Genomic DNA, 57671 nt, shown 5'->3' on the forward strand with positions numbered 1-57671 from the left:
TTTATTTCATGATCATGTGCCAGCAAAAGATTTTGGTATGAATACAGTATGGATTGATCGACAAAATCTTAGCAAAGGTGGCAACTGGGGTGCTACAAAGCCAGTTGAGAATCAACCAAAACCTGATGTGATTTTTGAGGACTTAATTTCTTTTGCAAATAAAGCAGTAAACTAACTAATAGCCTAGTTTTTTATCTATTAAATTATTTAGTTTTTTATTCTTTATAAATAATTTCAAATTTTCAAAGAATATATCTAAAACCATCTCTACATAGTTTCCTTCGCTATCAGATGAAACGTGTGGAGTGATAATCAAATTAGGAGTGTCCCAAAGGTTAGAGTTTTTTTCAATTGGTTCTTGTGAAAATACATCAAGAATAGCACCTGCAATTTCATTTTTTTTTAATTTTTCACACAAAACCTTATAATCAAGAACAGACTCTCTACCTATATTTACTATTCCACAAGATGGTTTCAACATATCTAATCTTTTTTTATTAATAAGACCTATAGTTTCGTTTGTTTGAGGAACAGCTAAATAAAGAAAATCTGCATCTGGTAATACTTCATCAATTTTATCAAAAGTAATTATTTTAGAACATCCCTCAACTGGTTTTCCTTTTCTATTGACCCCAATAACTTCAACATCTAGCTTTGATATGTGTTTAATCATTGAGCCACCTAAAGATCCAGTTCCAACCACAACAGCCTTTTTTCCAGCGATTGGTTTGCTTAGTAATGATATAAATTCTTTATTTCTTTGATTTGTAACAATTTTAGTTATATGACTTTGAAGCATCAAAATACTCATCAAACCAAATTCACCTGCTTTCTTAGCGTGAACACCGCTACTATTAGTTAAAACACATTGGTCACTCATCCAATCAAATGGGTATAAATGATTAACTCCTGCTGAAATTACATGTATCCATTTTAGATTTGGTGCTATTGTTTTAATATCTTGTGTTGGGAAGTTCCAACCCAGTAAAATATCAGATTTACTCAATGATGTTTTAAAGTTGTCATCATCCCAATCAATAAAATATTCTATCTCATCTTTTAATTCAGGGAAGAGCTTCAATTTTTTTTTAAATATTTCTTTTGTAATTGTGTTATTAATTTCGCCCTCTAAATCGCAAGGTAAAGATCCAGCTTTCCAGTGATTATTTCTTATGTGAATCTTGATTTTTTTATCAGTCAATTGGCACTCACTTTTTTATTTCATATATTCTTAAATTATTATAATGTCTTTTTAAAGAAGACACATAACTCGTCGTGTAAAAAATTCTTTTACGAAAGTGGGATCGGTTTTCTTAAATTTAATTATTTAAGGAGGTTAAGATGAAATTCGGATACTTTTGTAATACTACCAATTGGAAGAAAAAACCATACGATCAACTATTAAAAGAGGCTCAAGAAATCACTACTTATTGTGATGAAAATAATTGGGACTCAATTTGGTATACAGAGCACCACTTTAATCATGAAGGAATGGAGTCTTGTACAAATCCAATAATGATGGGTGTTGATGCAGCTGCAAGAACAAAACAAATTAGAATTGGCCAAGCTTGTAATGTTATTACATTTCATAATCCAATTAGATTGGCTGAAGATATTGCATTATTAGATCAGCTTTCAAACGGAAGAGTTGAGGTTGGTATTGGTAGAGGTGTTTATGGAAGAGAGGCTGTAAACATGAATAAAGAAGCTGATTTAAAAGATCAGGCAAAAAACTTTAGACTATTTGAAGAAACTCTAACTATTATAAGAAAAGCTTGGACAGAGGAGTTTTTTGATCATCAGGGAGAATTTTACACTTATCCATCCCCAAATTTTGTATGGCAGCACGATATGAGTCCCCCTAGTGATAAATTTCTAGATACTAAGACTAACGAAATGAAAAAAATAAGTGTTGTTCCTAAACCAAGACAAAATCCTCATCCTCCAATTTGGCAAGTTGTGGATGGAGCAAGATCAATTGAGTGGGCAGCTCAGAATGGATTAAACACAATAATGTGGATTCCAACAGTTAAAGCTCTAAAGAAAAGATTTGAAATTTATAGAGATGCAAAATCAAAAGCTGAAAACAGAGATGTTCCTTTAGGAGAAGGTATATCACTTGTAAGAGACATGTTTGTAGCTGAAACTATGGAAGAAGCAGAAAAAATGGCTGGTGAACATATAATTAATTATATGAAATGGGTTTGTCACTGGAGAGGTTTAGGCAATCACATGGATCCGGGTGAAGAATTGCCTGAAACAAAACATAAGCTTGATTTATTAAATTATGATTTTTTACATAAAAGAAATCTTTTATTTGGAACTCCAGAATATGTTGTAAATAAAATTAATGAACTTCAATCTGAACTTAATCTTCAAAACTTACAAGTATGGTCTAACTTTCCAGGTATAGATCATGAAGCATGTATGAGAAGTATTAAATTGTTTAATGATGAAGTAATTCCTAAAATCAATTTAGATTCATCTAATTTAGAAAGAGCAAGTTAATGAAACTTGAATTAAGAAAGTTCACCAAATTTGTAGATAAGACTTTTATTGAAGGTGGTAAAGAAGCTAAAGAACCTGTTCTATTAGTTTCTGTTGCTGCTATATTTAAAAATCCATGGGATGGACAAGGTTTTGTTGAAGATTTAAAACCTGTAATTTTAGATCTTGCTCCAAAATTAGGGGATTTGTTAGTGCCCGAATTAATCAAAGAAATAGGATCTCCAGAAAAAATTTTAGCTTATGGTAAAGCTGGCATTGTTGGATTAAATGGTGAGATTGAGCACGCTTCTGCTTTTATTCACACATTAAGATTTGGAAACAAATTTAGAGATGCTGTAGGTGGAACATCTTATTTAAGTTTCACAAATACTAGAGGTCCTGCTGGCTCAAAAATTTCTATACCAATGATGCACAAAACCGATTCAGGTTTAAGACCATATTATTTGACTCATGAATTTACTATTCATGATGCTCCATTTGATAATGAAATTGTAATTGCAATTGGAGGCGCATCTACTGGTCGAGCGCATGCTAGAACTGGTGATCGTTATCAAGACATGAAAGAGATGGGTCTAGATCCAAAATAAAGATGTCTACTTTCAATTTTGATAATAATCAAAATTATTTTGGATTTATTGACAATAAAACAACACCATTAGTTTTTGTTCATGGTGTAGGTCTTGATCATGAAATGTGGAAACCACAAATTAATTTTTTTAAAGATTATTCTACAATACGTTATGATCTTTTGGGGCATGGCAAAACAATTTTAGAGAAAGATAGCGTGTCTTTGAGTGATTTTTCTAATCAGTTATTATCAATAATAAATTTCTTAAAAATTGACAAAATTAACTTAATCGGTTTTTCTCTAGGTTCATTAATTTCAATTGATTTTTCTTCAAAATTTCAAAATAGAGTTAACTCACTTGTTTTAATTGGAACCACTTACAAAAGAACTGAAGAACAGAGAAAACTTGTAATTGATAGATACAATCAGGCAAAACTTAACAAGCCAATTTCTAAACAAGCACTAAAACGATGGTTTAGTGACGACTATTTAGAAAAGCACCCTGAAACGTATAATGAATTTATGACTATTCTAAACAAAGAAACTGATGATCATAAAAATTTCCTTAAATCTTATGAATTATTTTCAAATCACGTTGATGAAATTAAAAATATAAGAAAAATTAATTGTAAAACCTTAGTAATGACTGGCTCAAATGATCCTGGATCAACTCCGCATATGTCCAGAGAGTTATCTGGTGACCTCTCCAATGCAAAATTTATTGAAATTCCAGATGGAAAACATCTTTGTAGTATAGAGTGTGCAGATGTTGTAAATAACAATATAAAAAATTTTATTGAAATTTAAATGTCTGATATCCAACACTTTAAAATGTTTATTAATGGAGAATGGGTTGAATCTTCATCAAATAAAAAAATTGAAACATTAAATCCTGAAAACAATGAAGTGTGGGCAACTGTACCAGAAGCAAATGAGAAAGATGTAGATAACGCTGTCCAATCTGCACAAAAAGCTTTTGAAAATTCCTGGAGTACTTTGCATCCCAAAGAAAGAGCAAAATATTTAAAACTAATTGCTGAACAGTTGAGAAGTAATGCTGAACATCTTGGTAAAATCGAAACTATAGACACCGGTAAGCTCTATAGAGAAACAAAAACACAAGCTAATTACATCGCAGAATATTATGATTATTTTGCAGGACTTGCTGATAAAGTTGAAGGAACAGTAGTTCCTATTGACAAACCTGACATGCAAGTAACAACAACTAGAATACCTATTGGAGTGGTGGCTGCTATAATTCCTTGGAATTCACAAATGCTTTTAACAGCAGTTAAATTGGCTCCAGCTCTTGCAATGGGTAATACAGTTGTAATTAAAGCATCCGAATTAGCACCAGTTACTCTTTTAGAGTTTGCTAAACTGATAGAAAAAACTGGAATTCCTAAAGGAGTTGTTAATGTAATTACAGGTCTTGGGGAACCTTGCGGAAAAGCTTTAACCACTCATGATCTTGTTGAGAGAATAGCATTTACCGGTGGGCCAGATACCGCAAGACATATAGTCAAAAATTCTTCTGAAAATTTATCTCAAGTAAGTTTAGAACTGGGTGGGAAAAGTCCAGTGGCAGTTTTTGAGGATGCAGATCAAGAAAATGCATTAAATGGAATTACAGCAGGAATATTTGGTGCAAGCGGACAAAGCTGTATTGCTGGCTCAAGATTATATTTACATGAAAATATTTATGAAGAGTTTTTAAATAAATTAGTTGAGAAGGCAAAAAAAATAAAACTAGGTGGGCCAATGGAACCAAATACACAGATGGGGCCTCTCAACAGTTACAAACAATTAGAAACTATTGAAAAAAATATTAAAGCTACAATAGATCAAGGTGGAAAAGTAAGATGTGGAGGGGAAAGATCATCAATTTCTAATAAAGGATATTATTTTCCTGCAACAATTATTGAATGTGAAAACCATAATTTACCTGTAGCTGAGAATGAATTGTTTGGTCCAATACTTTCAGTGATGAAATTTAAAACTGAAGATGAAGTAATTAAACTTATGAATGATAATAAATATGGTCTTTCATCAGGTGTTTACACATCAAATTTAGCAAGAAGCATGAGAGTATCAAAATCTATCAGAGCAGGAATAGTTTTTGTTAATACTTATAGATTAATTTCTCCTGTTGCTCCGTTTGGTGGAATAAAAGATAGTGGATATGGAAAAGAAGCTGGTATTGAGTCTATTAAAGATTATACGAGAATAAAAACTACTTGGTATAATTCTTCAGACAAACCAATGGCAGATCCATTTACAATGGGATAATTTTTTGCCAATCAAACATCTTTTAATACTTCTTTTTATAATGATTGCACATGGTAGTGCATTCCCAGTAGCAAAACTTGCTTTGAATAATTCTGTTCCACCTATATTAATGGCTTCATTAAGAATGGGTTTGGTTCTTTTAATTTTAATACCTTTTTGGAAATTTAAACTGCCAGAGAAAAAACATTTTAAATCTTTGATTATATTTTCAATTTCCATGGGTGTTATGGTTTATGTTTTTATGAATTTATCTTTGTATAATTCATCAATCATTTCACCAATAATCTTAGGTTCACAATTAGCTATTCCATTTGGAATAATTACCAGCGCGATTATTTTAAATGAAAATATTAGTAAAAAAAAATGGGTTTTAATCTTCACTTCATTTATTGGGATTTTCATAATTTTTTTTGATCCTACTTTGGTAGATAATTTTACAGGATTATTTTTTGCAAGTTTGATGGCTCTTTTTTTTGGACTTGCTCAAGTATACTCAAGACAACTCAAAGAATTAGATACAAGTCTTATAAATGCGTTTACGGGATTGTTTGGTTTTGTTTTATTGATGATAGTTTCATATTTTATTGAGGGAGAAACTTTGCAAAATTTAAAACTTATTAATTTGGACTCTTGGATGTTGATATCCTATCAGGCGGTGATTGTTTCTTTGTGTGCTCATTTATTAATGTTTTATTTGTACAAATTTTATACCGTTGGAAAAATTTTTCCGTTCTATTCTTTATTCCCAATATTTGGGATTTTACTGAGTTATCTTGTATTTGGTGAAATCCCCTCTTTTCTATTTGCAGTTGGTGGTATGATAGTAATTTCCTCAGTTATTTTGCTTCAAAAAGTTGATTAAGATGATTTGCTTATTGAAAATTTAGAAAAATTGGATTTAAGTTCCTTTTTTACAAATTGTTAACAATAAAAAGGAAGATAATGAAAAAACTATTAATTGCTGCCTTTATATTTGTATCTACTTTCTCAACAAATGTACTAGCAGAAATCAAAATGGGAATTATTCTTGGATTCACAGGTCCAATTGAATCTCTAACTCCAGCAATGGCTAATTCAGCTGAACTTGCTTTTAAAGAAGCTTCAGATTCTGGTTCATTGTTAGGTGGTGAAACTATTTCAGTAGTAAGAGCAGACTCTACTTGTGTAGATTCAGCTGCAGCAACAGCAGCAGCCGAAGGTGTAATATCACAAGGTGTTGCGGCTATTATGGGAGCTGACTGTTCAGGTGTTACTGGTGCTATCGCATCAAATGTTGCAGTACCAAATGGTGTTGTTATGATCTCACCTTCAGCTACTTCTCCAGGATTAACAACTTTAGATGATAAAGGGTATTTCTTTAGAACTGCTCCATCAGATGCTAGAGGTGGTCAAATTCTAGCCGATGTAACTAAAGATAGAAAAATTAAGAGTGTTGCTATCACCTACACAAATAATGACTATGGCAAAGGTTTAGCAGATGTTTACAAAGCAGCTGTGGAAGCTCATGGTATTAAAGTAACTACTACAACTGCACACGAAGATGGTAAAGCAGACTATTCATCAGAAGTAGCAACATTAGCTTCTGCAGGTGGTGATGCTGTAGCTGTTATCGGATACTTAGACCAAGGTGGAAAAGGTATTATCCAAGCATCTTTAGATTCAGGTGCTTTTGATACTTTTATTTTATCAGATGGTATGATTGGCCAATCATTAGTTGATGCTTTTGGAAAAGGATTAAAGAAATCTTTTGGTTCACTTCCAGGTTCAACTGGAAAAGGTGCTGGAGTATTTGCTAAAGTTGCAAGTGCTGCAGGAATTGATTCATCAGGACCTTACACTGGTGAGTCTTACGATGCTGCTGCACTAATAGTTTTAGCTATGCAAGCAGGTGGATCTGCTGACAGAGCTTCTATTGCTAAGAATGTAATGGATGTTGCTAATGGTCCTGGAACTAAAATTTACCCAGGCCAACTTAAAAAAGGTTTAGACCTTTTAGCTAAAGGGAAGAAAATTGACTATGAAGGTGCAACTGGTGTTTCATTCACTGAAGTTGGTGAAGCAGAAGGTTCTTTCTTAGAGCAAGAAGTAAAAGGTGGAAAATTTAAAACTAAAAAACAAAGATAGTTTTAAATCTTAAAGTATTAAAAACCCCCTAATTTATTTAGGGGGTTTTTTTTTAGAAAATATATTTATCAGCTATATACAAAAACCAAGCTGCAGCAGCTCCTATTAAGATGTATTTCATAGCTATTATTTTATTTCAATTTTTTCAGGAAGTATACCTCTTGGTCTGTACCTCATAATCAGTAATAAACCAATTCCCATTAATAAAAATCTGAAATAAGGAACACTTTCGATTAAGTGTGCCTTAATAACATTTGTATCTGGTAGGCCTGCCGTAAAGAAATTAATTAAATATAAAGACATTGGTGCTGCTTCAATCCATAAGAACCACACAACAAATCCTCCCAAAATTGCTCCAAAATTATTTCCACTTCCACCGATAATCACCATAACCCAAATTAAAAAAGTGTATCTCATTGGTCTATAACTACCTGGTGTAAATAAACCATCTTGAGTAACTAACATCGCGCCTGCAATACCAACAATTGCTGAACCTAAAATGAAAATTAAAAGATGTTCTTTAACAACATTTTTGCCCATTGCATTTGCTGCTTCTTCATTATCTCTTATTGCTCTCATCATCCTTCCCCAAGGAGAATAAAGAGCTTTTTGAGTTAAGATTAATAAAATAATAACCACTGTTAAAAACAATCCAGAATAACAAAGTTTTACAAATACAGATGATCCCTCAATAACCATTTGATTTAAAGCAGCTTGTCTTTCAGTTACATCTGAAATCAAAGATAATTTTCCTGAATTAAATTTCTCAACTAAATTTATAAACCAATCAGTAGTCTGTAAGTTCACTTCATATGGAACAGGTCTCTTTAAACCTATTACATTTTTTACACCACGTGTTAACCAATCTTCATGTTTTATAATTGCAATTACAATTTCAGAAATAAGTAAAGTTGCTATTGCTAAGTAATCTGCCCTTAAGCCTAAAGCAATTTTTCCAACTATAAAAGCTAATCCACCTGCAAATAATGCACCGATTATCCAAGAAAACATTATTGGTAAACCAAAACCACCTAAAAATCCTGTTATAGCTGGGTTAACAGATTCAATTTTTTCAATCCCAGGTTCTGCGGTAATTCTTATTATGATAACACCAGCTATAATTAAGGCTGCAATTCCATAATTTCTTAACTTTGTAGACTCATAGTTTTTTAAGGCAAATCTAACAACCATTATTATAACGATGATTAACCATAGGCACATAAGGATATCAAAACCACCAGCTCTCCACGCTTCTTGAACAGGATCTACAGAAACAATCACAGCAGCCAAACCTCCTAGAGCTGCGTAACCCATAATTCCAAAATTAATTAAACCTGCATATCCCCATTGTATATTTGCACCCATACTCATTACAGCTGAAATTAAACATAAGTTAAAGATAGATAAGGCTATATTCCAAGATTGGAATATTCCAACAAGGATAATCAATCCCATCATTATCGAATAAGCAGCAATGATATTTAAATGTTTTTTGATCACAATAACCTTCCTTTAAATATGCCTTGCGGTCTATACAAAAGTACCACGACTAGAATTGAGAAAGAAACTGCGAATTTATAATCTGTAGATAACAATTGAACCAAACCTTCTGGTTCTAAACTTTCAGGCAACATATAAACAAGAAACTTTTTATAAGCATAAGTTAAGAATATTTCTGAAAAAGCAATTACATAACCACCTAAAAATGCACCAAAAGGATTTCCTATACCGCCCACAATAGCTGCAGCAAAAATTGGGAGCATATTGTTAAAATAAGTAAATGGTTTAAAACTTTTATCTAGTCCATAAAGAACACCGCCTATTGTTGCTAATATTCCCGCTATAATCCATGTAACCATTACAATTTTTTTAGGATCAATTCCCGATAGCAATGCCAAATCTTCATTATCAGAATAAGCTCTCATACTTTTTCCAGTTTTTGTTTTATTCAAAAACCAAAATAAAGCAGAAACTAAAGTAATTGTTACAAATATTGTAATTACTTGTGTTGACTTGATAGCAAGTCCTTCATTTAGTCCAGTCATCTCTTTAAATTCACCAGCTTTAATCAAAAATTTTTGCCCATCAAAAAATCTTCTATCATCTGGTCCTATGATTATCCTTACAAGAGCTTGAGTTAAAAACATAACCCCAATACTTACCATTGCAAATTGAACTGGTGGACTTTTGTTGGTTCTGTAATATTTGAAAACAAATTTATCTATAAACAACATATAAATAATCATACAAAGAATTGCGAACGGAATTGCCAACAATGCTGTTGGTAAAAAACCTAATGAAACACCAAGAGATTGGAAAAACCAAGTAAACAAAACTGCAAACATTGTTCCAAAAGACATCATGTCTCCAGTAGCAAAATTAGCAAATCTTAATACTCCATAAATCAATGTAACAAATATTGCGCCTAGAGCTAATTGTGACCCATACGTCAAAGCTGGTATAAAAATATAATTTAAGAGTAAAACTATTGCATTTATAAAATCCATATCAACCACCTAAAAATGATCTTCTAACCTCAGGATCATTTAACAATTCTTTTCCTGTTCCATCATGTTTATTTTCACCTGTTACTAAAACATATCCTCTATCCGAAATATTAAGAGCTTGTTTTGCATTTTGTTCTACCATTAAAATTGCAACATTAGTTCTTTTTACTTTTACAATATGATCAAATAATTCATCCATCACAATTGGTGAAACTCCAGCCGTTGGTTCGTCTAACATCAAAACACTTGGCCTAATCATTAATGCTCTTCCAAGAGCAACTTGTTGTCTTTGACCTCCAGATAATTCACCAACAAATTGATTTCTTTTTTCTTTTAAAATTGGGAATAAATCATAAATCTCATCAATAATTTTTTGATAATTTTCATCCACTAAAAATGCACCCATTTCCAAATTTTCTTCTACTGTCATTCCGGCGAACACGTTCTTTGTTTGAGGAACGAATGAAATTCCTTGTTTAACTCTATCTTGTGGAGATAAATTAGTAATATCTTTGCCATCAATTGTAATGGAACCAGATTTAAGATTTAATAATCCTAACATAGCTTTCATTGCTGTAGATTTTCCAGCTCCATTAGGACCAAGTATTGAAACAATCTCTCCACGGTTAACATTTACTGAACAAGAATTAATTATATCTGGCCCATTACCATAACCACCTGTCATATTATTTCCTTCAAAGTAAGCCATATTTAATTATCTTTTAATTTTGATCCTCTTCCCAAATAACTCTCAATTACCTTTTCATCTTTTTTTGCATCATCTACTGAACCTTCAAATAAAACTGAACCTTCTGCCATTACAATTACTGGATCACATAATCTACTAATAAAATCCATATCATGCTCAATCATACAAAAAGTATATCCTTTTTCTTTATTAAGTTTTTCAATAGCTGTGCCTAGATCTTTTAAAAGAGTTCTGTTAACACCAGCGCCCACTTCATCTAATAGAACTAATTTTGCATCAACCATCATTGTTCTTCCAAGTTCTAATAATTTTTTTTGTCCTCCAGATAAATTTCCTGCCAACTCATTTGAAAGATGACCTAGATTTAAAAATTCAACAACTTCTTTAGCTTTATTTTTAATTTGTTCTTCTTCATTTTTTACTAATTGAGGCCTCAACATTACATTTACTAATTTTTCTCCAGATTGATTACCAGGAACCATCATCAAATTTTCTAAAACAGAAAGATTTGTAAATTCATGAGCAATTTGAAAAGTTCTTAACAATCCTTTTGAAAAAAGTTCATATGAGGGGACATCTGTAATATTTTCATCGTTAAACATTACTGTTCCCCCAGTTGTTTTTAAATTTCCAGCAATCAAGTTAAACAAAGTTGTTTTTCCAGAACCATTTGGTCCAATAATGCCTGTGATTGAACCTTTTTTTACTTTTAAACTACAATCTGAAACTGCTGTTAGACCACCAAAAGTTTTGGTTAAACCATTTATTTCTAAAATGTTTTCCATCAGTTATTTACTTAATCTTTTGTGAATACTATTTAAGGTACTTTCTAAAGATTTATACATACCTTTTTTCGTAAGCTCTTTTAAACCTTGTTCATTGAGCCCTTTTGGAGTTTGAGATTCTTTTACTAAATTTCTTAAATCAACTTTAGAATTAACAACTGCATCTTCAGATAATGCCAAAAATAATGAAGTGATATATTTTTGAGCGTCTAATTTTTTAATGCCTCTTTTTGTTAGCCATTCACTCATAGATCTTTGCATATCGTAATATGATGCCATCATTCCAGATATGGCCCAAAAATTTATTGATAATTTTTCATTTTTGATTTCGATAGTTGTTCCAATTTTATCAAAGAAAGATTTAACACTTTTGTTTGGAGGGCAAATTGGAATTGGACCTTTTTTTAAAGATATAAATGGCAAAGGTATTGCTCTTACAATTGAGCATTTTACTTTTATCATATTTTTTAATTGTGAAAGTGTAATTGTTGAAATGAAACTGATAATTTTTTGAGAGGATCTAAACTTTAAATCTTTAATTATTTTTTCACCGACTGTTGGCGTAACTGATAAAAAAATCCAATTCACTTTATCAACTATTTCCTGATTGTTTTTTGCAATTATTACTTTTTTAAATTTTCTTTTTAATTTTAAAGCTAAAGTTCTATTTCTTGGTGAAATATAAATTTTTTTATACTTTATTTTTGATGTGCAGATGCCTTGAATTACTGAGAAAGCTATTTTTCCAGTTCCAATAAATCCTAAATTCATAAAGAACTTAATATAGTGAATTAATTTAATTAATTAATAAAAAAAGAACCTCTAATTCTCAACAGTTCTCTACTTAATGCTTTATTTTCTTTGAAAGGTTTTCTGCCATGGAGCCAAAAGTAATTATTAGCAACAATTATAGATCCCACCGGTAATTTTGTAACAATTTTATATCTACTTCCTTCTAAACAGTCAGATAATTTTTGTAAGAAAATTCCTTGTTCCATATTTTTAGGTTCTGGAAATTGATCTATATAAGAAATTTGAGGTCGACCTTCGTCATCTTCAGAAAAAACTGGATGCTCAACTTTGTAATCAACATTTTTACTTTTTGGAGAACCCCAAGTGAAATTTTGTTTACCAACAGGATCTTTTGAGAGTTCATCACAAAATTCCCAATCATCTAGATGAAGCATAGCTGTTTCACCACCTTCAACATTCTCTTCTTCAATTTTAGTCATCAATAGCCAGTCAGTAACTTCTTTTACATAAGTTCCATCAGTATGAAGATCCATATTTCTATATGCTTTTCTTAAATAAGAATCGCTGTTGTCCTCATGCTTAACATGAAATCTTGCATAATATTTTCCAGCCATTGAGTCAAAATTCGGGTTTCCTATTAAATAAGCAATTGCAGTAGATAATTTAACAAAAAATTTATCATCTAGTTTGGGGTTCGTATTTTTTGGTGAAATAATAAAACACCCAGTGTTTCTATCTTTTAAAATAAAATTCATTAATTCGCTAAGTTTAGATTGAGTTAAATCATCTAAACTTTTTGCAATTGTAAATCTTGAAAAAGGTTTTAATTCTAAAGCTGTTAAATCAAATTTATTAAATGAGAATTGCAATTTATCTAAAATTTCATCTTCAATTTTAATGCTATAAATTCTATTTGATTTCTCATGTTGTGATATTTCTAGATCTTTAACTTTTTGCATGTAGATTATTATATTAGATTATTTAAAACGGACAACATTACAGCTGAAAATATTGTAGGGATCACTAAATTTTTTTTAGTATAGATGAAAATTAAAATACAGATAACAAGTACAATTAATCTTATCAAGAGATCTGAGCCTGATAAAACTCCAGCTGGAAAAATTATCATTCTTCCTAGTAATGCTGCTAGTGTGGAATATGCAACACAATTAAACCATTGAAAAACTTTTGATTGAACACTTACTTTTTCTGATGTTATAGCGCCTAAAAATCTTGAGATAAAAGTTGCTAATGAAGTTACAATTATTGCAAATAAAATTAGATCATTATTTTCCATTTTTTTCTCCAAATAAAAATGCAATTGAACCAGCAATTATTCCTGCATATAAAATAGCCCATTCAGTTGAGTATACATAAATTATAGGTCCTAAAATAGTTCCTCCAATCACTGCTATTGATATGCTTATATTTTTCATTGCCCCTATCATCATGCAAAAAAAATAAACTGGATTAACTATTGCTAGCCCAATCATAATATCTTTATTCAAGTAATCAGCTAAGAGATAACCGATGACTGTAGATATAATTGCTGTTGACCAGGTACCAACTCCTACTCCAATCCAAAAATCAATTCGATATTTTTGCTCAACTTTTTCATAGCTTTCTTTTGCTACTAACCAAGATGACACTGCTAAGAAATGACAAGATAAAAGATATTTCCATCTTGGTTGTGATTTATGAGCTAATAAAGGAAATAAAGAAACTGTCATTGGATATAATCTGAAGTTAACCAGCCAAACAGCAATAAAAATATTTATAAGAGAAGTCCCAATTAACAATGACTCTGCCATAACTAATTGTCCAGGTAACGCATAAGTAAAAATACTTGAGGCAGCACTTTGCTGAAGGTTAAATCCTGCATCTTTTAACAATGCACCTAAAGCTACAAAGCAGGCTGCTAGAGAAATTGTTGGACTTCTTACTCCAAGATTTGATTTGAGACCTTTAAAAAATATTTCGTGGTTAATCATTAACCACCCAGGAATAATCTACCTACATCTGGATTACTTAAGAGTTCATCTCCTTTACCTGCAATAGCAGTTTGACCTGAAACTAAAACATACCCAATGTCAGCAAACTCTAAACCTTTTTTAGCATTTTGTTCTACAAGTATAATTGTTTTCTTCTCATTCTTTTGAAGATCTCTTAAAATTTCAAATACCATATCAATATACCTTGGCTCCAAACCAATTGATGGTTCATCAACCAATAAAACACTAGGTTTCATAACTAGAGCTCTTGATATCTCTAACAACCTTCTTTCACCACCAGATAAAACTTTTGCTGGTTGGTTTCTTCTATTTCTAAGTCTCTCATATTTTTCAAATATTTTTTCAGCTTCCTCATAAGACTCTTCTGTTTTATCTTTAATATAACCACCCATTAAAAGGTTTTCTTCAACGGTCATATCTGGAAATACTGAATTATCTTGTAGTATGTATGCAATTCCTACAGACTTTAATTTTTCTGCAGGTGTTAAATTGGTTATTTCTTTTCCTTCAATTTCAATTTTTCCAGAAAAAATATTTGTAAATCCATAAATTGAGTGAAGTATTGTAGATTTTCCTGCTCCATTAGGACCAATTAAACATAATGATTGAGCCTTACTTACAAAAAGATCTAGATTATGAAGAATTTCCATCTTTCCATAGCCTGCATTAAGCCCACTTATTGTTAAATGAACATCGCTCGGAGAAAGTTTTTTTAAATCTTCTGCTTCAGGAGCTTTACCTAAAACTTCGTACTGATTTCCCATTATTGTGCTCCTAGATAAGCATCTATTACTCGCTTATCATTTTTAATTTCATCTGGTGTACCTTTGGCCAACATTTGTCCATGAGCTAAACAATGAATAGTTTGTGCCAATTGCATAATTACTCTCATATTGTGTTCAATAACTAAAAGTGTAATTCCAAAGTCTTTATTAACTTTTATTAATCTATCGATAATACCATTTATTAATGTTGGATTAATTCCAGCCGTAGGTTCATCTAACAACAGCATTTCAGGTTCATTCATCAGTGCCATTGCTAATTCTAAAAGTTTTTGTTGTCCAAAAGATAAGTCACCAGCTCTTAATTTTCTTTTTTGATAAAGACCAACAAAGTTCAGAAGGTTTTCGGCTTTTTCAGTAAGCTCAGCTGGTACTTTTGAAAAAATTGTCATTAAACTTTCGTCACTAGCTTTATGGCTAATCAACATGTTATCCACACAATTTAATTTGCTGTAAATTCTTGTTTGTTGGAAAGTTCTTAACAGTCCCATTTTTGCAATTACTGGTACAGGTAATTCAGATACCTCTTTGCCATTAAACTTTATTGAACCTTCATCGATTGGATATGTTCCAACTATTGAATTGAATAAAGTAGTTTTTCCAGAACCATTAGGACCAATTAATCCAACTATTGTTCCTTTTTCTACTGACATTGAAACATCCACGTTAGCTTTAACACCACCAAAAGATTTACTTACATGACTAACTTCTAAAATACTCACTTTAATTCTACCTGTGCTTTTCGATCAGCCTCATCAACTACTTCACCAAATCTTTCTGGATATTTTTCTCTTAACCACCCCATTATGCCCTCTGGGAAATAAATTACGATTACTACAATTAAAACTCCTAATGCTACGTACTGCCAACCTAGGAAGAAAGTCCAAAAACCCTCTTTAAAAATATGAAATACAGTTGCTCCAATAATTGGTCCCCACAAAGTTCCTTTACCACCTAGTATTGCCATAAGAACCATAAAGACTCCCATTTCTCTTCCATCAAAAGCAACATCAGTAGAATCTATATAACCAACTAAGCCACCCATAATTCCACCAGCAAGACCACAGAAAAATGCAGATATCATCCATCCTGTAATTTTGTATTTCATTGTTTGAATGCCCATCGCTTCAGCTTTATCTTCGTTGTCTCTGATGGCATTTAAAACTAATCTAAATCTTGTTGTGTATAAAAATTTAATTACAATAAATGTTAAAACTAAAAGTCCGAAACTTAGAAAATAGAAAAACTCTCCTCTAGCTTCTGTTGTTCCTATTTCTGGAAAAGGAGGTGTTGTAAAGCCTTGTCCAGCTCCAATTATTTCAATTCCGCCAGAAATTTCACCAGCTGCAATACCTAAGCCTAAAGTACAAATTGCAAAATAATGACCTCTAAGTCCTAAAATTGAATATCCAATAATTCCTGCAACTAAACAAGGAACTACTGCTGCAACTGCTAAGCCTACACCCATTCCTTGAAAGAATTGTGATGGAGTGTGAACAAAAGTTTTTTCTCCTCCACCTTCAGTCCACTCTGCTAACGGAAAAAACATCCCAACTTGAACTGATGCACATAAATACATTCCAAGTCCATAAAATAATATATTACCAAATGTATTATAACCCATCTCACCGCCTTGAACATTCCAAGTTGTAGCAAGAACAATTAATATACAAAGTATTGAAAGTTGAACTTTAAAAGCAGGAAAAATAAATGGTGCTGCTAAACCAAAAATTAAAATGCCTAAATATAATATTAAATTCTTATTCATTATTTTAAATACTCTCTTTTTCTTGAAAGTTTAAATCTTCTATAAACTAAAATTAAAACTAATAATAAAAATACAGATCCTATTCTAAATTCAGTTCCTAAAATATAATCTGCAAACTCCTCAAATACACCTAATCCCATTCCTGACATTGCAACACCAGGTAAATTTCCTAAACCTGCAACAATAACAATCATGAATGATCTGATTGTATAAGGTAGCCCCATGTAAGGATGAATTGTAAATGTTATTGCAATTAACGCACCAGCAACCCCACAAAGAGCAGCATTTATACCAAAAGTAGCTGCATAAACTTTCTCTGTGTCTACGCCTAAAATCTTTGCTGCTCTCGCGTTTTGAGCAGTTGCTCTAATTGCTCTACCTAATTTTGATTTTTTCATATAAAGCACTAAACAAATTGCAAATATAATACTTATAACTGCAGAAAATATTTTTGAATTGGGTAATGTTACAGAATTATCAAATAACATTGTTGTACCATAATGTGAATTAGCCAAAACCACATCAGCTCCAAATGCAAAATTCATTAGTTGCATCATTAAAATACTAATTCCAAATGTAGCTAAAATTGAAATAAATAAATCTCTATCTACTACTTTATTGATTACAGTTTTATAAATTCCAACTCCAACAAAGTACATTACTATCGGACATACTATTACTCCCCAAGCAGGATGAATACCTGAGAGATACATAAAATAAGCTATATATCCTCCTAAGATCACAAGATCTCCTTGCGCAATATTTATTATATTCATTACTCCCCATTGAAGAGCCATTCCATATGCTATAAGTGCAAATAAAATTCCTAACAACAATCCATCAAGCGTAGCTTGGACTGTTAACATGGGAGCTTGAAATACTAAAAAATCCATTATTTAAAAAATTTTTATTATACAAAAATGCCCTCTAATACTAGAGGGCATTTTTTTTAATTTAGATTATCTTTCAGACCACTTTGGAATTGGGTGAATTAACTCTGCTGAAGCCCATTTTGTAGGAGCTACAACTTTGTTTTCACACTTGCTTCCATCATCATTACACATAACTTGGAACAATACCATTGGCTTGTCTACGTTTTGACCACCTGGTGCAAATTTAATATTTCCATAAAAAGTTTGCATGTTAGTGTCAGCTAGAGCATCTCTTACTTTCTTTTTATCGAAAGAATTTGCTCTTTCAAACGCATCTTTAAAAACCAATAATGCTGCTGAAGATTCAGCCGCTTGATAAGGCGGAGCATATCCAAACTCTTTAGTAAAATCTGCATCATACTTTATACCATTACCAAAGAATTCATCTTTGTAAGTTAAAGTCTTGTGCCATTGAGAAGCACATAATGCAAACTCTGAGTTTTTACCATGTTGTTTTGATAATTTTGCAGCATCACAGTGTGTCATTGCTAACATTGGAACGTCAACTTTCATCTCTGAAATTTGTCTGATTGCCGTCAAAGCTCCTTTAGTGTGACCTGAAACAACTAATACATCTGGCTTAACTGTTTTAACTTTTGCTAAAGTTGCAGCCATATCATTTAGTTCTTTTGGTAACTTATCATCAATAATGATTTTTGAACCAGTTCTTTCTGCAGCTTCTAAAACGCCTAATCTAACATCTTGAGAAAAAGCATCTTGTTCAAAAGCTTGAGCTATTTTAACTGGCTTCCCACCATTCTTCTCAACTGCTAAGTCAATTGCTACATCAAGATATAAATTTGCCGGCGCTAGAACCGCAAATAAATATTTGTATCCTTTTGTAAATAAAGATCTAGATGCACCATTAGCTTCAACCATTGGTACTCCATATTTCTCTGTTACAGGAGCAATTGCTTTTGTTAATCCTGAAGAGTATGGGCCAAGCATAAACTCAACACCATCTTGTGAGATTAATCTTTCTGCAAGTTGCGCAGCTCTTTTAGGGTTTGATTCATCATCATAATAAATAATTTCAAACTTATAAGTTTTACCACCAACTTTAACACCACCCATGCTATTAATTCTATCAACAGCCATGTTGTAACCGTTTTGTGTATGAACTCCGTTTGAAGAGTATTTACCAGTTAATGAAATCGCAGATCCTAAAATAATCTTATCACCTACTACTTTTGCGAAAGTAGTTACTGATGAAGATAATAAAATCGCTAATGCAGAAATAAAACTTAAAAATATTTTTGTTAGTTTCATTTTATTTCCTTTGTTAATTAATTAATTAAAACAAAATTAAAACTTATTATGAAATTTTTTTCAAGTAGACATGTATGTAATTAATGAATTGATGATTTAATTTAACTTAATATTCTTGCGTAAACACAATAATCATTGCAATTATAACTAAAACACTCGCTGAAATTGTATTTATTATTTTTGGATTAGCAGTAATCCACTTAATTAATTTTTGCGCAAGTATTGCATAACCTATCAAAGATAAAAAATCTAAAACAATATAAGTAGTAATTAAGATTGTGAATTGAGGTAATAAATTTGAATTAAAATCAATAAATTGAGGAAAAATAAAAGGAAAAAACATCCAAGCTTTTGGACTTGTTCCTGCAACTAAGAAACCATCTCTAAAAAAAGATAAGTTAGTTTTTTTTATTTCACCTTCACTTGAAATACTTTTTGGACGCGATTTATAGATATCGTATGCAAGATACAAAATATAAATAACACCTATCCATTTAAAAACATTTAATATCAAAGAGTTTTCAGAAAAAAATGATCCAATTACAAAAATAACTAAAGTTGCTTGTATTAAATTTGCTGTTACATCACCTAATGCAGACCAAACACATTTGCTTACTCCATAATTCATTGAATAAGAGATAATTACAACTCTCGGGGTGCCTGGTGTTATGAATAAGAAAATTATAATTTGCAGATAAAGTATAAAATCTAAAGGAAGCATATAAAAAAAAAGATAGTCCTTAAAAACCGGGAGCTAAAGATGGCTAAGAAGGACTATCTAGACCAATTTAGCAAATCCTGTATAAATTGCATTATCTATTTTTTACATAATTTTAGGAAAAATGAAAAAAAAGGGCAACAGACCAGTCACCAAGGTTAAAAATCCTGAACCCCCAATCGATGATCCCGATTGGATCATATGGGCGGCTTGGGCTGACAGGATTACATTTGAGGAAATTGAAAAAAAGACAGGTAAAAAAGAATCTGAGGTGATCAAAATTATGAGGAGATCTCTCAAACCATCTTCATTTAGATTATGGAGAAAAAGAGTGAATCAAAAAAGCATTAAACATAGAAAAAAATTTGAATATTCTAGAAAACAAATAACTAGTAAAATTAAAAAAGGTGATTATTTGTAACTCATGAAAAATATAACAATTTATACTGGTCCACTTTGTAACTATTGTGAGGCTGCAAAAAGATTACTTCAAAGAAATAATGCAACTTATAACGAGATAAACATTGCTACCGTGGATGGAGCGATGGATGAAATGATTAAAAAAGCTAATGGAAAGAGAACAGTTCCACAAATCTTTTTTGATGATCAGCACATTGGTGGTTACGACGATATAAGAGCTTTAGAGAAAGAAAATAAGTTAGAAGAAATGCTAAAGTAATTATTCTTTAGGTTTAAAAACTAAACACACCCCATTATTGCAATATCTTTTTCCTGTAGGTTCAGGTCCGTCGTCAAATATATGACCATGATGAGCATCACAGTTTTTGCAATGATACTCTGTTCTAGCATAACCTAATAAATGATCTGTTTTGGTTTCGAAAACTTCAGGTAATGATTTAAAAAAAGATGGCCAACCAGATCCACTTTCATATTTTGCATCACTTTGAAATAATTTAACACCACAATTTGCACAATGATAACTTCCATCTCGTTTTTCATGATTAAGCTCACTAGTTCCAGGAGGCTCGGTGCCATCCTCAAACATTACGAGTTTTTGTTCAGCAGTTAAGTTTGGATTTTTCTTTGACATAATTTAAATATACTTAGAACATGTCTCGTGTAAATAAGAATGTAATTCAACTAATTTTTCAAAATTTTTGTTATAACCACCTCCTAAAACACCACATAAAGGTATTCTTTGTGAAAAAAAATTTTCTACAACTATTTGATCTCTTGTTTTGACACCTTCGTCTGAAATTTTTAACTTTCCAAGACGATCATTGTAATGAATATCAACACCAGCTATATAAAATACAAAATCAAAAAAATATTGATTTAATTCGTTTAAACACTGCTTTAATTTTTCTAAATATATTTTGTCCTCAGTATTATCTTCGAGTTCAACATCATAATTACTTAAAGATTTTTTAGCAGGATAATTAGTCTTAGAATGCATACTAAAAGTAAAAACATGATTATCATTTTTGAAGATGTCTGCATTACCATTTCCTTGATGAACGTCTAAATCCACAATCAATATCTTGTTAGCTAATCCTCTTTCCAAAAGATATTTTGCAGCCACTGCTACATCATTAAAAACGCAATATCCCGCTCCTCCTTCAAAGTTAGCGTGATGACTTCCTCCAGCTGTGTTACATGAAATACCAGATTTAATAGCGAGTTTAGAAGCTAAAACAGTTCCACCAGTTGCTATAAATGATCTTTTCACAACACTATCTACTAAAGGAAATCCAATTTTTTTTTGGCTGTCTTTATCTAAAGTTTTATTTTTGATGTGATTAATATAAGTTTTAGAATGAGCTTTACTTAGTGTTTCGATTGAACAAGGAGTTGGTTTTATGAATTCTTTAACTATTTTTTTTTCTTTTAAGTGTTTTGCAAGTTCTGAAAATTTATTAATCGGAAATTTGTGATCGTCTCCAATTTTTGCAAAATAATCCTTATGATTAACTACAGGTAGACTCATTTATTTTTCAATAACTCTGATGGGTTTTCCATCTACGCAAGCCTCTAGTGCTTCAATCATTTGAGTATAAAAAATATGATAATTTTCAGCTGTTACGTATCCTATATGTGGAGTTAATAAAGCATTAGGTAAAAATCTAAGTTTATTATTTTCAGGTAACGGTTCTTTTTCATAAACATCTAAACCTGCACCCGCGATTACATTTGTAGACAATGCTATAATCAAATCATCTTCATTAACAATTGGGCCTCTTGAGGTATTAATTAAAAAAGAAGTTTTTTTCATCTGATCTAATTCTTTTAAGGTAATGCAATCTTTATATCTTTCTCCTCCTTGCACATGGATAGATAAAAAATCAGAATTTTTTATTAGATCTTCTTTGCTACATGGCAAAACATCGAGCTCTTTACACGTATCAAGATTAAGATTTTCACTCCAAGCCATAACTTGCATTCCAAATGCTTTTCCAATTTTTGCAACTTGAGATCCTACTCTTCCAAGTCCTATCAATCCTAAAATTTTATCTTTTAATTCAACACCCAGTGTTGTTTGCCAATATCCTTGGTACATATTATCTATTTCTTCTTTTAGATTTCTTGCAAGGCCTAAAATCAAAGCCCAAGTCAATTCAGGTGTTGGGTGAATGTTAATATCAGTACCACTCACAATTATATTTCTTTTTTTTGTAGCATCAAGATTGATGGATTTATTCCTAGTTCCGCTTGTAATTATAAACTTTAATTTTGATAAACTATTAATGAGATTTTCAGTCATTGGTGTTCTCTCTCTCATTATTAACAATGCTTCAAAATCTGAGAGTTGATTTATAACATCATCTTCATCAACGAATGGTTCGCTAAATATTTTAAACTCATACTTTCCAGATAATTTTTCTAAATCAACAAATTGTTGAGAAACATTTTGATAATCATCTAATATTGCAACTTTAAGCATTTTTAGTTTTTTTATTTGATAAAATTATTCCTGTAAAAATAAATATTGCACCAAGAATATGATAAAACATAAATTTTTCATCAAAAATAATCATGGCCATTATTGCACTCAATATTGGCATTAAATGAAGAAACACTCCTGATCTATTCGCACCTATCATAGATATACCTTTAATCCATAAAATAAATGAAGCAAGACCGGGAAATAAAACTACATAACTTAAAATCAAGATGAAAGGTTTTTCTATCTTAATTACATAACCTAATTGATACTCAATAAAATAAATAGGAATTAAAAAAATTAATCCAAAAGAAATTATTACTTGTAATAAACTTAACTGTGATATTTCATACTTTTGTTTTTTCAATAGCGAAGAATATAAAGCCCAAGAAAACATGGCTATCACCATCGTTAAATCACCCTTATTAAAATCTAACGTAAGTAAAATACTTAAATTTGCTTTAGTAATAATTAAAATTACTCCACAAAAAGAAAAGGCAACGCCTAAGATTTGAAAAATATTTGTCTTTTCAATCTTTAAAATTGATGAAATAAAAATTATCATTACTGGTATTGTTGAAATCATCAAAACACCACTAATAACTTGTGTAAAATTCAGTGAATAATAAACAATTGAATTAAAAATTGTAATACTTGTAATGCCAAGCACTATGAAAAGTTTAACATTACTAAATATATATTTCTTTTTATTAAAAATTTCTGGAAGCGTAAAAGGTGCAAGTATTAACCAGGCAAAAAACCATCTATAAAAATTTAATGAAAATGGTGGAACCTCATAAAAACTTGCAAATTTACCAACAATAAAATTACCCGCCCAAAAAGTAACTGTTAAAAAAAGAAATATGTAAGCAATATTTATGTTTTTGCCCACTTAACTAAATCGTGCTGAACTATATGGACTTAAATTTAAATTTGTGTTTTCTTCAGCAATCATTCCTGAGACGATCTTTCCAGATATTGGTCCCAATGTCCATCCTAAATGATGGTGTCCAAAACAATAAAAAACATTTTTATATTTTTTTGAAGGGCCCATTACAGGTAAAAAATCAGGTAACGTTGGTCTAAATCCTAACCATTCGTCTTCATGATCAGGCAAGTCACCAAACATATATTTTGCATTGTTAATTAAATTTTTAATTCTAGATTTTGATAATGAATTTTCTAATCCTCCAAACTCTACAGTTCCAACAACTCTTAATCCTTGTTCCATTGGAGTAACTCCAAAACCTCTATTTTGAAAGATTACAGGACGGCTTAATAAATGATCACAATTTTTAAAATGAACATGATAGCCTCTTTCTGTATCTAATGGAATTTTTTCACCAAGGTTATCTGTTAGTTTTTTTGAAAAAGCTCCACAAGCTATTACTGCTTTATCAAATATAAATCTTTGAGCCTCTGTTATAAAAATTGGTTTTTCGTTATCAAATTCAATATCTTTGATATTTACTTTATTAAATTTACCTCCCTTTTTAATAAAGAGATCAAAAAATTTCAGAAGAATTTTTTTTGGATTTCTTGCATGTCTGGCATATGGGTAAAAAACACCTGCGTGATAAAATGGTCTTATGTGAGGTTCAAGATCGTGTATTTCGTGCTTATTTACTAGTTGTTGTTCGACTCCTAATTCTTCTCTTACTTTTATCTCAAGTTCTCTACTTTTTAGATCTTTATCATTCCAAATATAAAGTATGCCCTTATTTTCTACTAACCCTTCTAGATCTTTGATTTCATCAAATATTTCATCATAAGCTGGAAGTGCTAAATCTAAAATTTGATGCATATTTTTTGCCGTATGCATCATTTTATTTTTTGATGTATTCATCAAAAATTTTAAAAACCATGGAATCATTTTTGGTACGTAATTCCATTTTAATGCCAAAGGTCCTGTCGAGCTCATTAACATGGCAGGTACATCTAAAAGAATATCTGTTCTATTTAAAGATAGTGATGCGTAGGGTGAAAAATGACCTGCATTCCCATATGATGCTGCAGGACTTCCTGGCTCATCTCTATCAAATATCGTTACATCAAATCCTTTTTTTTGCAAAAACAACGCGTTCGACACACCTTGTATTCCTGCTCCAACAATACCTACTTTTAACGGTTTATTCATACGATAAATATATATTTAAAATTTCTAATTCTCCGGCGACAAATTATACGTGAGACGTTTATGATATGTTTTGATTATGATTAATCTTTGCACTTAAAACTATTGAAAAACCAATCATAGTTGCAAGTAAAGATGATCCACCATATGACATTATAGGTAAAGGTGAACCAACTATAGGTAGTAATCCTAAGACCATCGACATATTTATAGAAACATATAAAAAAATTGCAAAAGCAAAACCAAAACAGAATAATCTCGAAAAGAAACTTCTAGAAATTAGGCCAGTATTAATAATTCTATAAATTATAATAACGTACAAAATCAATAACATCATTGATCCAATAAAACCAAACTCTTCAGAAAAAAGGGTGAATATAAAATCAGTGTGTTTTTCTGGTAAAAAATCCAAATAACTTTGAGTTCCCTTTAAGAAACCTTTGCCAGTTAATCCTCCAGAGCCCACAGCAATTTTAGATTGAATAATTTGATATCCAGAACCGAGCGGATCTCTATCAGGATCAATAAAAGTCAAAATTCTTAATTTTTGATATGGTTTTAAAAATGAAATTGCAAAAGGTAAAGAAATTAAAAATAAAATAAACGAATAGATAAAGTATTTAATTTTTAAACCTGACAACCATAAGATTATAAGACCTGACAAAGAAATAAGAATTGAAGTTCCTAAATCTGGTTGAGTAATTACAAGTATTGTTGGGATAACTATAATTGTTAGAGATATCAATATTGTTGAAAAATGATTAATCTTTTCAGTTCTTATTCTATGAAAATATTTTGCTAAACAAAGAATTACGGCTATCTTCATTAATTCTGATGGCTGAAGATTGAGGAAATATAAATTTATCCATCGTTTCGAACCAGAGGCTTGTATTCCATACAATGCGACCCAAATAAGTAATCCTAAAATTATAATATAAAATAAATAACTCCCAGCATGCCAAAATTTTATATTAATGAATGATAAAATTACCATCATTGGAAAAAATATTGAAAATTTTAAAAAGTGGCTTTTAGTATGAAATAAGATCTCACCACCATCTGTAGAATACATTGCAAATATACTCACAATTCCAAGCACTAAAATACTTAACAACAAAACATAATCATATTCTCTAAGTTTCTGGAAAAAAGTTTTCTCTTGTGTAAAATTATTTATCATTTCTATATATCTAAAAACTTGTTGTGTTTTGCTTCTTCTCTTAATTTGTGTCTATCTATAATCACTTTAAATAATTTTTTTGCAATTGGTGCTGCTGTTGTTCCACCTGATCCTCCGTGCTCTATGATTATACTTAAAGCGTATCGAGGATTTTTTGTTGGCCCATAAGCAACGTACAAAGCATGATCTCTTTGCTCATATGGAATCTCTGACGTCTTTAAATCAAGTTCTCTCTCTTCTTCTGTGATTCTTTTTACCTGAGCTGTGCCTGTCTTACCAGCAAATCGATATTTTAAATTATTAATTCTTGATGAGTATGAAGTTCCCATTACTTCGTTAGTAGAGCTATAAATAGAATCTTGAATAATTTTTATATTTTTTTGATTTTTAAATAATGGAGTAAACTTATCAAAATAATTATTATTCTCTTCTACTGTTATTTTTGGATAGATTTTATATCCACCGTTGGCAATTTGCGCTGTCATTAAACATAGTTGTATTGGTGTGGTTTGAATATAACCTTGTCCAATACCTGTAATCATTGTTTCTCCCAATAACCAGCCTCCTCCTAAAGCATTTTTTTTCCATTGGGTATTTGGAACCAATCCTTTCTTTTCATTTTGAAATAGATTATCAAAAACTCTCTCTCCTAAACCAAATTTTTTTGCTGTTTCGCTTAATCTATCAACCCCTAGTCTCCTTGCTATTTCATAAAAATAAATATCACATGATTGTTTCATCGCGTTTTTTAAACTTACAAATCCATGACCCTTGTCTTTCCAGCAGTGGTAGGTTTGTCCATACATTTCAACTTTTCCTTCACACTTTATTGTAAATTGTGGATTAACAATTCCATTCTCTAAAGCTGATAAGGCAACTATAGGTTTTATCGTTGAACCTGGGGAGTATTTGCCGCTGATCGTTTTGTTAACCAAAGGTTTTAGAGGATTATTTCTAATTAATTGCCAATCGTCTTCATTAATTCCAAATAAAAATAAATTAGGATCAAATGATGGGGAAGACTGCATTGCAATTATTTCTCCAGTGTAAATATCCATAACGCATATTGAACCAGCCCTCTCCTTAAGTAGTTCACTGCAATATTTTTGAATTTCAGTATCTAAAGTTAATCTTATATCTTTACCTTTAGATCCTTTTTGAAGTTCAATTTGATTAACTTTTTTTCCATATGCGTTCACCTCAAATCTTTGAATATCATTTACACCTAATAATTCTTTTTCAAACGCTTTCTCTAAACCTGTTTTGCCAACTCTTAGTCCTGGTACAAATTTTTCTTTTATATGTTCATTTTCAATTAAATCTTTTTCATTAGCTTGGCTTACATATCCTAAAACATGAGTAAAATTTTCTTTATGTGGATATATTCTTGTAATAGATAAAACTGATTTTACGCCTGTTAACTCATATAAATAATTGTTTACTCTTGAAAATTGTTCCCAGGATAAATTATCAGATACAACGATTGTATCCCATGGTTTTACTTCATTTTTCTTCTTTAGTAATTTTTGAAATTGTCTCTCTGACATATTCAAAATACTTTTAAGTCTTAAAGAAACATGTCTAAAATCTTCCACTTGTTCTGGTATTATATGGAGTTGATAAACTTCATTATTTCCAGCTATTGTTTTTCCAAAAAAATCTTTAAATTCTCCCCGTATGGGTGGAAGCTTTGATTCTCTTATTCTATTTTTATCGGAAAGTGTGAGATATTTATTTCTATCTTTTACCTGTAGCGAATATAATCTTGATGAGAGACCTAAAAAAACTATTACCTTAGCGGCAGTAACTATAAATAATCTCCTATTTATTAAGTTAACTTTTCTTACATTGTCACTAAGATTAAACATTTGATGAGCCTAAAAATTTTTCATAATAAATATTAAAAATAAAATAAAAAAAGAAAAATAATAAGAAAGTTGTAAAATTATTTACAAGTAAAAATCTGTAATCAATTGAAGTATCAAAATAAAACAACAATGATAAATAATTGATTGAATTTGTAACTGAAATTGTAATCAAAAAAAATAACCAATCCTTCATTATAGTTGGTCTTAATGTAATACTTCTAAAATAAGATGAAAAAACGCAAATTACCATGTAGCAAAAACTACTAAGACCAAGCGGCAAACCATTTACTGTATCATTAACAAGTCCAGCGATAAAAATTAAACCATAACCAAAGTAATCAATTGCTTTTAGTGTGCAGTAATAAATTAAAATATAAGCAAAATTGAATGATAAGAACGGGATACCAAAATAGTTTGCATCAAATTCGTTAAAAACTGAAATAAATAAAACTAATAATGGTAAAATTTTTAAAAAATTTTTAAAAAAAGTATTTTGTCTTAACTCAGTCATTGACCTTAATACCTCTTCTTAAAACACATTTTTTATATTCAGGAGTTCCAACTTTATAGCCTTTGGATATGATGGTTTTTTTCATACATTTTTGACCGAATTCTAAATTTAATTTTAAAAAATTTAATTCATCTTCATCTATTTTATGAGAACTAATTTTTTGTCGTTGCTCATTTATTGTTTTTTCAGATTGAAATAATTTTCTCTGTATTTGAGATAATTGATCTTTCAAATTTGAGTTTTCTGACTCTATTTGTGATCTTATTTGATCATTAATTTCTTTTTCTTTTATTAAAGCTTCTAATCTCTCATTTAATTGAACTGGACTTGGTCCTTTAAATAATATTCCTTCTTTCCATGAATTTTGATCTTCATTTAAAATCACTTCAGGTTCTTTTTTTTGTTCAACTTTTTGAAAAGAAGCGACAGATACATATTGTAGTTGTGAAAAATCACTGAAGAATTGAATTTTGATTTCATCTGAATTTTCTTTATCAAAATCAACCACTTTACCAATTGGAATACCACTTTTTATTAATCCACCTGTTCCAGAAGTATAAACAATAGATTCATTGCTAATTTTATCAAAATGAATTTTTTTTAAATAATTTACTTTTCCATAAATATCACTTGTACCTGAAGCAATAGCTTGTAGGTTTCCAGGTGAAATCGAAATTGGTATGTTTGAGTTTATATCTGAAAGCATTAATACTCTAGATGTTTTAAAGTTCACTTCAATTACTTTTCCAACTAGATAATTTTGATCTAAAACAACCATTCCAACTTTTATGCCATCTCTAGAACCTTTATTTATTACAAAAGATCTCAGATAAGGACTATTGTTATCAATTATTATTTTTGAAAATATAATCTCATTTGAAATTAGATAATCATCGAGTTGTTCTCTTAATTTTTGATTTTCAAATTCTAAAATTTTTAAAGATACATCTTTAGATTTAAAATCTGCTAATTCGTCTTGAAGCACCATTACCTTGGTATGAACTTGGAAGTGATGATTGAATTCGTTAATTAAATTACCTAATGCATTTTCTGGAGCCGACACTGCATAAGAAGTTCTATAGATAATCTCATTTATTCCAGACTGTATGTAAGAGATAACTTTAAAATTTTGCTTGGTTAAAAATAAAACAAATACTGATAATAATATTAAGGATAATAAAGAGAATTTTTGTTTAGTTTGTTTTTTTAAAAAAGCAGACCTTATTGCAATGACAAAATCATCTCTGCTTACACTCATTTTTCATTAATCCTAATACTCTGAAAGCATTGTAGAAAAAGTTTCTTCTTGTTCTAAAGCTTTTCCTGTTCCAATTGCAACACATGATAACGGATCATCTGCTATGTGCACAGGTAAACCAGTTTCTTTTGAAAATCTTTTATCAATATTCTTTAATAAAGATCCACCACCTGTTAAAGTTAAACCCATATCTACTAAATCTGCTGATAATTCAGGAGGTGTATTTTCTAACGCATCTTTAATGCCATTAACCATGTCTCTTAAAATTTCATTTAATGCTTCAGCTGTATCTTCCTCAGTAATGTTAACTTCTTTTGGAGTCCCAGACCTCAAATCTCTTCCCTTGACAGCATAAGTATTATTGTTTGATGGAATGGCAGTACCTATTTCTTTCTTTATCTTTTCAGCAGTACTATCTCCAATCATCAAATTATATTCTTTTCTCATATAATTTACCATTGCTGTATCCATAGCGTCGCCTGCTACTCTTAATGATTTAGAATATACTAGACCTCCTAAAGACATAACGGCAATCTCACTAGTTCCACCACCTATATCAACAACCATAGAACCTGTAGCTTCTGAAATTGGCAAACCTGCTCCTATTGCTGCTGCAATTGGTTCTTCAATTAATTGTACTCTTCTTGCTCCTGCAGCTAAGGCACTATCTTGAATGGCCTTACGTTCTACAGGTGTTGAGCCTGTTGGAACGCAAATTAAAATTCTTGGGTTTGCGAAAGTACTTCCTTTATGAACTTTTTTGATAAAATGTTTGATCATTTCTTCTGTCACTATGAAGTCCGCGATCACACCATCTCTAAGTGGTCTAATTGCACTTATGTTTCCTGGTGTTCTTCCAAGCATTGTTTTTGCTTCATCTCCAACAGCTAAAACGTTTTTCTTACCTGCTCCATTATCAACTATTGCAACAACCGATGGTTCATTCAACACAACTCCTTGGCCTTTAACCACAACTAAAGTATTCGCTGTACCTAAGTCAATAGCCATATCTTGGCTCCACATATCTTTTACTTTGCTAAAAAAACTCATCTAAATTCCTTTCACTTTTTTTTCTTCCTGATCCATTGGAGCAGTTTTTTCTCTTTTAATTATCATTTTATTTAATGCGCTAATATAAGCGTTTGCTGAAGCTACTAACGTATCAGTATCAGCAGCTTGACCAACTGTAGTTTTACCATTTTCTTCAATTCTAACACTCACTGTTGCTTGAGCGTCAGTACCTTCTGTCACTGCATGGACTTGGTACAATTGTAAATTTACATCATGTGGGTATAAGTTTTTAATACATTTAAAAATTGCATCAACAGGACCATCTCCTGTTTCTACTGCAGACTTTATTTCACCATTAACATCTAATGTCATTTCTGCTTTTTGTGGTTCACCTGTTCCAGCAAAAACTTTTAAAGATTTTAAAGAAACTGTATTTGATTTATTATCAACAATTAAGCTATCATCGACAAGAGCAATTATATCTTCATCATAAATATGCTTCTTTTTGTCTGCTAAAATTTTAAATTTCCCAAAAGCATTTTCAATTATATCATCTGTAATGTCGGCATAACCCAAACTTACCAATTTATCTTTAAATGCGTGTCGACCAGAATGCTTACCCATTACTAATGATGTTTGTTTTACTCCAACACTTTCTGGTGTCATAATTTCATAAGTGTTTCTATTCTTTAACATTCCATCTTGGTGAATGCCTGACTCATGTGCAAACGCATTTTTTCCAACTATTGCTTTATTATATTGAACTGGGAAACCAGTAACATTTGAAACAAGTTTTGAGGCTTTGCTTAACAACGTTGTGTTTATTCCAGTTTCATAAGGCATTAGATCATTTCTTGTTCTAATTGCCATAACAACTTCCTCTAAAGCAGCATTTCCGGCTCTTTCACCTATACCATTTATAGTACATTCAATTTGTCTTGCACCAGCTTGTACACCAGCTAAAGAATTTGCTACAGCCAAACCTAAATCATTGTGACAATGTGTAGATAAAATAGCTTTGTCAATATTAGGAACTTTATTTAACAAAGTTTGTATTATAGTTGTAAACTCTGAAGGCACCGTGTAACCAACCGTGTCTGGAATATTTATGGTTGTTGCACCACTGGCGATTGCAAGCTCAACTATTTTACACATATAATCCATATCAGTTCTAGTCCCGTCTTCACAAGACCATTCAACATCATCTGTTAAATTTCTTGCATATGATACATGCTCTTTAATTGAATCGTAAACTTGCTCAGGTGTTTTATTTAACTTGTGTTTCATGTGTAATGGACTCGTGGATATAAATGTATGAATTCTAAATCTTGGAGCATGTTTTAAAGCTTCATAACATCTATCAATATCTTTTTTTGAATGTCTTGATAAACCACATGGAATTGATTTTTTTAAGACTTTACTAATAGCTGTTACAGCTTCAAAATCTCCAGGTGATGCGATTGGAAAACCAGCTTCAATTATATCAATTCCCAATTCATCAAATACTCTTGCAATTTGAATTTTTTCCTCAAGACTCATTGATGCTCCAGGAGATTGTTCTCCGTCACGCATTGTAGTATCGAAAATTATTACTCTATTTTTGTCACTCATAACTAAAATATGAAGTGCACACAATACAATCTATAATAGAGATTGTAAATTATATTGTTAAGTTTAAGCTGTTATTTTAGCTTTTGTCGCTGTCTACAAGTTTCTTTTTACCAATCCAAGGCATCATAGCTCTTAGCTTAGTTCCAACTTGCTCAATTGAGTGATCAGCTAGATCTTTTCTAGTTTTTAGAAAGTTTTTTTGACCGCTTTTGCACTCATCCATCCATTGTTTTGTAAATTTTCCAGATTGGATATCAGCTAAAACTTCCTTCATTCTTTTCTTTGTTTCTTCTTTATTTACAATTCTCGGTCCCGAAACATATTCGCCATATTCAGCTGTATTAGAAATTGAGTAGTTCATGTTTGCTATTCCACCCTCATAAATTAAATCTACGATTAGTTTTACTTCATGCAGACACTCAAAATAAGCCATTTCTGGTTCATAACCAGCTTCAACTAAAGTTTCATAACCATTTTTAATTAATTCTACTAATCCACCACACAAAACTGTTTGTTCACCAAAAAGATCAGTTTCACACTCGTCTTTAAATGTTGTTTCAATTATTCCTGATCTTCCTCCTCCAATTGCTGAAGCATAAGATAATGCCAGATCTCTAGCTTTACCTGTTCCATCTTGATGAACAGCCATTAAACATGGAACACCCCCACCTCTTTCATATTCGCTTCTTACTAAATGACCAGGTCCTTTTGGTGCTACCATAAACACGTCTAGGTCTTTTCTTGCGTTGATTAAATTATAATGAATGTTTAAACCATGTGCGAAAGCTAAACTTGTACCTTCTCTTACTCTTTGCTCAATATGATTTTGATAGATAGTTGCCTGAAGTTCATCTGGTGTTAAAATCATACACACATCAGCCCAAGCAGCTGCATCAGACAAATTCATCACCTTTAATCCTTTAGACTCTGCTTTAGCTTTACTTGCCGATCCATCTCTTAGAGCTACCACAACTTCTTTAACTCCACTATCTTTTAAATTTAAAGCATGTGCATGTCCTTGGCTTCCATATCCAAATATTGCAACTTTTTTTTCCTTAATCAGGTTTACATCAGCATCTTTTTCATAAAACATTTTCATTATATTTCTCCTTTTAAAATTAATTAAAAACTTTATCGCCTCTAGTCATTGCTACTGCTCCAGTCCTAGAAGCGCTAATCAATCCTAACGGTTTAAGTTTTATGCTCATTTTGTCTATTTCTCTTCTCAAGGCTGTAATTTGAATTACAGCAGAATTTTTTGTTTTATCTAATATTACTGGATTAAACTTTTTACAAGCATTTAAACACTTATCTATCTTATTTTTTTTAGCCACTATCTTAAATAAAGCCATTTCTTTAAAAATAACTGACTTATTCTCTCTTTTAAAATCTGCAACTTTATGTACAGGGACTAATTTTTTTAATTGTAGTTTTATTTGATCAATTACTTGGGGTGTTCCAGTTGTAACAATTGTTATTCTTGAAATGTTTTTCTTTGAATCAATTTCCGCTACAGCTAAAGACTCAATGTTGTAGCCTCTACCTGAGAACAGCCCTACAACTCTGGCCAAAACTCCTGCTTCATTATCTACCCAAACTACAATAATATGAGTATCAAGTTTTTCTTTTTTTGTTGCAATACTATAAGCTGATTTTGATTTTGGCATTTAAACTAAAGCTTTACCTTTTCCAGTAATTTTATTTTCCTCTTGTTCATTTGGTCCTAAAATCATTTGATTATGAGGTTTTCCTGAAGGTATCATTGGAAAACAGTTTTCATTAGGATCAACATGGCAATCAAAAATCACAGGCCCATCAAAATCTAACATTTCTTGAATTTTTTCATCTAATTCGTCAGGTGTTTCTGCTTTAATTCCTTTGCAACCATAAGCTTCGGCCATTTTCATAAAATCAGGTAATGCTTCTGAATAACTTTCTGAATAATTTTTTTCATGTAGTAGTTCCTGCCATTGTCTTACCATTCCCATATACTGGTTATTTAAAATAAATATTTTAATTGGCAAATTATACTGGATTGCTGTTGACATCTCTTGCATTGTCATAAGTACAGATGCCTCTCCAGCAATATCTACAACTAATTTTTTTGGATGTGCAATTTGAACACCCACTGCAGCTGGCAAACCATAACCCATCGTACCTAGGCCACCAGAAGTCATCCATCTATTAGGCTTATTAAACTTATAATGCTGAGCTGCCCACATTTGATGCTGGCCAACTTCTGTAGTAATAAAAGTATCTTGATTTTTTGTTAGTTCATAAAGCCTTTGAACAGCATGTTGTGGTTTAATTGATTGATTGCTATTTATAAAATTAAGAGAATTTTTCTCTCTCCATTTTTGAATTTGTTCCCACCATTTAGATATTTTTTGTTTATTTGATTTATTTAAGTTTAATTTTTTCTTATTAATTGTTTTAATAACTTTTGAAATAACATCACCCACGTCCCCAACTAGTGCTAAATCAACTTTTATTATTTTATTAATTGAAGAAGGATCAATATCAATATGAACTTTTTTTGAATTCGGGGAAAATTCATCGATCTTTCCTGTTATTCTATCATCAAATCTTGCTCCAATATTAATTAGTAAATCACAATCATGCATCGCATTATTTGCTTCATAAGTACCATGCATACCAAGCATGCCTAAAAATTGATTATCGTCACCTGGGTAAGCACCCAATCCCTGTAATGTTGAAGTAATAGGAAAACCTGTTAGATCTACTAATTCTCTTAGTGCATCACTTGCTTTAGGTCCTGAATTAATCACACCACCACCAGAATAAATTATTGGCTTCTTAGCCTTAGTCATCATTTCTATCAATTCATCTACTTCTTCTTGAGTGAATTGATTTAAAGAAGAACCATTTAATTTCTTTTCAACTTTTGGTTTTGAATATTTTGATTTTGCAAATTGAATATCTTTTGGAATATCAACAAGTACTGGACCAGGTCTTCCAGTAGTTGCTACTCTAAAAGCTTCATGAAGTATTTTTGATAAATCTTTTATATCTTTAACTAACCAATTATGTTTGGTGCAAGGTCTAGTTATGCCTGTTGTATCACATTCTTGAAACGCATCAGTTCCAATTAAATGAGTTGGTACTTGACCTGATATACATACTAAAGGAACAGAGTCCATATAAGCATCTGTTAATGCTGTTACTACGTTAGTAGCGCCTGGACCAGAAGTAACTAAGACAACTCCTGGTTTACCTGAAGATCTGGCATAACCTTCTGCAGCATGTCCAGCACCTTGCTCATGTCTAACCAAAATATGTTTAATAGAGTCATGATTTTTTAACTCATCATAAATTGGTAGAACAGCACCACCAGGATAACCAAAAATAAATTCTACTTCTTGGTCTTCCAAACACTTGAATACGATTTCAGCACCAGTTAATAATTTTGACATTTGTGCAATCTAGCTGAAGTTGTGCTAATTGGTCAAGAATAAGAATGAAAAATTTAAATTTTTTTTAAGAACGATCCAATGTCTTTTGGGTGAATTCTTTTCCAGTCAGACATATGTCCTCTGCTCCATGTAACTTGTCTTTTTGCATATTGTCTTGTCTTTATTGATATTTTTTCAATTAATTGAGTGTTATCTAATTTTTTCTCCAAATAATCAGATATTTCCTTTATGCCGATAGCTCTTGTAGCTGGTTTATCTCTTTTAATTTTGAGTTTAAGAAAGTTTTTTACTTCTTTAATTGCTCCACTTTTAATCATTTTTTTTGATCTTGTGCTAATTTTTTTAATCAAATCTTCTCTTGGATAATCCAAATAAATCTTAATAAAATCTTCTTTATCAAAATATGTTTTAGTTTGCCTATACCAATCATTTAATGATTTTTTTGTAAAAAATTTTACTTCATAAGCTCTTATTGATCTTTGGACATCGCTTGAATTAATTGAAGATTTCATTTTTGGATCAAGGTTTATTAATTTTTTAAAAAATTTGTCCTGTCCTAAATTTTTATTTAATAATCTTATCTCATTTCTAATTCTTAAAGGTACATTTGGGATTTTAACCAGTCCATCTGTGAGAGATTTAAAATATAAGCCTGTGCCTCCAACTAATATTGGTATTTTATTTCTTCTTTTGATTTCAATTATCTTTTTTTTTGCTAATTTTAACCATTCTCCAACAGAAAAATTTTTTTTTGCATTTTGAAATCCATAAAGATGATGTTTAATTTTTTGATAATCTTTCTTTTGAGGTCTTGCAGATAAAATTTGTAATTCCCTATAAATCTGCATGCTGTCAGCATTAATGATTTCTCCATTAATTTTTTTTGCTAATTTAATTGCAAATTCTGATTTTCCTGAAGCTGTTGGTCCTGAGATTAAAATTATCTTAGAACTAACATTCATTCTTAATCTAATTTAACACCTATATATCTTCTTTGATTTTCAGTATTATAAATTGCCAATAGGATAGTTTTTTGATTAGACCTTAAAACTTGTGCTACCACTTGCTTTAAATCACCTATTGTTTTAATTTTTCTTTTTTGAGCTTCAATAATAATACTATTTACTCTAATTGATTTTATTAATGGGCTATCATTTTCAATTTTAGTTATAATTAAACCCGTCGTATCTTTGGGAAGATTTCTAGCTTCTATATCTTCATCAGTAATTTTTTTTACTGTGATCTTAAGGTCTTCAATTTCAGTATTTTTTAGTTGAGATTTTTTTGTTATCTTGAAATCTTCTGAAGTTTCTAGTCTTCCTAATTTTACTTTTTTTGAAATTTCTTTTTTATTTCTCCAAATCTTAACTTCTACATTTTTTCCAACCTCAGTTTGAGCCACTATTATTGGAAGTTGTTTCATTTCCTTAATTTCTTTTCCATTAAACTCTAAAATAATATCTCCAGCTTTAATCCCGGCTTTAGCTGATGGACTATCTTCTGCTACACTAGCCACTAGTGCGCCTCTTGGTTTATCTAATTCTTCAATTTCGGCGATCTCTTTAGTGACATCTTGTATTCTTACTCCAAGCCATCCTCTTTTTGTCTCACCAAATTTAATTAATTGGTCTATTACTACTTCTGCACTATTTGATGGAATTGAAAAACCAATACCAATCGAACCACTTCTACCTAAAATAGCTGTATTAATTCCAATTACATCTCCATCCATATTAAACAAAGGTCCTCCTGAATTTCCTGAATTAATAGAAGCATCTGTTTGGATGTAATCCTCGTATCTTGATAGACCAATAGATCTATTTCTTGCAGAAATTATTCCAGCTGTAACTGTTCCTCCCAGACCAAATGGATTTCCTATTGCAATAACCCAATCACCAATTCTTGCTTTATCAGAGTCACCAAATTTAACAGGAGTGAATGTTTCTTTTGTATCTAATTGTAAGACAGCAATGTCAGAGAGAGGGTCCGTGCCAATCACATTAGCTTTAAACTCTTTGTCACCGTCTACTCTTACTATTATATCATCTGCATCTTGAATTACATGATTGTTTGTTACAACTATTCCCTTTTTATCTATGATGAAACCAGAACCTAATGCACTAGATTTTCTCTCTTGTGGAGCTCCAAATTCTTTAAACATATCTTCAAAGGGAGATCCTGGAGGAAACTGAAAAGGAAATGGATTTTGATTTGAAACTACCGTTGTAGTTGTTGAAATATTTACGACTGAAGGCATTAATCTCTCTGCTAAATCTGCAAAAGATGCAGGAACAGAATTTGAATTTGAGGTTGTAAAAAATGCTAAAGTTAATACCAAGCTGATTATAAATGTTTTAAGTAATTTCATATTAATTTTTTAAAATGTAAATAATTGCAAAACCCAAAATCGCAAATATTAATCCTCCTGTTCTAAGTTGTCTATTATCTATGACTTCTAATTTTTTTAACATACTTTTCATTTTTGATGGAAATAAGGCATATAATAGACCTTCAATAAATAAAAAAAGTCCAAAAGCTATTACTAGCTCATTCATTTTATGATTATTGTTGCTGAGTTTTTGGTTTTATATTTCCAAAAAATTTAAAAAACTCACTGTCAGGTGACAAGATTAAAGATGTTTCACCACCAATTAAAGCTTTTTCATAAGCTTGCATGGCTCTATAGAATGCAAAAAATTCAGGATCTTGTCCAAAGGCATCAGCAAAAATTTTATTTCTTTGACCATCACCTTCCCCTTTCATAATCTGGGATTGTTTTTCTGCATCAGCAAGTATTACCGTTACTTCTTTATCTGCAGTTGACGTAATAGTTACAGCCATCTCTGCACCCTTCGCTCTAAACTCTTTTGCTTCTCTCTCCCTTTCAGTCTGCATTCTTCTAAAAATTGCATCACTATTTGCTTGAGGAAGATCTGCTCTTTTGATTCTTACATCATTAATTTTAATACCAAAATTCTGAGCTTCATTATTAACTCCTTCTTGAATTAAAGCCATCTGTTTAGATCTATCTTCAGATAATAAAGTTTGAAGTTCTTGTTGACCTAAAACATTTCTAATTCTTGAATTTAAAATTGTAGCTAATCTTGATCTTGCAACTCTTTCATTTCCAACAGAAATATAAAATTTCAAAGGATCAACTATTTGAAATCTTGCAAATGCATCAACTATTAATCTTTTTTGGTCTGATGCAATCACTTCCTCTGGAGGTGTATCTAAATTTAAGATTCTTTTATCTAAATAAACAACATTTTGAATAAAAGGTAATTTAAAATTAAGACCTGGTTTAGAAATAATTCTTTTCGGGTCACCAAACTGAAGGACGATTGCTTGGTTAGTCTCTTTAACAATGAATATAGAGAAAAATGCTAAAATCCCTAATGCTAAAATTATTCCACCAAAAATTTTAATTGTTTTCATTTAATTCGTCGCTTTCTTTTTTAATTCAGGCAGTGGTAAGTATGGTACAACACCTGATCCTGCATTATTTTCTATAATAACTTTATCTATGTCTGCTAAAACTTTTTCCATTGTTTCTAAATACATTCTTTCTTGAGTAACAGCTTTTGCATTTTTGTATTCATTATAGATTGATAAAAATCTACTTGCGTCACCTTCTGCTTTTGCAACTACTTCTTTTTTATAAGCCTCAGCTGCTTGTAAGATTTTTGCCGCTTCCCCACGAGCCCTTGGAATAACGTCGTTTGCGTAAGCCTCAGCTTCATTTTTAGATCTTTCCATATCAGCTCTTGCTGCTTGAACATCTCTGAATGCATCAATTACTTGATCAGGTGGATCTGCTTTTTGCGTTTGCACTTGAGTAATCTGAATACCACTATTGTATTCGTCTAAAATGTTTTGAATAATTTCTTGAGTTTCTGTTTCTGTAATTGATCTACCTTCTGTCAAGATTGGTTGAATATCAGACCTTGCAATTACTTCTCTCATCGCAGTTTCTGCAGCAGCTTTTACAGTTCCCTCAGGATCTTGAATTTTAAATAAAAAATTACCAGCGTCTTTAATTACCCAGAATACAGAAAAATCAATATTTACAATATTTTCATCTCCAGTTAGCATTAAACTTTCTTGAGGAACATCGGCTACTCCTCCACTAGCAGAAAAACCACTTTCTCTCTCTGATCTAAAGCCAATGTCTATTCTATTTACTTTAGTTACTTTTGGCGTGATTACAGACTCTACTGGAAAAGGAATGTGATAATTTAATCCTGGTTGTGTTGTTTTAACAAATTTTCCAAATCTTAAAACAACTCCTTGTTCATCAGGCAATACTCTATAGAGACCACTTGCTAACCAAACTAAACCCAAAATCAATAAAACTAACACAGCTTGTTTTCCGCTTGAACCTGATCCGCCAGGTAAAAATTTTTTAATCTTGTCTTGAAACTCTTTTATAATTTGATCAACATCTGGTGGAGTTGGACCTCTTCTAGAACCATTTCCATTTCCACTACCACCTGGAGGTGATCCCCATGGGCTTCCGCCTCTTTGTTGAAAATTATCAGACATGCATTATCTATATAGTGTCTTAAATACTAAAAACAAGATAAGAAGATTAATTATGTCTGATAAAAAAACAGAACTAAGTGCCGCAATGAAAAGCAAAATGGAGCCTAAAGTATTTAAAAAAAACCCAATTTTAGGAACAAAGTTTACAATAGCAGTCTCTAGCGCGAAAGGTGGTGTAGGAAAATCAACTTTTGCTACTAATTTAGCTTTAGCTTTAAAAAAAGTAGGTTGCAAAGTTGGCTTATTAGATGCCGACATCTATGGACCATCGATTCCTAAAATGTTTGATATAAACGAAAAACCTAAAAGTGATGGTCAAAAACTCGAGCCTATAAATAAATATGACATTCAGTGTATGTCCATTGGTTTTTTAGCAGACCAACAAACTCCAATGATTTGGAGAGGGCCTATGGTAACAAGTGCAATAAAAACTTTTACTCAAAAAGTTAATTGGAAAAATTTGGATTTTATTATCGTTGATATGCCTCCTGGAACTGGTGATACTCAACTTACATTTTCTCAAGAAATACAAATGGATGGAGCTATAATTGTTTCTACACCTCAAGAAGTGGCTTTGCTGGATGTTAAAAGAGGAATAAAGATGTTTGATAAATTAGGGGTAAAAATCTTAGGACTAGTTGACAATATGAGTCACTTTATTGGTGATGATGGAAAAAAATATTCTATTTTTGGAGAAGGTGGAGTTAAAAGAACAGCGGATGAGTTTAACAAAGAGTTTTTAGGAGAAATTCCAATTAACCCTGATGTTGGAAAGTTTGGTGATCAAGGAAAACCAATAGTAGAGCAAAATGAAGAGCATGAAATATCTAAAATTTTTTTAAATTTTGCAGATAAAATTAAATCAACTTATCTTTAAGGTCAAAAGCTTCCATTAATTCATTCCATTCTCTTTTTGAAAGTCCTGAATCTTCTATAGAAGCTTTTTCACCTTTAATAAGCTTTTGAATGACTGCTTTTCCTTTTGAAGAAACTTCAGTTCCACCAACTCTATAATCCATAAAAGCGTCATAAGTAATAGGCACCCACTTTTTTAGAGTGTCTAACATTATATCTGCATAAACTCTTATTTCATATTGTGCATGATGATCAGCTCTAAGTCTTAAAAAATTCATTAAATTAAGCAAATCTGTTTTCCAGTACCACTGCGTATAAGTATTTAATGTTAAATTCATTCTTGCTAATTCTCTTGCAAGGCCTTTTTGATTTTCATCGATTGTTGATCCATCATATCTCTCGTTAAGCATTGTTTCGTAATTATCATAAGTTCTTTCAGCATCATTTTTTAATAATTCTAAAACTTTTTGCGCCTGTTCTCCTTCAAGTACTTCTCCACGACCTTGTCTATTATTAGTAGATTGAGCAGCTAAATTTTCTGGAGTTGGTAAATAAAATTCTTTATCAAGTATAGAGTATCTCGCAGAGTATTCATTTACATTAGCAGTTCGGTGCCTAATCCATTGTCTCGCTATGAAGATTGGAAGTTTAATATGATATTTTATTTCACACATTTCAAATGGTGTACTATGCCAATGTCTCATTAAATATTTTATTAAACCTTGATCTGTAGATACTTGCTTAGTGCCTTTCCCGTATGAAACTCTAGCTGATTGTACAATTGAAGTATCATCACCCATATAATCAATCACTCTTACAAAGCCATGATCTAAAGCTGGTAAAGCTTCATATAATATTTTTTCTAATTCTGGAGCTGTAACTCTTTTTGTTTGATTACTTTGATTTTGTTGATTTTTTATTTCTGCTATTTGCTCTGAAGTTAATTTCATGATTGTTATTGAATCTGTTTAATTTCCTTTTATATTAATAATGTTGGTTTTCCAACTATGACGATAAACGAATTTCGTAATAACCATTGCGGACGTGGGGGCAGTACCCACCACCTCCACCATTTACAACTTATGGGGGTGAACCAGAATCGACGGATGACTAAAAGTTGTTCTTTCGTTCGGCATTGCTCCACCGTAACGGGCTAATTTATAATTGCTAACGAAAGTTATGCACTTGCTGCTTAATTAACTTGTTAATTAAGTAAACGGGGTTTGGGGCACCTGGCAACAGAACGCCCCTTTAAAATAAAATTATAAATAATTATTTTTTTATAAGCTCTGATTGTGCTGCTGCTAATCTAGCAACTGGAACTCTATAAGGAGAGCAAGAAACATAATTTAAACCTGCATCTGAACAAAATTTAATACTTTTAGGGTCTCCACCATGTTCACCACAAATTCCAAGTTTTATTGATTTGTTTTGTTTTTTTCCTTGTTGAACAGCAATTTTTACCAAATCTCCAACTCCTTCATCTATTGAAACAAATGGGTCAATAGAAAAAATTTTATTTTCCAAATAATCATTTAAGAATTTTCCACTATCATCTCTGCTTATTCCAAAAGTTGTTTGGGTTAAATCATTTGTTCCAAAACTAAAAAATTCTGCGTGTTTTGCTATATCTCCAGCTTTGATTGCAGCTCTAGGAAGCTCAATCATTGTTCCAACTAAAAAATCTACCTTTATTTTTTTTTCATTTTGTACTTCTTTAGCAGTATTAATTACTAATTCTTTCATCAATTTTATTTCTACTTCTGTAGAAACCAAAGGGATCATTATTTCAGGAAAAGCTGATTTAACTTTATTTTTTTTAAGCTCACAAAGTGCTTCAAATATTGCTCTACATTGCATCTCATAGATTTCTGGAAATGAAATTCCTAATCTACACCCTCTATGACCCAACATAGGATTTTGTTCATGTAGTTCATTAATTCTATTTTCAATTTCTTTAACAGGTAAATTTACAACAGATGCTACCTCGCTTATCTCTTTATCTGTTCTTGGTAAAAATTCATGTAATGGTGGATCAAGCAATCTTACAGTGACAGGTAAACCGCTCATAATTTTAAAGATTTCCATAAAATCTTTTTTCTGATGTGGTAAGAGTTTATCTAATGCTTTAGCTCTATCTTCTTTAGTTTTTGATAAAATCATCTCTCTAACTGAAAGAATTCTTTCTTCATCAAAAAACATATGTTCTGTTCTGCAAAGACCAATGCCTTCTGCACCAAATTCTCTAGCAGTTTTCGTATCTAAAGGTGTTTCAGAATTAGTTCGTACTTTCAATTTTCTAAAACCGTCTGCCCAGCCCATCAATTTTGAAAAATCTCCCGAAATTTCTGGTTGAACTGTTGGAACTTCACCTAAAATAACACGTCCGGTGGAGCCATCTATAGTTATAACATCACCTTCTTTAATTGTTTGAGATGCTGTTTTAAAATATTTATCATCATAATTAATTTCAATTTCACTTGAGCCTGAGACACACGGTCTTCCCATTCCTCTTGCAACAACAGCTGCGTGACTAGTCATTCCTCCTCTTGCCGTTAAAATTCCTTTTGCTGCATGCATTCCATGAATATCTTCTGGTGAAGTTTCAACTCTAACTAATATAGTATCTTGCATCATACCATTTAATCTTTCAGCTTCATCTGAACTAAATACAACTTTGCCTGATGCAGCTCCAGGAGATGCTGGAAGACCGTTTGCAATTACTTCTATCTTTGTTTTTTCATCTAAAGTTGGATGTAATAAAGTATCAAGTGAATGAGGGTCAATTCTTAATACAGCTTCTTTTTTTGAAATAAGTTTTTCTTTAACCATATCAACTGCAATCTTTACTGCAGATTTCGAAGTTCTTTTTCCTGATCTAGTTTGCAACATCCACAATTTTTGATTTTCAACAGTAAACTCGACATCTTGCATGTCTTTATAATGTTTTTCTAATTTTTTAAGAATTTGATCTAGTTGTTTATAAACCTTTGGCATTGCCTCCTCCATGGATAGAGCATCAACACCTGCAGACTTTCTCGCTTTTTTAGTAATAAATTGTGGTGTCCTAGTTCCAGCTACAACATCTTCACCTTGGGCATTAATCAAATACTCTCCATAAATATCATTTGCTCCATCAGATGGATTTCTTGTAAATACAACTCCGGTAGCACAATCATCTCCCATATTACCAAATACCATCGATTGGACATTTACTGCCGTGCCCCATTCTGAAGGAATTTGATTCAATTTTCTGTATACTTTTGCTCTATTGCTCTCCCAAGATAAAAACACTGCACTTATAGCTCCTAACAATTGTTCAAAAACATCTTGTGGAAAATTTTTACCTGATTTTTCTTTTACTGTTTTTTTAAAATCCTCAATTAAACCATCCCAATCATTTTCATCTAAATCAGTATCTAACAAAACTCCTTTTGTAAGTTTATAGTTTTCAATAAGTTCTTCAAAATGATAACCTTCAACACCCATTACAACATTTCCATACATTTGGATAAATCGTCTATAGCTATCCTTAGCAAATCTTCCATTCGAAGTTTTCCTTGAAAGAGCATCTACAGTCTTGTCATTTAATCCTAAATTTAAAATTGTATCCATCATACCAGGCATAGACACTCTGGCTCCAGATCTCACTGATAATAACAATGGATTTTTATTATCACCAAACTTCTTGGAAACATCTTTTTCTACTGTTTTTAATTCTTGTTTAATTTGATTGATTATTTTTTTACTTAATTTCTTTTTATCTTTATAAAAAATCTTACAGACCTCAGTGGAAATAGTGAAACCTGGAGGAACAGGCAAACCCATTCTTCCCATTTCAGATAAGTTCGCTCCCTTTCCACCTAAAAAATTTTTTGGATTTTTTATCTTTTTAGTGTCTTTTGATTTAAAGTTTAAAATTAGTTTTTTCATTATGTGTTCTCAAGTTTTGAGAAATTTGTAAAATTTTCGAATGTTTTACAGAACATTTGTAAAAGTTCCAATCTGTTTTTTTTAATCACTTCATCTTGATCATTAACTTGGACATTATCAAAAAATGCGTTCAATGGCTCTTTAGCGCTCGCAAGAAAAGAAAATGTCTCTTCATAATTTTCAGTTTTATCTATAGAGGAGAAATATTTCCTAATTTCATTAATCTTTGTATGAAGATTTTTTTCAAATTCAGTTTTAAAAATACCAGGGTCAGTTGAATTATCTAACTTAGTTTTGTTTTTATCGCTTTCAAGAATATTTAGCGCTCTTCGGTAAATTGCAATAACGTCTTTACCTGTCGGCTCTAATACTAACTTATTTAGTGATTTCGCTTTTTCAAATTCAAATGAAATATTGTTTAAATTAAGATTCTCTATAGAGGCATCCACTATATCTTGTCTTAATTTTTTTTCTTTCATGTAATATTTAATTCTATCTTTAAAAAAAACTTCTAATTCTCTTCGTAGATTATTATTTGTTAATTTTAACTCTTGGGTCTCAAACAAACTTATTGAATAATTAATTAGATCTTTAATTTTAAAATTTTTTTTATTCTCAACTATTATTCTAATCAAACCAAGTGCAATTCTTCTCAATGCATAAGGATCTTTGGAGCTTGTGGGTTTTTTATCAACACCAAAAAAACCAACCAAAGTATCAATTTTGTCAGAAAGTGATAATGCAATACTAAAAGGTTTTTTTGGTATTTTTGAATCAAGACCTATCGGTAAATACTGTTCGCTTATCGCAATGCAAATATCTTTTTCAAAACCTTGTACTTCTGCAAAGTATCCTCCCATCAAACCTTGAAGTTCTGGAAACTCGCCAACTACTTCAGATATTAAATCCACTTTGCAAATTGACGATGAGAGCTCTACTTTTTCTTTGCTAATTAAAAGATCATCAGAAATCATTGACCCAAGTTTTCTCATTCTTTGTGCCTTATCATAGTATGTGCCAAGACCTTCAAAATAATTCATTTCTTTTAATCGGGATACTTGCTTAACTAAATTTTTCGATTTATCTTTATTCCAAAAAAATTCCGCATCATTTAATCTTGCTTCTACAACTCTTTCATTACCAAGTTTAATTAATCCTTTTTTATCTGGCTTATTAGCAACAACTACAAACTCGTTGGTAATTTCTCCTTTATTATTATATGTGGGAAAGTATTTTTGATGATGTTGCATTGTAATAATTAAAATTTCTTTTGGAATTTTTAAAAATCTTTCATCAAATTTGCAGACAATACAATTGGGTTTATCTGTTAAATTAATTACTTCATCAATAACATTTGAATTTTTATCAATTATGATATTTCTTTTCTTTTCTATTTTTTCAAATTGATTTTCTATATTTTTTTTTCTCTCATCTTGATCAACAATTTGACCTATCTTTTTTAAACTTGATAGATAACTTTTATAATCATTAAAGACTTTTGCTTTTTCTTCGTAATGAGTATCTTCAAACGTAATATTACTTGAGGTTATGTCATGAAATTTAAACTCAATTTTTTTTTTATCATAAACTGCCAAAATAGACTTTAAAGGTCTACCCCAGGTTAAATTGCCTGATCCCCATCTCATTGACTTTTTCCACTGAATTTTATTTAAGTTTTCAAATATAATGTCTTTTAAAATGTTTTTAGTGTTTAACGTTTGTTTTTTTGTTCGAAAAAAATAAAAATTTCCTTTTTCTGTCTCTTTAATTACTAAGTCTTTTTTTGTTATCTTATTTGATTTTAAAAAACCTTCTAATGCAACATTTGGTGCTTTAATATTTGGTCCTTTAATTTCTTGAGATTTTATTGTTATTTCTTTTTTTAAATTTTCAAAAACAATTACTAATCTATTAGGTGTTGATTTTGAAAAACAATTTGTAAATTCAATTGATTTGTCTTTAAAGTTTTTTTTAAAACTTTCTAACAGATCAGTTCTTAGTTTTTTTTGCAATCCAGAAGGAATCTCTTCACTAAATAATTCTAAAAAAAATTCTGACATTTATTTTTGACTCTCTACCCAAACAGCTGCTGCTGCTTTGGTAATATCTCTAATTCTAGCTATATATCCAGCTCTTTGTGCAACACTAATAGCTCCTCTGGCATCTAAAATATTAAATACATGACTAGCTTTCAAACACTGATCATAAGCTGGTAAAGATAATTTTTTTTCTGCCAATGATTTAGCTTCTTGCTCATGCATATCAAACATTTTTAATAAATTTTCAACATTTGCATTTTCAAAGTTATAAATTGAAAACTCTTTTTCTGCTTGATGATAAACATCTTTATATAACAATCCTTCTGAATTCCAGACCAGATCATAAACATTGTCTTTCTTTTGTGTAAACATACATATTCTCTCCAAACCATATGTAAGTTCTACTGACACGGGCTTACAATCAAATCCTGCCATTTGCTGAAAATATGTAAATTGAGTTATTTCCATACCATCACACCACACTTCCCACCCTAAACCAGCTGCACCTAACGTTGGACTTTCCCAATCATCTTCTACAAATCGAATATCGTGATCATCATGGTCAATACCAATTGATTGCAAACTTTTTAAGTAAAGTTTTTTTATATTATTTGGTGATGGTTTGATTAAAACTTGAAATTGATAATAATGCTGTAAGCGATTTGGATTATCTCCATATCTACCATCAGTTGGTCTTCTAGATGGCTGAACATAAGCAGCTTTCCATGGCTTTGGGCCCAATGATCTTAGTGTGGTGGCAGGATGAAAAGTTCCTGCTCCAACTTCCATATCATATGGCTGTAAAATAACACAACCTTGCTTGCTCCAGAATTTCTGAAGATTTAAAATTGTGTCTTGAAAAGATTGAATTTTTTCCTGACTTTTTTTTTTAGAAACCATATCTTTGCCAAATAGATCTTTCTTCAACAATGTTAGCAAATTGATCAATATGATCGGAGGAAGTTGACAATTTCTTGCTCAACCAGCCTTTTGATTTTTCAAACTTCTTAATTTCAATATCATCTCCAAACTTTTGTCTTAAAATCTCATTTGCATCACCAATTCCATCAATTAATCCCAGTTCTTTTGCTTTAGATCCTGACCAAAACTCTCCAGAAAATAATTCAACATCATTTTTATTTAGTTTTGATCCTCTACTCTCTTCCACAACGTTAATAAAATCTTGGTGAAGATCCAATTGAATTTTTTTTAACCTTTCTATATCTTCAGGTTTCTCTTCCATAAAAGGATCGAGTGTGCTTTTATTTTTTCCTGCTGTATGCACTCTCCTCTCAACTCCAACTTTCTTAATCAATTCTGTAAACCCAAATGAAGAATAGATAACCCCAATTGAACCAATTATTGAGCTTGAATTAGCGTAGATTTCATCACCTGCACACGCGATCAGATATCCACCGGAAGCAGCTACGTCTTCTGCAAAAACAATCACTTTAGTATTGTTTTTCTTAGCTTGATATCTGATGAATTTATAAATTAAATGAGATTGAACTGGAGAGCCCCCAGGTGAATTGATTGTTATAGCTACGCAAGCAGATTTTTTAACTTCAAAAGCTTTTTTTATTAAATCTTCTTGTCCAGCAAAATCAATACCTTGTTTGAATTTTCCAACATTTCCTATTACACCATTCAATTTTATATGAGGTATAATTTTTTTCTTTTTAAAAAGTGAAAACATAGCAAATTTTATAAGTTTTTTATGAGATTATAAAGACATCTTATAATTGAAGTTTGAGGTGCGTCAATTGATAAGTGATATTTATAATCTAATTATACTAATTATTGACCATCAAAATATGGGAACTGTAGTACAGCTAAAAAATAAAATAAATAATTCTTACTTTCAACTTAAGGATTCTAACGAACAAAAACTTACTTTGGTTGAAGAAAGAATCGAAAAAAAATTAGACAGTAATGTGGAATTAGTCAAAGAGATGACTGGTTATCACATAAGTACTGGTGGCAAAAGATTAAGAGCATTGTTAACACTCATATCATCAAAATTATGTGGTTATACTAGTGGCTCAAGAGATGTAAATCTAGCAGCATGCGTAGAACTTATTCATAGTGCAACTCTTATGCATGATGACGTTATCGACAATGGATTAATAAGAAGAAATAAAAAAACTTTGAATAATATTTGGGGCAATCAATCGTCAGTTCTTATAGGTGATTATTTGTTAAGTAGATGTTTTGAAATGATGGTTGAAGATGGAAATTTGGAAGTTTTAAAATTATTATCATCAACTTCATCAAAAATTGCTCAGGGAGAAGTTTTACAACTACAGCACAAAAGTGAAGTGGATATGTTAGAAGAAACTTATCTTAAAATCATTACAGCAAAAACAGCGGAGTTGTTTGCTGCAGCCACAAAAGTTGGAGCGATTGTATCTAATGCTGATAATAAAAAAAAAGAAGCATTAGAATTTTATGGAAGAAACCTAGGATTAACATTTCAAATTGCTGATGACACCCTTGACTATAATTCTGAATTAAAACTATTTGGAAAAAAAATAGGTAAAGATTTTTTTGAAAGTAAAATTACTCTACCCATAATACTACTTTTTCAAAAGATATCTGAAAACGAAAAGGAAAAAATAAAGAATATTTTTTCACAAGAAGATAAAACTAATGGTGATTTTGAGTATGTTTTATCTCTAATAAAAAAATATAATATTATTTCAGATTGTTATAAAAAAGCTGAGCACTATATAAACCTCGCAGCTAATTCTCTTAGCGCATTCGAAGAAAGTGAAGATAAGAAAATAATGAAAAATTTAACTTCCTTCAGTCTTGAGAGAGATTTTTAGGGACTCAACAAAACTTTATCCCAGCTATCTTTCTCATTTTTAATATACTTCAATCTTTCGTGAATTCTACTATCGCCATCTAACCAGAACTCAATAGATGAAGGGGACAAATTCCAACCTGACCAATGATCAGGCCTTGGAACATTAGCTTCATCTGGGTATTTATTTTTATACTTTTCAATAGAATTCATTAATTCTTCTCTATTTTTTAAAATGCTACTTTGTTTTGAAGCCCAAGCTCCTATTCTACTTTCATAACCTCTAGTATCATAATATTTATCTGCCACTTCATTTGATACTTGGCTTACTTTTCCAATAATCCTTATTTGTCTTAATAAACTTTTCCAGTGAAAACACATTGCCACATTCGGATTTTCTTTAATATCATTACTCTTTTTACTATTTAAGTTTGTGTAAAATATGAAACCCTTAGAGTTAAACTCTTTAAGTAAAACCATTCTAACAGATGGAATACCTTCTTTTGTTGAGGTGCTCAAAGCCAACGCATTTGGATCATTAGGTTCATTTTTTTTTGCTTCCTCAAACCATTTTTCAAATAATTGATATGGGTCTGATAAATCTAGAAAACAACTATTTAGTCCTAATGTGTTTTTTTCGTTCATAATTTTAACAAAATAATTTATACAATATAAATAATGTCATTTAACACTTTTGGAAAGATATTTCGATTTACTACATGGGGAGAATCTCATGGTCCAGCAATTGGCTGTGTGGTTGATGGTTGTCCTCCTTTAATTCAATTAAATGAAAGAGATATTCAATTAGAATTGGATAGAAGAAAGCCAGGACAATCTAAATTTACAACTCAAAGAAAAGAAAATGATAAAGTTCAAATATTGTCAGGTGTTTTCGAGGGTAAAACTACAGGGACGCCAATATCTATGATCATATACAATCAGGACATGAGATCAAAGGATTACGGAGAAATTAAAGATAAATTTAGACCAGGACATGCTGATTTTACATATTTTAAAAAGTATGGAATTAGAGATTACAGGGGTGGAGGCAGATCATCGGCAAGAGAAACCGCTGCAAGGGTTGCTGCTGGAGCAATAGCAAAAAAAATTCTAGAAAAAAAATTAGGTAAAAAATTCAAAGTAACAGGAGCTGTTACGCAATTAGGAATTCTTGGTTGTGATACATCAAAATGGGATAAAAAATTTATAAATAAAAACCCTTTCTTTTGTCCAGATAGATCAATGTTAAAAATATGGGAAAAATATCTTTTAAGTATCAGAAAAGCTGGTTCTTCTTGTGGTGCAGTTATAGAAGTTAGAGCGAATGGTGTTCCTGCAGGTCTGGGTGCACCAATTTATTCTAAACTAGATATGGATCTAGCATCAGCAATGATGAGTATAAATGCAGTCAAGGGTGTAAACATTGGTTCAGGTATGAATTCAGCCCAATTAAGTGGAGAACAAAATTCTGATGAGATATCTCAAAATAGAAATAAATTAAAATTTAATTCTAATAATGCTGGTGGTATTTTAGGTGGTATTTCGTCTGGACAAGAAATTATTGTTTCATTTGCAGTTAAACCAACTTCATCAATACTGACATCTAGAAAAACAGTAAATAAATTTGGAAAGAACACCACAATATCTGTAAAAGGCAGACATGATCCTTGCGTTGGAATTAGAGCTGTACCAGTTGGTGAAGCAATGATGAATTGTGTATTATTAGATCATCTATTGTTACACAAGGCTCAATGTAAATAATTACTTTTGTTTTTGTAAAATTACATTTGAATTGATTAAATCCATAATTTTTTCTTCTATAGAAATAGAATCCAATAGAGCTTCGGAATACATTTTTTCTGGCTTATCTTGATCAATAAAAAAATCAGGAAGGATCATGGATCTAAATTTTAAGTTTGAGTCTAATAGACTCTTTTTAGTCAAAAAATTCACAACATGTGATCCAAATCCACCAATAGCACCTTCCTCGATAGTTAAAATAGATTCATGCGTAGTTGCTAATTGCCAAATTAGATTTTCGTCTAATGGTTTAGCAAATCTTGCATCTACAATAGTAATGTTCACTCCTTTTTTTTTTAAATTTTCAGAAGCATTCATGACCTCTGACAATCTTGTACCAAAATTAAGAACAGCTAATTTTTTACCTTCTTGTAAAACCTTGCCTTTTCCAATTTCTAATGTTTCCGAAATAGGAGGTAATTTTGTTCCTATACCTGTTCCTCTGGGATATCTAAATGCACAAGGTTTATCATTAATATTGACCGAAGTATTAATCATCCTAGCTAATTCAGCTTCATCACTTGCAGCCATAATTATAAAATTAGGTAGAGTAGATAAATAAGTAACATCAAAACTTCCTGCATGAGTTGGTCCGTCAGCGCCCACTAAACCTGCGCGGTCAATTGCAAATCTCACAGGTAGACTTTGAATTGCAACATCATGGACTATTTGATCGTAGGCTCTCTGCAAAAAAGTTGAATAAATGGCTGCATAAGGTTTGTACCCTTCCGTAGCCAATCCTGCAGCAAATGTAACAGCATGCTGTTCAGCTATACCAACATCATACGTACGATTAGGAAATTCTTTTCCAAAAATATCTAAGCCTGTTCCTCCAGGCATTGCTGCCGTTACAGCAACAATCTTACTATCCTTTTTTGCATGTTCAATTAAAGTATTTGCAAAAACTTTTGTGTAAGATGGCTTCGTATCTGATGCTTTTTCTTGTTTTCCTGTTCCAACATTAAATTTGGACACTCCATGATAATGATCATCTGCTGTTTCAGCAAAAGAATACCCTTTACCTTTCTGTGTTTTTAAATGAATTAGGATTGGACCTTGATGTTTAGATTGTTTAACATTCTTTAATATTGGAACCAGAGTTGATAAATCATGTCCATCTATAGGACCAATATAATAAAAGCCTAATGAATGAAATAAAGTTCCACCAGTTACTGCAGATCTAAATAAATCTTCAGCTTTACCTGCTTTGGCACTAAATCTTTTTGAAAATGCAGAGGTAATTAATTTAATTGTTTCTCTCAAACTAAAATAAACTTTACCTGAAAATATTTTTGCAAGATAAGTGCTCATTGCTCCAACTGGTTTTGCTATAGACATTTCATTATCATTTAAAATAACAATCATCTTTGCCTTTGAGCTACCTGCATTATTCATAGCTTCATAGGCCATTCCAGCACTGATTGCACCATCTCCAATAACTGCAACTACATCATCATTTTTGTTAGAGAGTTTATTGGCTTCTGCTATTCCTAATGCTGCTGAAATTGATGTTGAACTATGTGCTGCACCAAATGGATCATATTCACTTTCTGATCTTTTGGTAAAACCAGAGATACCACCTCCTTGTCTTAATGTTCTTATTTTATCTTTCCTTCCAGTTAATATTTTATGTGGGTATGATTGATGACCAACATCCCATATCACTTTATCTTGAGGTGTGTTAAAAACATAATGAAGTGCCACTGACAACTCCACAACTCCGAGACTTGCACCTAAATGACCTCCTGTTGTGGAAACAGCATCAATTACCTCTTGTCTTAGTTCGTCAGCAACTATACTTAAATCTTTTTCTGAAATCTTTTTTAAATCTGTTGGAAAATTAATTTGATTTAAATATTTATAATTCTTAGTCATTTTTCTCGATTTAAAATAAAATCTATAGTTTTATTAATCTTATTAGAATTATCTCCATAAGATCTAAATTTTTTTAAAATATTATTTTTTAATTTTTCACTATAATTAATAGTATTTTTGTACCCTAGTAAACTAATTAAAGTTGCTTTCCCTTTCTTTTCATCTTTGTGTGTTTTTTTTCCAGCAGATAAAGATGATCCTTGGAAATCAATTAAATCGTCTGCAACTTGGAAAAGGAGACCAATTTCAGAACCAATATTAGCAAACTTAGATATTTCTCTTACATTTCTTTGTTTAATTATTAAAGGAGTCATACAACAAAAGCTAAAAAGCTTACCAGTCTTTTTTATTTCCATCTCAATAATTCTTTTTTGAGAAACTTTTTTATGTTCAAAATTTAAATCAAGATATTGACCACCAGCAATACCCTGGTGCCCTGAACATTCTGATATTTTTTTAATTAATTCTAATTTAATTGAGTCTTTTAATTTTAATTTGTTACTGCTTAAAATTTCATATGCCAAAGTAAGAAGAGAATTGCCAGCAAGAACAGCTGTAGATTCTCCAAATTTTTTATGAGTCGAGGGTTTGCCTCTTCTCATGTCATCATTATCCATGCATGGAAGATCATCATGTATCAATGAATAAGCATGAATACATTCAACAGCACTACCTATTATAATTAATGTTTTGTAATCAATGTTAAAAATATATCCTATATCAGCTAAAATCTTTGATCTAATTTTTTTTCCTCCAGAAAATAATCCATATGACATTGGAGAGATAAGCTCAGTTTTTTTTTGTGATTTAATAAAATTTTTTAAAAATAAATTAGTATCTTGAGCAATTTTTATTAATTCCTTATGCATCTGTTTTGTTTGTTATATCTTTAATTTTTTCTTTTGTTTCTGAAGAAATTTGTTTGTTATTTTGCTGGAATTTTTTTTCAATAAGATTATTTAGTTGTAACAGTTTTTGATAATTATCTATTGAACTTTCTAGATTATTTCCTTTTTCTAAAAAATCTACAATTTTATTTGCTTCATCTTTCAATTCTTGTAATGAAAGAGAAGTATATTCAATTGGTAAATTTTTATCTTTCATATATTAATCACTGATATTACATGAAAAGAAACTATTCAAATATTAAAATAGCTAAAAAATATTTAGATGATAATGAATGTATAGCTATTCCTACAGAAACTGTATACGGTTTGGCAGGAAACGCTTATTCAGATAAAGCAGTTAAAAAAATTTTTAAACTTAAACACAGACCATCATTTAATCCTTTAATTGTTCATTATTCAAAAATTAAAGATCTGAAAAATGATTGTGAAATTGATAAAAATTTTCTCAAACTTTATAATAGATTCTGTCCTGGACCTTTAACATTTGTATTAAAATTAAAAAAAAATTCTAAAATCTCTAAATTTGTCACAAATAATAAAAAATCTTTAGCGGTTAGATTTCCTAAACATTCACTAACATCATCTTTACTACGTAAACTTGAATATCCTTTAGCAGCACCTAGCGCAAATATATCAACCAAAGTAAGTGCAGTTAAACCCTCTGATATAAGAGATGATTTTGGAAAAAAATTAAAATTTATTTTAGAGGGAAAATCATCAAAAATTGGAATTGAATCAACTATTATTGATTTAACGTCCTATCCAAAGATTTTGAGACTAGGTGGTTTAGAGGTTTCTAAAATTGAAAAAATAATTAATAAAAAACTTGAATTAAATATTAATCCTAAAAATATTTTATCACCTGGGCAATTAAAGTTGCATTATTCTCCAGGTATTCCAATTAAACTTAATGTTAAAAAAACAGATAATAAAGAAGCACATATCCTCATAAAAAGAAGAAAGAAAAAACAAAAGAATTTTTTTTATCTCACTAAAGATTCAAATTTAAAAGAAGCTGCAAAAAATTTGTATAGTACTTTAAGAAAAATAAAAAAAAGAGGTTATAAAAGTATTGCTGTAGAAAAAATACCTAAAGTAGGTTTGGGCTTAACCATAAATGATAGATTGTATAGAGCAGCAAAATTTTAAATGAAAAGTTCGATAGAAGTAATTAATTTATCTAAGATATATAAGTCAAAAAAAGCAGTTAAAAATATTAATTTCAAAGTTAATGAAGATGAAATTATAGGATTACTTGGTCCAAATGGTTGTGGCAAAACCACAACAATTGGAATGATTCTTGGTTTACTTAAACCTACTGAGGGAAAAGTTTTAATTAATGGTAAAGATATAGAAAAAGATAAAATTTCACTCCTCAGATGTATGAATTTTATTTCACCCTATATAGAATTACCAAAAAAGTTAAAAGTTAAACAAAATCTTATTGTTTATGGAAAATTATACAATGTTAAAAATTTAGAAAATCAAATTGAATACCTCTCTAACAAACTTAGATTAAATGATCTATTGAAAAAAATAACAGGAGAACTTTCCTCGGGTCAAAAAAATCGAGTTAGTCTAGCAAAAGCTCTAATAAACGATCCATCAGTTTTACTGTTAGATGAGCCCACTGCATCTTTAGACCCAGAAACTGGAGATTTTATTAGAACATTTATTGAAGAATATAAAAAAGAAAAAAAAATTTCGGTCCTTTTAGCCTCACATAATATGGACGAAGTAAAAAGATTATGTAGCTCAGTACTTATGATGAAAGAAGGAGATATAGTTGATAAAGGAACTCCAAATGAATTAATCAAAAAACATGGAAGAAAAAATTTAGAAGAAGTATTTCTGAAAATAGCGAGATCAAAAAATGAATATAACTAGAATTTATGGTCTTTTTTTAAGACACTTTTATTTAATAACAAGATCTTTCCCTAGAATTTTAGATTTAATATACTGGCCAACTATACAAATTACCCTATGGGGTTTTATCTCAAATTTTTTTGCTGAATATAGTTCGTACTATAATGGCGCTATTGGTGTAATTTTATCTTGTGCAGTTCTTTACGATTTTCTTTTTAGGACCAGCATTGGATTTAACATGCTTTTCTTAGAAGAAATATGGAGTAGGAATTTTACAAACCTATTTATAGCTCCTATGAAGATAAGTGAAATTATTATATCCTTAGTCATTACAGCTTTAATTCGAGCCTTAATTGGATTAGTACCTGCAATATTACTTACATCACCATTGTTTGGCATCTCTTTATTAAATCTAGGTTTACCTTTAGCTTTCCTTTTTTTAAGTTTGTATATTTTTGGTATAACTTTGGGATTAATTGTATCAGCAGGTTTACTAAGATTTGGTCCATCCTTTGAGAATATTGCCTGGTCCACAATGTTCTTATTAGCTCCATTTGGCTGTATATATTATCCAGTTGAAACATTACCAAGCTTTTTTCAGTCAATTGCATACGGTTTGCCGTTAGTTTATATTTTTGAAGAGACAAGAAATATTTTAATTAATGGAGCAATAAATTATTCAAATATTTTAAATGCCCTATACCTAAATGGACTTTATTTATTTATCTCGATATCTATTTTTTATTACTCATTTGAAAAAGCTAGAGATAAAGGTACATTGATAAATATGGGTGAATAGATGGCGCGCCTGCTAGGAGTCGAACCCAGAACCTCCAGAGCCGAAATCTGGCGCTCTATCCAGTTGAGCTACAAGCGCATAAATGATTAATACACTATATGCAAAATAAAATAAATTATATTGTTGATGTTGAGGATAAAAATTTAAGAATTGATATTTTTATTAATAAGAAAAATATTGAGCTAAGTAGAACAAGAATAAAAAACCTAATATTGAATAGCAATGTAATGCTCAATGGTAGTACTTTGATTGATCCTTCAAAGAAAATCTCAGAAGGAGACAATATTTCAATAATAATACCTGAACCAAAAAAATTATCTCTTAAACCTTACAAATTTAAACTAAATATTATTCATGAAGATAGCGATTTAATTGTAATAGATAAGCCTGCTGGCATTGCAATGCATCCTGCACCTGGAAATTATGATAATACAATTGTAAATGCACTTATTGACTATGATAAAGATTCTCTATCAAATATAGGAGATGAGCTTAGACCAGGCATTGTTCATCGTATTGATAAGGATACATCTGGTTTAATAGTTGTCGCAAAAAATAATAAAACACATGAAGAGCTCTCAAAACAATTCAACGAACATTCAATAACACGAG

The 57671-nt window shown here is 30.8% G+C and carries 59 protein-coding genes, 1 tRNA gene and 1 other RNA gene (2 of these 61 cut by a window edge); 17 read left to right on the top strand and 44 right to left on the bottom strand.

The annotated features are described in order from the left end of the window. On the top strand, positions 1-175 hold the 3' end of the coding sequence (locus tag ACTT9P_RS06405; protein WP_440909862.1) for a haloacid dehalogenase type II. The gene continues 548 nt to the left of window position 1, outside the view; only the last 175 of its 723 coding nucleotides appear in the window; its start codon lies beyond the left edge, outside the window; it ends in the stop codon at positions 173-175. Here the strand turns inward: ACTT9P_RS06405 and ACTT9P_RS06410 are convergent, their stop codons facing one another. Continuing rightward, complete coding sequence (locus tag ACTT9P_RS06410; protein ID WP_440909863.1) at positions 176-1201, bottom strand: D-2-hydroxyacid dehydrogenase; 1026 nt, start codon at positions 1199-1201, stop codon at positions 176-178. A 140-nt stretch (positions 1202-1341) separates the two neighbouring features. Here ACTT9P_RS06410 and ACTT9P_RS06415 point away from each other — a divergent pair, with 140 nt between their 5' ends. The 6 genes from ACTT9P_RS06415 to ACTT9P_RS06440 all read left to right on the top strand — a co-directional run bounded on the left by ACTT9P_RS06415 (position 1342) and on the right by ACTT9P_RS06440 (position 7489). Continuing rightward, positions 1342-2508: an LLM class flavin-dependent oxidoreductase gene (locus ACTT9P_RS06415; protein ID WP_440909864.1), complete on the top strand. Its 1167-nt coding sequence runs from the start codon at positions 1342-1344 to the stop codon at positions 2506-2508. Next, on the top strand, positions 2508-3095 hold the full coding sequence (locus ACTT9P_RS06420; protein ID WP_440909865.1) for an amino acid synthesis family protein: 588 nt from the start codon (positions 2508-2510) through the stop codon (positions 3093-3095). Before ACTT9P_RS06415 ends, ACTT9P_RS06420 begins: the two co-directional genes overlap by 1 nt. Positions 3096-3097: 2 nt before the next feature. Further along, the gene (locus ACTT9P_RS06425; protein WP_440909866.1) at positions 3098-3883 is read left to right on the top strand and encodes an alpha/beta fold hydrolase; all 786 of its coding nucleotides are present in this window, start codon (positions 3098-3100) and stop codon (positions 3881-3883) included. Continuing rightward, entirely contained in the window at positions 3884-5365 is a 1482-nt protein-coding gene (locus ACTT9P_RS06430) for an aldehyde dehydrogenase (RefSeq protein ID WP_440909867.1), read from the top strand. Positions 5366-5369: 4 nt separating this feature from the next. Beyond that, complete coding sequence (locus tag ACTT9P_RS06435) at positions 5370-6227, top strand: DMT family transporter (protein WP_440909868.1); 858 nt, start codon at positions 5370-5372, stop codon at positions 6225-6227. 80 nt (positions 6228-6307) lie between these two features. After that, positions 6308-7489 carry an ABC transporter substrate-binding protein gene (locus tag ACTT9P_RS06440; protein ID WP_440909869.1) on the top strand — a complete coding sequence of 394 codons (1182 nt, stop codon included), beginning with the start codon at positions 6308-6310 and terminating at the stop codon, positions 7487-7489. Between the two features lie 126 nt (positions 7490-7615). On the opposite strand, the gene ACTT9P_RS06445 is transcribed toward ACTT9P_RS06440, so the two are convergent. The 14 genes from ACTT9P_RS06445 to ACTT9P_RS06510 all read right to left on the bottom strand — a co-directional run bounded on the left by ACTT9P_RS06445 (position 7616) and on the right by ACTT9P_RS06510 (position 19727). Then, positions 7616-8947 (bottom strand): branched-chain amino acid ABC transporter permease, encoded by a 1332-nt coding sequence (locus ACTT9P_RS06445; protein ID WP_440909970.1) that lies wholly within the window; start codon positions 8945-8947, stop codon positions 7616-7618. 38 nt (positions 8948-8985) lie between these two features. Continuing rightward, positions 8986-9996 (bottom strand): branched-chain amino acid ABC transporter permease, encoded by a 1011-nt coding sequence (locus ACTT9P_RS06450; RefSeq protein ID WP_440909870.1) that lies wholly within the window; start codon positions 9994-9996, stop codon positions 8986-8988. Position 9997: 1 nt separating this feature from the next. Further along, positions 9998-10705, bottom strand: a complete 708-nt coding sequence (locus ACTT9P_RS06455) for an ABC transporter ATP-binding protein (protein ID WP_440909871.1) — start codon at positions 10703-10705, stop codon at positions 9998-10000. A gap of 2 nt (positions 10706-10707) precedes the next feature. After that, entirely contained in the window at positions 10708-11490 is a 783-nt protein-coding gene (locus ACTT9P_RS06460; RefSeq protein WP_440909872.1) for an ABC transporter ATP-binding protein, read from the bottom strand. 3 nt (positions 11491-11493) lie between these two features. Further along, positions 11494-12261: a pyrroline-5-carboxylate reductase gene (locus ACTT9P_RS06465; protein ID WP_440909873.1), complete on the bottom strand. Its 768-nt coding sequence runs from the start codon at positions 12259-12261 to the stop codon at positions 11494-11496. A 29-nt stretch (positions 12262-12290) separates the two neighbouring features. Then, positions 12291-13202 (bottom strand): glutarate dioxygenase GlaH, encoded by a 912-nt coding sequence (glaH, locus tag ACTT9P_RS06470; RefSeq protein WP_440909874.1) that lies wholly within the window; start codon positions 13200-13202, stop codon positions 12291-12293. Positions 13203-13210: 8 nt separating this feature from the next. Then, positions 13211-13540, bottom strand: coding sequence for an AzlD domain-containing protein (locus tag ACTT9P_RS06475; RefSeq protein ID WP_440909875.1), 330 nt, complete (start codon positions 13538-13540; stop codon positions 13211-13213). Then, complete coding sequence (locus ACTT9P_RS06480; protein WP_440909876.1) at positions 13530-14234, bottom strand: AzlC family ABC transporter permease; 705 nt, start codon at positions 14232-14234, stop codon at positions 13530-13532. The genes ACTT9P_RS06475 and ACTT9P_RS06480 overlap by 11 nt, the downstream gene beginning before the upstream one ends. Further along, complete coding sequence (locus tag ACTT9P_RS06485; RefSeq protein ID WP_440909877.1) at positions 14234-15019, bottom strand: ABC transporter ATP-binding protein; 786 nt, start codon at positions 15017-15019, stop codon at positions 14234-14236. The genes ACTT9P_RS06480 and ACTT9P_RS06485 overlap by 1 nt, the downstream gene beginning before the upstream one ends. After that, positions 15019-15759, bottom strand: a complete 741-nt coding sequence (locus ACTT9P_RS06490) for an ABC transporter ATP-binding protein (RefSeq protein ID WP_440909878.1) — start codon at positions 15757-15759, stop codon at positions 15019-15021. Before ACTT9P_RS06490 ends, ACTT9P_RS06485 begins: the two co-directional genes overlap by 1 nt. Further along, entirely contained in the window at positions 15756-16805 is a 1050-nt protein-coding gene (locus ACTT9P_RS06495; RefSeq protein ID WP_440909879.1) for a branched-chain amino acid ABC transporter permease, read from the bottom strand. Before ACTT9P_RS06495 ends, ACTT9P_RS06490 begins: the two co-directional genes overlap by 4 nt. After that, positions 16805-17698 (bottom strand): branched-chain amino acid ABC transporter permease, encoded by an 894-nt coding sequence (locus tag ACTT9P_RS06500; protein WP_440909880.1) that lies wholly within the window; start codon positions 17696-17698, stop codon positions 16805-16807. Before ACTT9P_RS06500 ends, ACTT9P_RS06495 begins: the two co-directional genes overlap by 1 nt. A 66-nt stretch (positions 17699-17764) precedes the next feature. Then, entirely contained in the window at positions 17765-19006 is a 1242-nt protein-coding gene (locus tag ACTT9P_RS06505) for an amino acid ABC transporter substrate-binding protein (protein WP_440909881.1), read from the bottom strand. A 106-nt stretch (positions 19007-19112) separates the two neighbouring features. Then, on the bottom strand, positions 19113-19727 hold the full coding sequence (locus ACTT9P_RS06510) for a LysE family translocator (protein WP_440909882.1): 615 nt from the start codon (positions 19725-19727) through the stop codon (positions 19113-19115). A 121-nt stretch (positions 19728-19848) separates the two neighbouring features. Here ACTT9P_RS06510 and ACTT9P_RS06515 point away from each other — a divergent pair, with 121 nt between their 5' ends. Together ACTT9P_RS06515 and grxC are read left to right on the top strand one after the other, a co-directional pair. Then, positions 19849-20145, top strand: coding sequence for a TIGR03643 family protein (locus ACTT9P_RS06515; protein ID WP_440909883.1), 297 nt, complete (start codon positions 19849-19851; stop codon positions 20143-20145). A gap of 3 nt (positions 20146-20148) precedes the next feature. After that, positions 20149-20403: a glutaredoxin 3 gene (gene grxC, locus ACTT9P_RS06520; RefSeq protein ID WP_440909884.1), complete on the top strand. Its 255-nt coding sequence runs from the start codon at positions 20149-20151 to the stop codon at positions 20401-20403. Here grxC and msrB read toward each other — a convergent pair whose 3' ends face one another. From msrB to hflK, 19 genes are all read right to left on the bottom strand, one after another. After that, positions 20404-20775, bottom strand: coding sequence for a peptide-methionine (R)-S-oxide reductase MsrB (msrB, locus tag ACTT9P_RS06525; RefSeq protein WP_440909885.1), 372 nt, complete (start codon positions 20773-20775; stop codon positions 20404-20406). A 3-nt stretch (positions 20776-20778) separates the two neighbouring features. Then, positions 20779-21672, bottom strand: a complete 894-nt coding sequence (locus tag ACTT9P_RS06530) for a histone deacetylase family protein (protein WP_440909886.1) — start codon at positions 21670-21672, stop codon at positions 20779-20781. Further along, the gene (locus ACTT9P_RS06535; protein ID WP_440909887.1) at positions 21673-22626 is read right to left on the bottom strand and encodes a D-2-hydroxyacid dehydrogenase family protein; all 954 of its coding nucleotides are present in this window, start codon (positions 22624-22626) and stop codon (positions 21673-21675) included. After that, complete coding sequence (locus ACTT9P_RS06540) at positions 22619-23518, bottom strand: DMT family transporter (RefSeq protein ID WP_440909888.1); 900 nt, start codon at positions 23516-23518, stop codon at positions 22619-22621. Before ACTT9P_RS06540 ends, ACTT9P_RS06535 begins: the two co-directional genes overlap by 8 nt. Next, the gene (locus ACTT9P_RS06545; protein WP_440909889.1) at positions 23519-24763 is read right to left on the bottom strand and encodes an NAD(P)/FAD-dependent oxidoreductase; all 1245 of its coding nucleotides are present in this window, start codon (positions 24761-24763) and stop codon (positions 23519-23521) included. It lies immediately after the preceding gene. Between the two features lie 58 nt (positions 24764-24821). Next, positions 24822-25940 (bottom strand): rod shape-determining protein RodA, encoded by a 1119-nt coding sequence (gene rodA / locus ACTT9P_RS06550; RefSeq protein ID WP_440909890.1) that lies wholly within the window; start codon positions 25938-25940, stop codon positions 24822-24824. Between the two features lie 2 nt (positions 25941-25942). Then, positions 25943-27808: a penicillin-binding protein 2 gene (gene mrdA / locus ACTT9P_RS06555; RefSeq protein ID WP_440909891.1), complete on the bottom strand. Its 1866-nt coding sequence runs from the start codon at positions 27806-27808 to the stop codon at positions 25943-25945. After that, positions 27801-28319 carry a rod shape-determining protein MreD gene (locus ACTT9P_RS06560; protein ID WP_440909892.1) on the bottom strand — a complete coding sequence of 173 codons (519 nt, stop codon included), beginning with the start codon at positions 28317-28319 and terminating at the stop codon, positions 27801-27803. The genes mrdA and ACTT9P_RS06560 overlap by 8 nt, the downstream gene beginning before the upstream one ends. Then, entirely contained in the window at positions 28312-29577 is a 1266-nt protein-coding gene (gene mreC / locus ACTT9P_RS06565; RefSeq protein WP_440909893.1) for a rod shape-determining protein MreC, read from the bottom strand. Before mreC ends, ACTT9P_RS06560 begins: the two co-directional genes overlap by 8 nt. A gap of 12 nt (positions 29578-29589) precedes the next feature. Further along, positions 29590-30627 carry a rod shape-determining protein gene (locus tag ACTT9P_RS06570; protein ID WP_440909894.1) on the bottom strand — a complete coding sequence of 346 codons (1038 nt, stop codon included), beginning with the start codon at positions 30625-30627 and terminating at the stop codon, positions 29590-29592. Next, positions 30628-32199, bottom strand: coding sequence for a 2-isopropylmalate synthase (locus tag ACTT9P_RS06575; protein WP_440909895.1), 1572 nt, complete (start codon positions 32197-32199; stop codon positions 30628-30630). Between the two features lie 76 nt (positions 32200-32275). Continuing rightward, complete coding sequence (gene ilvC / locus ACTT9P_RS06580; protein ID WP_440909896.1) at positions 32276-33298, bottom strand: ketol-acid reductoisomerase; 1023 nt, start codon at positions 33296-33298, stop codon at positions 32276-32278. A gap of 19 nt (positions 33299-33317) precedes the next feature. Next, positions 33318-33866: an acetolactate synthase small subunit gene (gene ilvN / locus ACTT9P_RS06585; RefSeq protein ID WP_440909897.1), complete on the bottom strand. Its 549-nt coding sequence runs from the start codon at positions 33864-33866 to the stop codon at positions 33318-33320. Continuing rightward, positions 33867-35633: an acetolactate synthase 3 large subunit gene (locus tag ACTT9P_RS06590; RefSeq protein WP_440909898.1), complete on the bottom strand. Its 1767-nt coding sequence runs from the start codon at positions 35631-35633 to the stop codon at positions 33867-33869. Between the two features lie 53 nt (positions 35634-35686). Continuing rightward, positions 35687-36595: a tRNA (adenosine(37)-N6)-dimethylallyltransferase MiaA gene (gene miaA / locus ACTT9P_RS06595; RefSeq protein ID WP_440909899.1), complete on the bottom strand. Its 909-nt coding sequence runs from the start codon at positions 36593-36595 to the stop codon at positions 35687-35689. Between the two features lie 2 nt (positions 36596-36597). Continuing rightward, complete coding sequence (locus ACTT9P_RS06600) at positions 36598-38001, bottom strand: Do family serine endopeptidase (protein ID WP_440909900.1); 1404 nt, start codon at positions 37999-38001, stop codon at positions 36598-36600. Between the two features lies 1 nt (position 38002). Beyond that, positions 38003-38188, bottom strand: coding sequence for a DUF2065 domain-containing protein (locus ACTT9P_RS06605; protein WP_440909901.1), 186 nt, complete (start codon positions 38186-38188; stop codon positions 38003-38005). A gap of 7 nt (positions 38189-38195) precedes the next feature. Next, positions 38196-39071 carry a protease modulator HflC gene (hflC, locus tag ACTT9P_RS06610; RefSeq protein WP_440909902.1) on the bottom strand — a complete coding sequence of 292 codons (876 nt, stop codon included), beginning with the start codon at positions 39069-39071 and terminating at the stop codon, positions 38196-38198. Next, positions 39072-40178, bottom strand: coding sequence for an FtsH protease activity modulator HflK (gene hflK / locus ACTT9P_RS06615; RefSeq protein ID WP_440909903.1), 1107 nt, complete (start codon positions 40176-40178; stop codon positions 39072-39074). 52 nt (positions 40179-40230) lie between these two features. Here hflK and ACTT9P_RS06620 point away from each other — a divergent pair, with 52 nt between their 5' ends. Then, entirely contained in the window at positions 40231-41055 is an 825-nt protein-coding gene (locus tag ACTT9P_RS06620) for an Mrp/NBP35 family ATP-binding protein (RefSeq protein ID WP_440909904.1), read from the top strand. Here ACTT9P_RS06620 and thyX read toward each other — a convergent pair. Next, positions 41036-41983, bottom strand: coding sequence for an FAD-dependent thymidylate synthase (thyX, locus tag ACTT9P_RS06625; protein ID WP_440909905.1), 948 nt, complete (start codon positions 41981-41983; stop codon positions 41036-41038). The two genes, ACTT9P_RS06620 and thyX, sit on opposite strands and share 20 nt — an antisense overlap. A gap of 4 nt (positions 41984-41987) precedes the next feature. Between thyX and ssrA the strand changes: the two genes are divergently transcribed. Beyond that, positions 41988-42286, top strand: a transfer-messenger RNA (tmRNA) gene (gene ssrA, locus ACTT9P_RS06630). A gap of 19 nt (positions 42287-42305) precedes the next feature. Here the strand turns inward: ssrA and ppdK are convergent. Genes ppdK through ACTT9P_RS06650 form a run of 4 tightly spaced genes read right to left on the bottom strand, consistent with a single transcriptional unit; the run spans position 42306 to position 48701 of the window. Further along, complete coding sequence (gene ppdK, locus ACTT9P_RS06635; RefSeq protein ID WP_440909906.1) at positions 42306-44966, bottom strand: pyruvate, phosphate dikinase; 2661 nt, start codon at positions 44964-44966, stop codon at positions 42306-42308. After that, on the bottom strand, positions 44966-47026 hold the full coding sequence (glyS, locus tag ACTT9P_RS06640) for a glycine--tRNA ligase subunit beta (RefSeq protein ID WP_440909907.1): 2061 nt from the start codon (positions 47024-47026) through the stop codon (positions 44966-44968). Before glyS ends, ppdK begins: the two co-directional genes overlap by 1 nt. Then, complete coding sequence (locus tag ACTT9P_RS06645) at positions 47027-47905, bottom strand: glycine--tRNA ligase subunit alpha (protein ID WP_440909908.1); 879 nt, start codon at positions 47903-47905, stop codon at positions 47027-47029. It abuts the gene before it with no gap. Further along, entirely contained in the window at positions 47895-48701 is an 807-nt protein-coding gene (locus tag ACTT9P_RS06650; protein WP_440909909.1) for a S49 family peptidase, read from the bottom strand. The genes ACTT9P_RS06645 and ACTT9P_RS06650 overlap by 11 nt, the downstream gene beginning before the upstream one ends. A 118-nt stretch (positions 48702-48819) precedes the next feature. On the opposite strand from ACTT9P_RS06650, the gene ACTT9P_RS06655 reads away from it, so the two are divergent. Beyond that, entirely contained in the window at positions 48820-49833 is a 1014-nt protein-coding gene (locus ACTT9P_RS06655) for a polyprenyl synthetase family protein (protein WP_440909971.1), read from the top strand. Here the strand turns inward: ACTT9P_RS06655 and pdxH are convergent. After that, entirely contained in the window at positions 49830-50456 is a 627-nt protein-coding gene (pdxH, locus tag ACTT9P_RS06660) for a pyridoxamine 5'-phosphate oxidase (protein WP_440909910.1), read from the bottom strand. The genes ACTT9P_RS06655 and pdxH overlap by 4 nt on opposite strands. A 33-nt stretch (positions 50457-50489) precedes the next feature. Between pdxH and aroC the strand changes: the two genes are divergently transcribed. After that, a complete protein-coding gene (gene aroC, locus ACTT9P_RS06665; protein ID WP_440909911.1) occupies positions 50490-51572 on the top strand; it encodes a chorismate synthase in 1083 nt (360 codons plus the stop codon). Here aroC and dxs read toward each other — a convergent pair whose 3' ends face one another. From dxs to ACTT9P_RS06680, 3 genes are read right to left on the bottom strand one after another with little or no spacing between them, the layout of a single operon-like run. Further along, on the bottom strand, positions 51573-53486 hold the full coding sequence (gene dxs, locus ACTT9P_RS06670; protein WP_440909912.1) for a 1-deoxy-D-xylulose-5-phosphate synthase: 1914 nt from the start codon (positions 53484-53486) through the stop codon (positions 51573-51575). Then, entirely contained in the window at positions 53483-54355 is an 873-nt protein-coding gene (locus ACTT9P_RS06675) for a polyprenyl synthetase family protein (protein ID WP_440909913.1), read from the bottom strand. The genes dxs and ACTT9P_RS06675 overlap by 4 nt, the downstream gene beginning before the upstream one ends. After that, complete coding sequence (locus ACTT9P_RS06680) at positions 54348-54590, bottom strand: exonuclease VII small subunit (RefSeq protein ID WP_440909914.1); 243 nt, start codon at positions 54588-54590, stop codon at positions 54348-54350. The genes ACTT9P_RS06675 and ACTT9P_RS06680 overlap by 8 nt, the downstream gene beginning before the upstream one ends. 20 nt (positions 54591-54610) lie before the next feature. On the opposite strand from ACTT9P_RS06680, the gene ACTT9P_RS06685 reads away from it, so the two are divergent. Genes ACTT9P_RS06685 through ACTT9P_RS06695 form a run of 3 tightly spaced genes read left to right on the top strand, consistent with a single transcriptional unit; the run spans position 54611 to position 57059 of the window. Then, positions 54611-55543 carry an L-threonylcarbamoyladenylate synthase gene (locus tag ACTT9P_RS06685; protein ID WP_440909915.1) on the top strand — a complete coding sequence of 311 codons (933 nt, stop codon included), beginning with the start codon at positions 54611-54613 and terminating at the stop codon, positions 55541-55543. Continuing rightward, positions 55544-56281 (top strand): ABC transporter ATP-binding protein, encoded by a 738-nt coding sequence (locus tag ACTT9P_RS06690; protein WP_440909916.1) that lies wholly within the window; start codon positions 55544-55546, stop codon positions 56279-56281. Beyond that, positions 56268-57059 (top strand): ABC transporter permease, encoded by a 792-nt coding sequence (locus ACTT9P_RS06695; protein WP_440909917.1) that lies wholly within the window; start codon positions 56268-56270, stop codon positions 57057-57059. Before ACTT9P_RS06690 ends, ACTT9P_RS06695 begins: the two co-directional genes overlap by 14 nt. 1 nt (position 57060) lies before the next feature. On the opposite strand, the gene ACTT9P_RS06700 is transcribed toward ACTT9P_RS06695, so the two are convergent. Further along, positions 57061-57137: transfer RNA gene (locus ACTT9P_RS06700), tRNA-Arg, on the bottom strand. A gap of 20 nt (positions 57138-57157) precedes the next feature. Between ACTT9P_RS06700 and ACTT9P_RS06705 the strand changes: the two genes are divergently transcribed. Continuing rightward, positions 57158-57671, top strand: partial view of an RluA family pseudouridine synthase gene (locus ACTT9P_RS06705; protein WP_440909918.1) — the 5' portion only. 467 nt of this gene lie beyond the right edge of the window; 514 of the gene's 981 nt are visible here — the first part of the coding sequence; it begins with the start codon at positions 57158-57160; its stop codon lies beyond the right edge, outside the window.

The sequence above is a fragment of the Candidatus Pelagibacter sp. genome, assembly GCF_052048095.1.
Taxonomy (GTDB): domain Bacteria; phylum Pseudomonadota; class Alphaproteobacteria; order Pelagibacterales; family Pelagibacteraceae; genus Pelagibacter.

Bases quoted from the DNA above. Each gene is read 5' to 3' on its own strand.
- ACTT9P_RS06415 (WP_440909864.1), top strand. From the start codon at position 1,342: ATGAAATTCGGATACTTTTGTAATACTACCAATTGGAAGAAAAAACCA.
- ACTT9P_RS06420 (WP_440909865.1), top strand. From the start codon at position 2,508: ATGAAACTTGAATTAAGAAAGTTCACCAAATTTGTAGATAAGACTTTT.
- ACTT9P_RS06425 (WP_440909866.1), top strand. From the start codon at position 3,098: ATGTCTACTTTCAATTTTGATAATAATCAAAATTATTTTGGATTTATT.
- ACTT9P_RS06430 (WP_440909867.1), top strand. From the start codon at position 3,884: ATGTCTGATATCCAACACTTTAAAATGTTTATTAATGGAGAATGGGTT.
- ACTT9P_RS06440 (WP_440909869.1), top strand. From the start codon at position 6,308: ATGAAAAAACTATTAATTGCTGCCTTTATATTTGTATCTACTTTCTCA.
- ACTT9P_RS06445 (WP_440909970.1), bottom strand. From the start codon at position 8,947: ATGATGGGATTGATTATCCTTGTTGGAATATTCCAATCTTGGAATATA.
- ACTT9P_RS06450 (WP_440909870.1), bottom strand. From the start codon at position 9,996: ATGGATTTTATAAATGCAATAGTTTTACTCTTAAATTATATTTTTATA.
- ACTT9P_RS06455 (WP_440909871.1), bottom strand. From the start codon at position 10,705: ATGGCTTACTTTGAAGGAAATAATATGACAGGTGGTTATGGTAATGGG.
- ACTT9P_RS06460 (WP_440909872.1), bottom strand. From the start codon at position 11,490: ATGGAAAACATTTTAGAAATAAATGGTTTAACCAAAACTTTTGGTGGT.
- ACTT9P_RS06465 (WP_440909873.1), bottom strand. From the start codon at position 12,261: ATGAATTTAGGATTTATTGGAACTGGAAAAATAGCTTTCTCAGTAATT.
- glaH (WP_440909874.1), bottom strand. From the start codon at position 13,202: ATGCAAAAAGTTAAAGATCTAGAAATATCACAACATGAGAAATCAAAT.
- ACTT9P_RS06475 (WP_440909875.1), bottom strand. From the start codon at position 13,540: ATGGAAAATAATGATCTAATTTTATTTGCAATAATTGTAACTTCATTA.
- ACTT9P_RS06480 (WP_440909876.1), bottom strand. From the start codon at position 14,234: ATGATTAACCACGAAATATTTTTTAAAGGTCTCAAATCAAATCTTGGA.
- ACTT9P_RS06485 (WP_440909877.1), bottom strand. From the start codon at position 15,019: ATGGGAAATCAGTACGAAGTTTTAGGTAAAGCTCCTGAAGCAGAAGAT.
- ACTT9P_RS06495 (WP_440909879.1), bottom strand. From the start codon at position 16,805: ATGAATAAGAATTTAATATTATATTTAGGCATTTTAATTTTTGGTTTA.
- ACTT9P_RS06500 (WP_440909880.1), bottom strand. From the start codon at position 17,698: ATGGATTTTTTAGTATTTCAAGCTCCCATGTTAACAGTCCAAGCTACG.
- ACTT9P_RS06505 (WP_440909881.1), bottom strand. From the start codon at position 19,006: ATGAAACTAACAAAAATATTTTTAAGTTTTATTTCTGCATTAGCGATT.
- ACTT9P_RS06510 (WP_440909882.1), bottom strand. From the start codon at position 19,727: ATGCTTCCTTTAGATTTTATACTTTATCTGCAAATTATAATTTTCTTA.
- ACTT9P_RS06515 (WP_440909883.1), top strand. From the start codon at position 19,849: ATGAAAAAAAAGGGCAACAGACCAGTCACCAAGGTTAAAAATCCTGAA.
- grxC (WP_440909884.1), top strand. From the start codon at position 20,149: ATGAAAAATATAACAATTTATACTGGTCCACTTTGTAACTATTGTGAG.
- msrB (WP_440909885.1), bottom strand. From the start codon at position 20,775: ATGTCAAAGAAAAATCCAAACTTAACTGCTGAACAAAAACTCGTAATG.
- ACTT9P_RS06530 (WP_440909886.1), bottom strand. From the start codon at position 21,672: ATGAGTCTACCTGTAGTTAATCATAAGGATTATTTTGCAAAAATTGGA.
- ACTT9P_RS06535 (WP_440909887.1), bottom strand. From the start codon at position 22,626: ATGCTTAAAGTTGCAATATTAGATGATTATCAAAATGTTTCTCAACAA.
- ACTT9P_RS06545 (WP_440909889.1), bottom strand. From the start codon at position 24,763: ATGAATAAACCGTTAAAAGTAGGTATTGTTGGAGCAGGAATACAAGGT.
- rodA (WP_440909890.1), bottom strand. From the start codon at position 25,940: ATGATAAATAATTTTACACAAGAGAAAACTTTTTTCCAGAAACTTAGA.
- mrdA (WP_440909891.1), bottom strand. From the start codon at position 27,808: ATGTTTAATCTTAGTGACAATGTAAGAAAAGTTAACTTAATAAATAGG.
- ACTT9P_RS06560 (WP_440909892.1), bottom strand. From the start codon at position 28,319: ATGACTGAGTTAAGACAAAATACTTTTTTTAAAAATTTTTTAAAAATT.
- mreC (WP_440909893.1), bottom strand. From the start codon at position 29,577: ATGAGTGTAAGCAGAGATGATTTTGTCATTGCAATAAGGTCTGCTTTT.
- ACTT9P_RS06570 (WP_440909894.1), bottom strand. From the start codon at position 30,627: ATGAGTTTTTTTAGCAAAGTAAAAGATATGTGGAGCCAAGATATGGCT.
- ACTT9P_RS06575 (WP_440909895.1), bottom strand. From the start codon at position 32,199: ATGAGTGACAAAAATAGAGTAATAATTTTCGATACTACAATGCGTGAC.
- ilvC (WP_440909896.1), bottom strand. From the start codon at position 33,298: ATGAAAATGTTTTATGAAAAAGATGCTGATGTAAACCTGATTAAGGAA.
- ilvN (WP_440909897.1), bottom strand. From the start codon at position 33,866: ATGCCAAAATCAAAATCAGCTTATAGTATTGCAACAAAAAAAGAAAAA.
- ACTT9P_RS06590 (WP_440909898.1), bottom strand. From the start codon at position 35,633: ATGTCAAAATTATTAACTGGTGCTGAAATCGTATTCAAGTGTTTGGAA.
- miaA (WP_440909899.1), bottom strand. From the start codon at position 36,595: ATGAATGTTAGTTCTAAGATAATTTTAATCTCAGGACCAACAGCTTCA.
- ACTT9P_RS06600 (WP_440909900.1), bottom strand. From the start codon at position 38,001: ATGAAATTACTTAAAACATTTATAATCAGCTTGGTATTAACTTTAGCA.
- ACTT9P_RS06605 (WP_440909901.1), bottom strand. From the start codon at position 38,188: ATGAATGAGCTAGTAATAGCTTTTGGACTTTTTTTATTTATTGAAGGT.
- hflC (WP_440909902.1), bottom strand. From the start codon at position 39,071: ATGAAAACAATTAAAATTTTTGGTGGAATAATTTTAGCATTAGGGATT.
- hflK (WP_440909903.1), bottom strand. From the start codon at position 40,178: ATGTCTGATAATTTTCAACAAAGAGGCGGAAGCCCATGGGGATCACCT.
- ACTT9P_RS06620 (WP_440909904.1), top strand. From the start codon at position 40,231: ATGTCTGATAAAAAAACAGAACTAAGTGCCGCAATGAAAAGCAAAATG.
- thyX (WP_440909905.1), bottom strand. From the start codon at position 41,983: ATGAAATTAACTTCAGAGCAAATAGCAGAAATAAAAAATCAACAAAAT.
- ppdK (WP_440909906.1), bottom strand. From the start codon at position 44,966: ATGAAAAAACTAATTTTAAACTTTAAATCAAAAGACACTAAAAAGATA.
- glyS (WP_440909907.1), bottom strand. From the start codon at position 47,026: ATGTCAGAATTTTTTTTAGAATTATTTAGTGAAGAGATTCCTTCTGGA.
- ACTT9P_RS06645 (WP_440909908.1), bottom strand. From the start codon at position 47,905: ATGGTTTCTAAAAAAAAAAGTCAGGAAAAAATTCAATCTTTTCAAGAC.
- ACTT9P_RS06650 (WP_440909909.1), bottom strand. From the start codon at position 48,701: ATGTTTTCACTTTTTAAAAAGAAAAAAATTATACCTCATATAAAATTG.
- ACTT9P_RS06655 (WP_440909971.1), top strand. From the start codon at position 48,820: ATGGGAACTGTAGTACAGCTAAAAAATAAAATAAATAATTCTTACTTT.
- pdxH (WP_440909910.1), bottom strand. From the start codon at position 50,456: ATGAACGAAAAAAACACATTAGGACTAAATAGTTGTTTTCTAGATTTA.
- aroC (WP_440909911.1), top strand. From the start codon at position 50,490: ATGTCATTTAACACTTTTGGAAAGATATTTCGATTTACTACATGGGGA.
- dxs (WP_440909912.1), bottom strand. From the start codon at position 53,486: ATGACTAAGAATTATAAATATTTAAATCAAATTAATTTTCCAACAGAT.
- ACTT9P_RS06675 (WP_440909913.1), bottom strand. From the start codon at position 54,355: ATGCATAAGGAATTAATAAAAATTGCTCAAGATACTAATTTATTTTTA.
- ACTT9P_RS06680 (WP_440909914.1), bottom strand. From the start codon at position 54,590: ATGAAAGATAAAAATTTACCAATTGAATATACTTCTCTTTCATTACAA.
- ACTT9P_RS06685 (WP_440909915.1), top strand. From the start codon at position 54,611: ATGAAAAGAAACTATTCAAATATTAAAATAGCTAAAAAATATTTAGAT.
- ACTT9P_RS06690 (WP_440909916.1), top strand. From the start codon at position 55,544: ATGAAAAGTTCGATAGAAGTAATTAATTTATCTAAGATATATAAGTCA.
- ACTT9P_RS06695 (WP_440909917.1), top strand. From the start codon at position 56,268: ATGAATATAACTAGAATTTATGGTCTTTTTTTAAGACACTTTTATTTA.